Here is a 57,671-nt window from a genome sequence, read left to right as displayed (position 1 = left end):
AGTTCTTACCTGTACTATGGTCAAAAACATCCGAGAAGGCAGAAGGAGCACAACACAGCATTATCTCTTCTTTGCCTCCAACCATACCAACAGGAAAACCCCCTCCAACTACTTTACCTAAGGTTGTTAAATCAGGTGAAATATGATAAATGGATTGTGCACCACCAAGCCCCAATCTAAAGCCGGTTTTTACTTCATCAAAGATTAAAACAATACCTAAGTCTTCCGTTATTTTTCTCAATCCAGTCATAAATTCTTGTGTAGCAGGGATAAAGCCACTTTGAGCAGGTTCTAAAATCACTGCTGCTACCTCATCTTTATGTTTTGTCAAAATTTCTGCTGTTGCTTCTAAATTATTAAAAGGTAAAACAATCGTATGTGTTTCGTGATAGGGATCAACACCTTTAGATTCAATTAAAGCATTTGGTTCCGAAGCTGGACCTGCTTGATCTACTTTTGGATTGACACTAATAAGCATTTGATCATATCCGCCGTGGTAATGACCTTCAAACTTAGCAATCTTATATTTACCAGTGTAAGCATAGGCTAATCTTATTGATAATAAAGTGGCTTCAGTACCTGAGTTTGTATATCTAAGTTTTTCCATCGAAGGATAAAGTGCTTGTAATTTTTTTGCCATTTCTAGTTCAAGTTGATGAGGCGTCCCGAATAAATGTGTACCATTCACTTGCATTTGGTCAGCTAATGCTTTTTGCACTTTTGGGTGACCATGACCGAGCATTAAAGAGCCATAAGATAATAAGTAATCGATGTATTCATTGCCATCAATATCGAATAAGTAAGCGCCACTACCTCTTTGCATAACAATCGGGTATGGATCAAAGTATTTAATATTTGCTGTCACACCGCCTGGCATATAGCTTTGGGCATCTAAAGAGAATTGATATGATTTACTCGTTTTTGCTTTTAATTGTTCGTGTACATCATCTAATGAACTTGTTTTCACTGTATTTTCCACCTCTATAATGAAATGTATATTTCAAATTTATTAATATAAGAAATATATAGAACATCATACGCTGAAAAAACCTATTTGTGAAGTATTAATTTCATTTTTAATTAAAATGAAATAAATAATTCATTGTTGGTTATACAAATTATCAATTTTTAAGCTTTTCACGTATAATAAAAAGGATGAGAAAGAAATCTGTTAATTTTGAAGAAAAGGTATGACTTACAAAATGGAGAATATCGAAAAGTTAATCGCGGATCAATATCCAATAATGAGTAAATCTCAAAAGAAAATTGCTACATACATGCTTGATCATAAAAATGAAATTCCATTCTTAACTGTCGCTAAACTAGCCAAATCTACGAAAGTTAGTGAAGCTACTGTTGTTAGATTTGCCGTTTTTCTTGGATTTACTGGTTACTCTGATCTACAGCAATACATGCAAAGCTCTATACAAAAACAACTCACTACAACAGAGAGATTGAGAATGTCATCAGATGTGTATGAACACGAAAGAGAAGGGGTTGTCTCTCTGTTCCAGGATGATATGGCTAACATCCAATTGACGATGGAAAAGTTAGATGAACAACAATTTATGAGAGCAGCACAATATATATTAGAGGGAAGAAGAATATACATCAGTGCCAATCGCAGTGCTCGGTCATTAGGTGTATTTCTGCAATATTATTTAAATATTATCCTTGGACATAGTGAATTAATAGGTGCTGCTGACACTGTATCAGAACAGTTATTTAAGTTGGATGAGCATGATGTAGTGATTGGTATCAGCTTTGCTCGTTATTCAATGAATACAATTGAACAAGTGCAATATGCAAAAGAACATGGAGCAAAAGTGATTGCTATTACTGATCATCTAACGTCACCATTAGTGCCATATGCAGACGTAGTATTAACTGCTTCTAGCAAGCTTCCGACGTTTATCGACTCCTTTACCGCACCACTTAGCTTAATTAATGCTTTAATTGTTTATTTAGGGAAAGAGCGGACAGATGTTGTAGAAGAAAGGTTAGAGAAGTTAGAAGACTTATGGGAGCGGTTTGATATATTTTATAGAAAGAAATAGGAGGAGTAGTCAATGGATTTAAAAATAAAAGGTAAAGTAGCTTTAGTATTAGCTTCCAGTCAAGGTTTAGGAAAGGCGATTGCCCTTGAATTAGCCAAGGAAGGCGCCAAAGTAATGATTTCTAGTAGAGATGAAAGTAAACTACAAGTCGTACAACAAGAGCTAAAATCAAGTGGTTTCATGGAAGTGGAGTACCAAGTGTGTGATATTACAAAACAGGAAGATATTGAAGAACTTGTTCAAAAGACAAAAGCTACATATGGAACCGTTGATATCCTTATCAATAATGCTGGAGGACCCCCTGGTGGCGGATTTGAGGATTTATCGGATGAAGACTGGTATCGTTCGTTCGAATTAAATTTACTTAGCTACGTACGAACAATCCGAGGTGTATTGCCTGAAATGAAGAAACATGGTGGGAAAATCATTAATATTGCTTCCACATCTATTAAACAACCAATCCCAGGTTTATTATTATCTAATACATTTCGCTTAGGAATTGTCGGTTTGACTAAAACGCTTGCTGATGAATTGGCTCCGCATCAAATATTAATTAATACGGTTGCACCAGGTAGAATAGCAACAGATCGTATTGACTATCTTGATCAATTAACGGCCAATAGAAAGGGGATGACGAAAGAAGAAGTGCAAAAAGCATCAGTACAATCGATCCCGTTAGGTCGTTATGGTACGCCGGAAGAATTTGCTCAATTTGTCACTTTCCTATGTTCAGATATTAATACTTACGTAACGGGTTCTTCCATTTTAATAGATGGCGGAATGGTGCGTTCTTTATAAATATTAACTATTGACTGGGAAAAAAGAGGATATTAAAATAGTATTAGCACTCTACAAGATAGAGTGCTAATTTAGTATTTGAAAATTTCATGATAAAGGAGAGACTGTGAAGATGGCAGAAAAAATGCAATTCCAAGCTGAATCGAAACGATTGCTTGATATGATGGTACATTCTATTTATTCACAAAAAGAAGTGTTTTTACGTGAATTAATTTCTAATGCAAGTGATGCAATTGATAAAATCTATTATAAGGCGTTGACTGACGACCAACTTGTTTTCGAACAAGACGATTATTACATAAAGGTGATTCCTAATAAGGAAACACGCACATTAACCATTATTGATACTGGTATCGGAATGACAAAAGAAGAACTAGAAAATAATCTAGGTGTCATTGCTAAAAGTGGATCCCTTGCTTTTAAATCAGAGAATGAAGCAAAAGATGGTCATGATATTATTGGGCAGTTCGGTGTCGGATTTTATGCAGCATTTATGGTAGCAGACGAGGTAAAAGTATTGTCCAAAGCTTTGCATAGTGACCAAGCTTATCTTTGGGAATCTCAAGGGGCCGATGGATATACTATTGTGGAAACAACGAAAGATCAAGTAGGTACAACCATCACACTTAAATTAAAAGAAAATGAAGAAGAAGAGAACTTTGATGATTTTCTTGATGAATATCAATTAAAATCAATTATTAAGAAATATTCTGATTTCATTCGTTATCCAATCAAAATGGATGTCACAACGAGTAAACCGAAAGAAGATAATGACAAAGAATTTGAAGAGATCATAGAAGAACAAACCATTAATAGCATGGTTCCAATTTGGCGTAAAAACAAAAATGAATTAACGGATGAAGATTATCAAAACTTCTATCAAGAGAAACGGTATGGGTTTGATCAGCCATTAAAGCATGTGCATGTAAGTGTCGATGGATCCATTCGATATAATGCCATTCTTTTTATCCCAGAAAATCGTCCTTTTGATTATTACTCTCAAGAGTATCAAAAAGGGTTAGAGTTATATTCAAATGGCGTGTTAATTATGGAGAAATGCCCAGACTTATTACCTGATCATTTCAGCTTTGTTAAAGGGATGGTTGATTCTGAAGATTTATCCTTAAATATTTCAAGAGAAATTCTCCAGCATGATCGTCAATTAAAATTGATTGCCAAAAATATTAATAAGAAAATTAAAAGCGAGTTAAAAACATTATTGAAAAATGAACGTGAACAATATGAGAAGTTCTATGAATCATTCGGTCGCCAAATCAAGTTTGGTGTGTACAATGAGTTTGGTACACATAAGGATTTATTAAAAGATTTACTATTGTTCCATTCGTCTAAAGAGAAAAAGCTAGTAACATTAGATGAATATATAAGCAGAATGCCAGAAGAGCAAAAATACATTTATTATGCTACAGGTGATTCAATTGATCGTATTGACAAGCTACCACAAACAGAAATCGTAGCCGATAAAGGATATGAAATTCTTTATTTTACAGAGGATATTGATGAATTTGCGATTAAAATGCTTGTTAACTATGAAGAAAAAGAGTTTAAGTCAGTATCTAGTGGAGATTTAGGAATTGATGCGGAAGACAAAGAAGAAGACAATGAAGATGAAGTAAAAGAAAATAAAGAAATATTAACGAAAATGTCTGAAATACTTACTGGTAAAGTAAAAGAGGTCCGTGCATCCAAACGACTAAAATCTCATCCTGTTTGTTTATCAGCTGATGGTGAAGTAACCATTGAAATGGAAAAAGTATTAAGTATGATGCCAGATAATCAAAATGTCAAAGCTGATAAAGTACTTGAACTGAATATCCACCATTCTGTTTTCAATAGTATCCAAGCTGCATTTAATAATAATGATGATGAAAAATTAGCTTTATACACTAATTTACTTTATAACCAAGCATTACTGATTGAAGGCTTATCTGTGGAAGACCCGGTAGCGTTCACAAATGATATTTGTAAGGTAATGCAATAATCTACTTTGAAATAGTTTTTTCAACATGAGGCCCGATCGATTGTTCGGGTCTATTTTAATTTACGCTGTTTTCGTAAAGATTGACAACTCTGTTTGAGAATAACATCATCGTGGTTAAGGAAGCATTTCGATTTGTAAGAAGAGGTAAATGTACGTTCAAAAGAAAAATTAGTGCTTGTTAAAGCTATTAGAAATGACTTGTTTCCAGCAGTAGTTGATATGTTTATTATACGTTAAAATCGTTTTCCTAGTGGAATGGGTTGTGTTTATTGTGGAAATACATCAGCGATATGTAACGGAAAGTACAAGATGTTAATTTTACAATTAGGAGGGATATAAATGATTTTTGAAATGACTACTCAAGTTAGAGTTGCCAATATTGAAGAAGGGCAAAAGTGGTATGAAGCACTGCTTAATAAGAAGGCTGATTTTACTCCACATGAGGGGTTTGCTGAGTGGGAACTTATTCCTGGATGTTGGTTGCAAGTCGCAGAAGGAACTCTTTCCGAGGGTAACGGACCTTTGCGTTTAGGAGTGACTAATATTGAGGCTGAAAGAGAGAGACTTATAGAAGTTTTAAAGATAGATAGGTTTGAAATACATTCAAGACCTTATGTACCAGTGAAATGGGGAACTTTCACAGACCCATGGGGAAATCGACTTGGATTTTTCGAATATTTAGATAAGGGAGAAGAGCAAGAGCGTATTAAAACGATCAAAGAACAATAAAAGTTTGAAATAGTCTGGTAAGAAAGGGAACTACGAGAGAGGTTCCCTTTCATTTATGTAACAAATAACAAAGGTCACGAAAACAGTGTTAATTTAAAGAAGATTAATAATTAAGAAATAGGTATATACCTAAGAAACACAAGAAGTCTGTAAACAATCATCTTTGAAAAACAATTGCTTTGTATGAGCTCACTACTGTTTTCGTTTGTCCGTGCATAAAAAATAAATAGAATTAACTTTATAGTGAATTGCAAAATCCTTTCCACTCGTATCCTCTTAAAAAACATCTCCAGGGTCTTTTAAAGGCTCTCCCTCATAATTCTGAGTATAGAGACCTACATTCATATTTAAAGTTTATTATTATATCCTTACAAGATCTTAAAACAAGCATTAGTCAATTATTATTTGTGAGACATAATAAATTGCTTATGTTTGCCATTTCAGAATGTAAAAGAACACTAATATTTACAGGGTATGTAAGGATAAATAACATTCAAAAATTAGAAAGAAAAAACTATTTGGAACAAGTATTAAGTGAAGCGCTTACAAAACTTTGCTTTTTACATTTTGACAAGCAAGACTAGTGAACTATTTTACGAATTGTATAATGATTAATCGATTAGAACACAGTAAAATGATTATAAGATTCTAACAATTCAGTTTAATTAATGTTAGAAAAACTAACATTCAAAGATGCTATCTTTTAAGGAGGTTACTCTATAGTGAAAAGCGACCGAAAAGAGACATTAGCAACACTAAAGCGGAACTTTGAAGAAGTAGAACCACCTTTTTCTAAGCATGATGCACTGGATGAGGCCAATCGATGTTTGTATTGTTATGATGCTCCTTGTATTCAAGCGTGTCCAACGGGAATTGATATCCCTAGTTTTATTAAAAAAATTGCCACAGATAATTTATTTGGATCTGCAAAAACAATTATGTCTGCTAATCCTGTAGGAGCTAGTTGTGCACGCGTTTGTCCGACAGAAGAACTTTGTGAAGGCGCATGTGTACTCAATCATTCTACTAAACCTATTTTAATAGGAAATTTACAACGGTATGCAACGGACTGGGCAATTAAGAATGAAGCGACCCTGTTTCATGCTGGAAAGCCAAATGGAAAGAAAGTAGCGATTATAGGAAGTGGGCCTGCCGGTTTATCAGCAGCCAGAGAATTAGCAAGAATGGGTTATAAAGTAACGATTTACGAAGCAGAAAGTGAAGCGGGAGGATTAAATACTTACGGAATCGTCTCATTTAGATTACCGCAGAAAATATCTTTTTGGGAAGTAGAACAAGTAAAAAAATTGAATGTAGACATTGTTACAAATACGAGAGTAGGGGTAGATATCTCTGCTAAAGAAATTCTGGAAGAGAATGATGCTGTTGTTTTAGCCATTGGTATGTCATCTGTACCAGAATTAGGCATTCTTGGTGAAGATTTAAATGGCGTTCATGATGCGATTGAATTTGTAAAAGAAACAAAGACAGCACCTATTCATGATGACTTATACAAAAAAAAGGTAGCAGTAATCGGGGCTGGTAATACAGCTATCGATGCTGCAACTTGTTCAGTTAGATTAGGAGCGGATAATGTCAAAATTTTATATAGAAGAACGCTGGCTGAGATGACCGCTTATGATTTTGAATATGAATTTGCAAAGCAGGATGGTGTCGAATTTCGCTGGTTAACAGCTCCGGTTGAAATTTTAGGAGATGAGCAAGGGAAAGTTACAGGTATTAAATGTGTCAAGATGACTTTATCGGAACCTGGTGAAGATGGAAGGAGACGTCCTGTACCCTTAACTGATTCTGAATTTACGATTGAAGTAGATGCAGTGATTAAAGCGATCGGACAAAGTCGTTATATTGATTTAATTGAACAATTTGAAATTAGTCACGATGGTGGTGTTGTGACAATAGATAGTGAAACCTTTCAAACATCTAACAGTAAAGTATTTGCCTGTGGAGATTGTATATTTGGTAAAGGACAAGGTGAAGCAATGGTTGTGTCTGCTGCACAACAAGGAAAAGCGAGTGCCATAAGCATCCACCGCTCTCTATTAAAAGAAACGATAGAAACTGCTTAAATATCTTGGAGGTGAAATAATGGCAGATTTAAGTACAAATATAGCTGGAATTAAATCCCCAAATCCATTTTGGTTAGCTTCAGCTCCGCCAACCAATTCAGGTTATCAAGTACAGCGTGCCTTTGAAGCTGGGTGGGGAGGTGCAGTTTGGAAAACATTAGGTGACCCCATTTTAAATGTTTCTTCGCGTTTTGCAGCAGTGAGTTTTAATGGTCAAAAAGTAGCAGGGTTTAATAATATTGAATTAATTACTGATCGACCGTTGGAAGTAAACCTGAAAGAAATCTATGAAACAAAAAAGAAATATCCTAATCATGCAATCATTGCTTCGTTGATGGTCGAACCGAAACAAGAAAAATGGCATGAAATTGTCAAAAAGGTGGAAGAAGTGGGTGTCGATGGACTTGAATTAAATTTCGGTTGTCCGCATGGGATGGCTGAAAGAGGAATGGGAGCAGCCTCAGGTCAAGTACCAGCACTTGTTGAGCAACAAACCTATTGGGTAAAAGAAGTAGCGAAGACACCGGTAATCGTGAAACTTACACCAAATATCACCGATATAACTGCAACAGCTGAGGCTGCGGTTAATGGTGGTGCAGATGCAATTAGTATGATTAACACGATTAATAGTTTAGCAGGTGTAGATATTGAAACGTGGAATACCATTCCGCATGTTGGAGGGAAGGGTGCCCACGGTGGCTATTGCGGACCTGCAGTGAAACCAATTGCTCTAAATATGGTTGGAGAATGTGCACGTAATAGTAGAATTGGTGTGCCAATCTCAGGAATTGGTGGTATATCTAATTGGCAAGATGCTGTGGAGTTTATGCTCATGGGTTCAACAAGCGTACAAGTTTGTACAGCGGCCATGCATCATGGCTTCCGCATCGTAGAAGATATGATTGATGGGCTGAATTATTATTTAGATCGTAAAGGGATCGCTTCGGTAAATGAAATCATCGGTAAGTCTGTACCCAAATATTCTGATTGGGGCGATTTAGATCTAAACTATCAAATTGTCGCACACATTAATAATGATGTTTGTATCAATTGTAATAAATGCCATATTGCCTGTGAGGATACCTCCCATCAATGTATTGATATGCTGACCGGAACTGATGGTAAGCCTTATCTCCAAGTTCGCGAAGAAGATTGCGTCGGTTGTAATTTATGTTCGATTGTTTGTCCTGTAGATGGAGCAATCGATATGGTCGAAAAACGAAATGAACTACCACCGATGACTTGGAATGAAAGGCAAGAAGCCATTGCAAATATAAGCTATGTTGCAAATAGTACAGCGAAGTAAAAGAGTGAGAAAGGGTGGTTACTTATGAAAAAACTCATAAAAAATGGAGTAATTGTTACAGCAACAGATACTTACAAAGCAGATATCCTAATTGAAGATGAAACAATTATGCAAATCGGAGAGAATCTTCAAGAGAGTGGTGCGGAAGTCGTTGATGCAAAAGGACATTATGTCTTCCCTGGTGCGATTGACCCCCATACTCACTTAGACATGCCTTTTGGTGGAACGGTCACTAAAGATGATTTTGAAACGGGTACAAAAGCTGCCGCATTTGGTGGAACAACTACGATTGTTGATTTTTGTTTAACGACAAAAGGGAAATCACTCAGTAGCGCCGTTGAAACTTGGCATCAAAAATCAAAAAATAAAGCGGTCATTGACTATGGTTTTCACTTGCAAATTGTTGAGAGCAGTGACGCTGTATTAGCAGAGATACCGAAAATGGTTGAGGAAGAAGGCATAACTTCATTAAAAGTATTTATGGCGTATAAAAATCAATTCCAAGCAGATGATGAGACACTATATAAAACTTTACTTGCCGCTAAAGAACTTGGGGCACTTGTCATGGTGCATGCTGAAAATGGTGATGTAATTGATTATTTAGTAAAGGACGCATTAGCAAAAGGAAATACAGACCCTATTTATCATGCTTTAACTCGTCCCCCTGAAGCAGAGGCAGAAGCAACAGGAAGAGCTGCAACACTTACCGGACTTGCTGGATCCCAATTATATGTCGTGCATGTTTCGTGTGCAGATGCGGCTAAAAAAATAGCTGAAGCTAGAAGTCAAGGTATCGATATCTGGGGTGAAACCTGTCCGCAATATTTGGTCTTGGATCAAACCTATTTGGAGAAACCAGATTTTGAAGGAGCTAAATATGTTTGGTCACCGCCATTAAGAGAAAAATGGAATCAAGATCATTTATGGAATGCGTTAAAGACAGGACAATTACAAACACTCGGATCTGATCAATGTTCTTTTGATTTTGTTGGCCAGAAAGACTTAGGAAAAGGTGATTTTTCTAAGATTCCAAATGGTGGTCCATTAATTGAAGACCGCGTAAGTATTTTATTTTCAGAAGGTGTGAAAAAAGGGAGAATATCACTTAATCAATTTGTAGAGATTACTTCAACCCGTGCAGCTAAATTATTTGGATTATATCCGAAAAAGGGTACGATAGCTGTTGGCGCTGATGCTGATCTTGTTATCTATGATGGCAATGTCGAACGGACGTTGTCGGCGAAAACGCATCATATGGCAGTTGACTACAATCCTTTTGAAGGCATGAAAATTACAGGAGAGCCTATTTCAGTGTTATCTAGGGGTAACTTTATCATCAAAGATAAACAATTTGTAGGTGAAGCAGGTCAGGGTAATTTTATTAAGCGTGCTAAATATGGAGAAACGTTAGAAAAACGACCAACAATGATTTAACTTTTATTGCGCCCTGCTGAAATGATTTCAGCAGGGTATCCAACTTCAAGAACTTTACTAAATGTGTTGTTCATATTAAGGGGGTGTCCATATTGGAGAAGAAAGATAATTATTTAAAATCACCGGACCTATTGCCAATTGGTTATAAGGAAAGGAAAATTGGTACCTTTGGTTTTGCAGTTATTTGGATTGGTATGGCGATTGTGCTAGCAGCATTTGCTATTGGTGGTGGCGGAATTGTTCATTTATCGCTTCCTATGGTTCTGTTAGCAACCATTATCGGCTCAGTGGTCATTGGGATATTGATGTCCTTAATTGGTGATATTGGTGTGGAACATGGACTTTCTTTTCCTGTATACATGCGGGCGCCGTTTGGAACAATTGGCACACATATTCCTTCAGTTGTTAGGGGGATAACTGCTTCATGTTGGTTTGGCATAAACACTTACTTTGGTGCTTCCGCTATTAACGGGATACTTAATCTTCTTTTTGGCTTTGATCAGTGGTTCGTATGCTTTATTCTTTTTGCTGCTGCACAATTAATCAATACAGCATTAGGAATTAAATCGATTGAACGGTTTGCTGATTTAGCTGCCCCTATTATTATTATAATCTCATGTTGGATGTATATTACATTATCAGATAATGCAACAAGCCAAGGTAAAGATGTCTGGACTTGGGTGGAAAGTCCTGCGACAGGTATAACTGCTTTTACAGCTTTCATGGTTGTAATTATGGCAAATATGGGCTTTTGGGCTACACTTGCAGCAGATATGCCAAGCTTATCAAGATTCTTTAAAGCCCCTAGAAATGAGAGGAATTGGTTTAAACGCAATAAATCTCAGTTAATTGGTAATATCATCGTGATGCCAATTGTGAATACATTCATGATTGCGATTGGCGCTGTATCATATATGGCAGTTAGCACATCAGATCCAATTGTGGCATTACAAGAGTCAGCTAGTGGTTTTATTTTAGGGATTCTTCTATTAATGATTGTTTTAGCACAGTGGTCTACAAATACTTCGGCCAACATTATACCAGCAGCAACTGTTTTCTCTAATGTAGGCGGGCCGAAAGTACCTTTTTGGGTAGGAGTCATTTTTGCAGGAATTATTGGTACTCTTGCGCAGCCATGGAGCTTGTTTGATGTGCTTAATCAAGCGTTATTAGTCATTGGGGGAATCCTAACATCTATCGTTGGTATATTATTTGCTGATTATTATTTATTAAGAAAGAGAAGAGTGAATGTGCCAGCATTATATGAGAATGAAGGGCAATTCAAATATTTTGCAGGTTTTAATGGCGCTGGACTAATTGCTTGGATTGTCGGGGGGATATGTGCCAATCTATTGTCTACCTACTCTTCCATTGTAGGTTTTGTCGTTGGAGCTGTTCTCTATTATGTTTTAGCGAAGTACTGGTGGTTTAAAAAATACAAGCAAAGCGAAATGAATGATCCTAGTGATGAGAAATATCTGGGAATTACAGTCGGAAGAGATTGGGTTTTATCTATTGATGAACAGGAAATAGTAAATACTAAAGTCAAAGAAAAAGTCCAATAAAGGAGATGGTCAAATGTCTGAGCATATTGAATATATGAAAGAAAAAACAAGCATTGATGTCCTGTTAAATAACGGTTATACAATTAAAAGCATTACAGAGAATTTAAGTGGTGCCTTTGTGGAGTTTGAGAGAATTACAGGTTCAACGATTTACTCTGAAACGTTACACATATTAACAGCTGATGCACGCAAGTATTTTTCTGTCCATTTAATTAATCGTAAATAAGTTGTTGAAGGAGATGACATTTTGGAGAAACAAAAAGTAAGGATTAATAGTGAGAGATTAACAGAAACGATTGAACATTTCGCGAATTTTGGTAGGACAGAGAATAATGGTGTAACAAGGTTAGCTCTATCAGAAGAAGATCGCTTAGCACGAGAATATTTTAAAACCTGCTGTGAAGCACTGAAAATGGAAGTGAAAATTGATGATATGGGTAATATGTATGCTCTTTTACCAGGTTTAGAAGAGCGTCCACCGGTGGTCATCGGTTCCCACCTTGATTCAGTAAAATGCGGAGGTCGTTTCGACGGTGTTTTAGGGGTAATTACAGGTTTAGAAATTGTGAGAACACTTGTTGACAATAATATTACACCTAAGATTCCTATTATGTTAGTTAATTTTACGAATGAAGAAGGTGCTAGATTTGAACCTTCAATGATGTCCTCCGGAGTTTTAAGTGGAAAGTTTGATAGTGAAAAGATGTTGAACAAAAAAGATGGTGATGGCAAGGTCTTTAAAGAAGAGTTGGCGAAGATCGGTTTCAATGGCTCTGAGGCCAATAGATTAAAAGAAGCGCATGCCTTTTTAGAGCTACATATTGAACAAGGGCCGGTTCTTCAGCATGAAGAGTTGAAGATTGGTGTAGTTGACTGTGTAGTAGGGATGGTCTGTTATGAAATTAAAATCGTAGGTGACTCTAATCATGCAGGCACGACGCCTATGCATTTACGTAAAGATGCACTATTTACAACCAATAACTTTATTCAAGATATTAGAAGTGAATTAAGTAGTTTACCAGATGACCTCGTATTTACTATGGGAAGACTAGATGTTTCTCCTAATGTTCATACGGTTATTCCAAATGAAGTAATTTTTACGATTGAAGCAAGGCATAAGGAACCTGAAGTAACAGCAATTGTAGAAGAAAAAATAAAAAAAGTACAAGAAACCGTAAATAGTGAAGGATGTACTGTATTCATTGAAAAACTCTGGGATCGCTCGACCGTCCATTTTGATAATGAAATGGTTCAATTACTAGAAAATGTGACAAAAGAACAGAGATTACCATATAAAAAAATGGCTAGTGGTGCAGGGCATGATGCTCAGTTTATCGCAAGTATGATTCCTACTGCTATGTTATTTGTACCTAGTATAAATGGAAAAAGCCATAGTGAAGATGAATTTACTCCATATGACGATTGTGCAGCAGGTGTCAATGTAATGTTAGAGGCTGTATTGGAACTTGTAAAATAAATGAATGAACAAAGAAACGAACTTAACAGTGACATTCACTTAGAGTTCGTTTCTTTTTTATCTGGAATTTATTAGAAAATAAAGGTTTTTTAAAAGAAAAATGAATGAATTCCCAAAAAGCCACCTGTATTTTTTACTATAGATATTTAAATAACTTTTCCTACATTTATAAAATTTTTTGGTTCAATCGATCGTCATTCAATCCTTAATTTTCCATTACAAACCATTCGATTTCATAGAAATAGGATTTTTTTCCTCCTTGACGAATATTAGGAATCTGTACTATTGTTAATATTGTGATGTGATAATGAGAATCATTATCATTAAAAGTGTAATTTTTTTTCTAACCATGTAAGAAAGAAATGAACGCTTTCTTTTTTAATTTTAATTGAGAATGATTATCTGTTGAGAAAGGGTGTTAAGATGCTTAAAGGAAAAGTTGCAGTCATCTCAGGTGCAGCAAAAGGAATGGGTGCCGCTTTAGTCAAGCGTCTCTGTTCTGAAGGTTGCCAAGTGGTTGGCTTAGATATCGAAGCAGAAAAACTAAACCAATTATCGGAAGAGTTATCAAACCGGGATCATACATTTGAAGGCTACATCTGTGATGTATCAAATAAAGCACATGTAACAGATACGATACAACTAGTAATAGAAAAATATAAAACGATTGATATTCTTGTCAATGTTGCTGGTGTGATCTCAGTAAACCCGATTCAATCTATGACAATGGATGAATGGGAACATACTTTTTCCATTAATACAAATGGGGTATTTTATCTATCCCATGAGGTGAGTAAAGTGATGATTACCAAGCAATCTGGGGCAATTGTTACAGTTAGTTCAAACGCAGCATCTGTACCGAGAACATCTATGTCAGCGTATTGTGCATCAAAAGCTGCTTCTCTCATGTTTACAAGATGTTTAGGGTTAGAGCTTGCAAAATACAATATACGTTGCAATATTGTCTCACCAGGTGCCACTGACACAGATATGCAAAGAGACTTCTGGAAGGACGGTGCTATTGAGCAAGGAATTAAGGGTGTTCAAGAAGAATATCGCGTAGGTATTCCATTACAAAGAATAGCCACTCCGGAAAATATTGTTGATTCGATTCTTTACCTCGTTTCAGATCAGGCAAGTCATATCACTATGAATAATATTGTGATAGATGGTGGAGCGAGCTTAGGTGCACAATGACGAAAAAAGAGGTGGATATTAATGGCGATATTACAAGAAAAAAGCGTCAATAAAATGGCGGATTTATATAATAATGGCGATAGTTTCCTTGGTTTTCCCACGAAACATATTTTAGCAAAGGGAAAGGAAGTTAAATTACATACGGAAGAACAGGAAGGAAAATCCTTTAGCGAACGAGTGGATTTACTTTGGCAGAAGTGTCCCCGGACATATGGACATCATGATCTGATGATAGCTGCTTTTCCTTTGGATCAAAAGGATGTAGCAACCTTATATATCCCTAAAGAAGTAATGTTGGAGAAACCGTTAACTAGTACAAGATATCAAGAAGGAAATAGACTCCCGTTACCTAATAAGGTGAATTTTCATCCACAACCACAGGAATATATGATGATGGTCGAAAAGGCTGTAGCAAGAATAAAAAATGCAGAGCTTAAAAAGGTTGTTTTAGGCCGTTTAATGCAAATTGAGTTTAGTAAAGACGTGAATATTCATTATGTTTTACAGAATTTATTAGCAGATAATGAAGATAAATTTAATTTTGCGGTTCATTTATCAGATGAAAAAAGTACGTTGATAGGATCTAGTCCGGAATTGCTGATTAAAAAAGAGGGAGGAAAAGTGATTACCAATCCTTTAGCAGGTTCAAGGCCGAGGATGGCAAACGAAGAGGATGATAAAAAAATGGCCCAAGAATTAAGTTGCTCTGAAAAAGATTTATATGAACATCGCCTTGTCGTTGAAGCGATTGAAAGAAATCTTAAACCATATTGTCGAACACTAACTGTTCCCGCTCGACCTTCTGTTATTTCTACAAAAACGATGTGGCATCTTTCAACAAAAATAGAAGGGGAGTTGTATGACGAAAGCGTTTCATCTGTTCAATTAGCCGAGAGTATTCATCCGACACCAGCTATTTGTGGGACACCAGCAGTTAAAGCTTTTCAATTGTTGAATGAACTCGAGCCATATAATCGTCATTATTTTACAGGGATGATTGGTTATAGTAAAAGAAACGGTGATGGAGAGTGGGCGATTTCAATTAGATGTGCAGAACTGAGTCAACGAAAAATGAAGTTATTTGCTGGAGCAGGAATTGTTGCTCAATCAGTACCACAAGAAGAATGTGATGAAACGGCCGCAAAATTAAAAACGATGTTAAGTGCATTAGGTATTGAATAATTCATAAAGGAGAGTTGTAAATGTTACAAGGATATACACCGTGGCCAGATGAATTGGCAACAAAATATCGCTCAAATGGTTGCTGGACTGGTGAAACTTTTGGGGAAGTATTAGAAAGAATGGCAACATTCACACCGACATCCATTGCGCTCATTGAAGGAAATCGTAAAGTCACGTATGAAGAGTTAGATGATAGAGCCAATCGCTTAGCCCATGGATTCATACATCTTGGGATAAAAAAGCAAGATCGAGTAGTATTGCAACTCACCAATACCATTAGCTTTTTTGAAGTTTGTTTTGCGTTATTCCGTATTGGGGCTCTCCCTATTTTCTCTTTGCCATTGCATCGACAAACAGAAATTACTTACTTTTGCGAACATACAAAAGCCGTTGCTTATGTGATACCTGATGTTTTTGATAGACATGATTATGTGAAGATGGCCAGAGAAGTGAAAGGAAAAGTTAATACATTACAACATATTATTGTCGCAGGAGATGAGCAGGAGTTTTTAAACGTTGAAGCACTAATGTCTGAAGAGTCTGTGGATCTACCAAATATTACGGGTAGCGACTTAGCATTTTTCCAATTATCTGGTGGAAGTACTGGGTTGCCTAAGTTAATTCCGAGAACACATGATGAGTATTTATATAGTATTCGCAAAAGTGTAGAAATCTGTGAATTAAGTGAAAGGACGAAATATCTTGCTGTATTACCAGTAGCACATAACTTCACGATGAGTTCACCTGGTGTTTTTGGTGTCTTATATGCTGGTGGGTGCATCATTTTAAGTCCCGACCCTAGTCCAGATACGGCATTTCCACTAATCGAAAAAGAAAAAATCAACTTTACTTCACTCGTTCCTCCGCTCGCAATTATTTGGATTGAGGCAAAGAAGACAAGAGATTATGATCTTACTAGCTTAGAGGTGATTCAAGTAGGTGGGGCAAAATGTAGTGCCGAAGTAGCGAAAAAGGTGGGACCTAGTTTTGGCTGTTCACTACAACAAGTTTTTGGCATGGCTGAGGGCTTGGTTAATTATACGAGATTAAATGATGCAGATGAGAAAAACGTTTATACACAAGGGAGACCAATGTCTGAATTTGATGAGATTCGTATTGTAGATGAAGAGGATCAGTCTGTTGCCATTGGTGATACGGGCCATTTACAAGTAAGAGGTCCTTACACGATAATTGCCTATTACAATGCAGAGACTCATAACGAAAAAGCATTTACTCATGATGGCTTTTATCGGACAGGAGATATTGTTAAACAAACGGAAGATGGTTATTTAATCGTAGAAGGAAGAGATAAGGACCAAATTAATCGTGGTGGAGAAAAGATTGCTGCTGAAGAGGTTGAGAATTATTTGCTCTCACATGAAGATGTATTAGATGCAGCAATTGTCAGTATGCCAGATGCATTCCTTGGTGAAAGATCTTGTGCATTTATTATCTCGCAAAACGCACAGTTGACAGGTCAAGCTTTGAAGTCGTTTCTACAATTAAAAGGAATTGCCGCATTTAAGATACCTGACCGTTTTGAATTTGTACATGAGTTTCCACAAACACCACTTGGAAAAGTAAGTAAAAAAAGCTTGAGAGAAATCATCCAAGACAAATTAGCTACTAAAATATAAAAGGAGAGATTCCCTATGTCAATACCAAAAATCAAAACCTATCCATTACCTGAGGCAAATAGTTTACCAAAAAATAAAGTAGATTGGCAGCTTGATAATAAGCGCGCAGTACTGCTTATTCATGATATGCAAAATTATTTTATCAACTATTATGAGAATGGTTCTCAATTGATTGAGGGAGTGATTGAAAAGATTGCTCGTGTAAAAGCCTATTGCCAAAGTCAAAATATCCCGATTGTCTATACTGCACAACCAGGTAATCAAAAAGATGAAGATCGTGCCTTATTGACCGATTTTTGGGGGCCAGGACTAACGGAAGATGAAGCACAAACAGGTATTGTACCTGAGTTGGCACCAACAGACAATGATACGATTCAAACAAAATGGAGATATAGTGCTTTTAAGAAATCAAATTTACTTGATCGTATGAAGGAAGATGGTCGTGATCAACTTATTATATGTGGTGTGTACGCACATATAGGTTGTTTAGCTACGGCAATGGAAGCATTTATGTATGATATCCAACCATTTCTAATTGCCGATGCGGTAGCTGATTTCTCTTATGAGGAACATGTACAGGCATTAAATTATACAGCAACTAGATGTGGGAAGGTTTTATTAACAGAAGCACTACTTCATGATTTATCAGAAAAAAACGCATCTAATCGTACGCACAGTGAAATAAAGGCAAAAGTAGCAGAGATACTAGATATCTCCCCTAGTGAAATCAAGGATGATGATGACTTAGTGAGCTTAGGATTAGACTCCATTAGGATGATGACGTTAGTAGAAGAATGGCGAGCTGAAGGAGCAGATGTAAACTTTATGAAAATGGCATCAAATCCAACCCTACAAGCTTGGTATGAAATGTTTCCACAAACAGACGAAGTCTATTCTTAAAAGGAGGAGCATGGAATGATCAGTGAAGCAACTAAACTGCGAGCAACAGATGCCCAAGCAGGTATTTGGTACGCTCATGAATTAGATGAAAAAAAGACAGCTTATAATACTGGCGAATATGTTGAAATAAACGGGCGAATAAACGTGTCGTTATTAATAGAAAGTATAAAAAGTACTGTTCAAGAAGCAGACAGCCTCCACATTACCTTTTTTGAAGAGGATGGAAAATTATATCAAGTTCTTCAAAAACCGAATGAAGTGCCTGTTCAATATATCGATGTGAGTCTAATGAAGACTCCTAAGCAAACGGCTATTGATCTCATGAATGATGACTTATCCCTGTCAATTGATTTGAAAAAAGGTCCGATTTATAAGCAAATTCTCTTTAAAATAGCAAGTGATGAATATCTTTGGTATCAAAAAATACATCATATTGCTTGTGATGCATTAGGATTTTCATTAATAACAAACAAAGTGGCAAGTACTTATTCAGCATATCTAAAAGAAAAGTTTGAGCCAGAACCTGCTTTTAAACCATTGTCTCTATTAATTGAAGAAGAGAAAAAGTATAAAGAATCTTCGTTATATATGGAAGATCAAAAATATTGGAAGGAAAAATATAAAGGAGTCACACACGACGTTTCATTGTCTCAGAATGAGCTTCAATCTTCTGAGGCAACATCTACGATAAAAATTGCTAAAAAATTAACAGCCACAGAGTTTCAAAAGATAAAAAACAAGGCAAAAGAATGGAAAATCGCGTGGCCACATCTCGTGATCGCAGCTATGGGGGTTTATCAATATAAGATAACGGGGGATCGCAAGAGTTTATTAACATTACCAATGATGAATCGTTCAACAGTTGCGATGAATATTCCAGCAACAACAATGAATATTCTACCCTTACTGCTATCATTTTCTATTGATTCAACTTTTATGAGTCTGGTGAAAGATGTTGTAAATGAAACGAGAGAAAATAGTAAACATCAACATTATCGTCAAGAACAATTACAAAGAGATTTAGGCACCATTGGCCAGAGTAGTTTTTTGAACTCTTTTCAAGTAAATATTATGCCGTTTACGTATCAACCGATTTTTGGCGATGTCGCTGCCACTACTTATAAATTAGCCACCGGTCCAATTGATTTAATGAATATGAATATGTTTGAGCAAGATAGAGATGGCAGTCTAAGAGTAGATATTGAAGCAAATGGTACGAAGTTTCAGCAATTGGAAGTAGAGCAACATGCAAGTAGAATTATCCATTGGCTAAAGAGGTTACCAAGTATTGATGGCGGGCAACCTATTTGGAAGATTAATTTATTATTAGATGAAGAAAACGCATTGATGCGAAAAGATTTAGGGTATGAGACAGCTGAAAGCGTTCATCCGCTTATTCAATTCAAGGAAATGGTAAAGAAATATCCTCAGCATCCAGCATTAGAATATAGTGGAGAAATATGGACATATGAAAAGCTAGATAAGATGACTTCAGCATTAGCAAGAGAAATGATTAGCACGGGGTACAATTCCCCCTTTATTGCGGGGATAGCTGTAAGCCGTTCTGCCAATATTTTGGTTGCCATATTGTCTGTTTGGAAAGCTGGCGGTGCCTATGTGCCAATTGATATCGATTATCCTGAGAGTAGACTCAACTATATGTTAAAAGATAGTCAAACACAACTGATTCTTACTGATACAGAAGGGAAGCAGAAACTACCAAAAAGCTTCCAACCGTATCTTATGAACATCGATGTTATAAAGGCTGAAAGTGAGACTTTGCTACCGCTCGTAAATAGTGGAGATCCTGCGTATATGATTTATACATCAGGTTCAACTGGTAATCCAAAAGGTGTTCTCGTATCTGCAAAGTCACTTTCTTATTTCTTATCGGCAATGAATAAGCATTTACAATTAAACCATATGGATCGCTTTTATGCTTTAACGACGATTTCGTTTGATATTTCAATTTTAGAATTGATTTTACCCATCACGGTTGGGGGCACATGTGTTATCGCTAAGAATGCGGTCATTTCTGATCCGCCAAGTATTGTCAAAGAATTGAAAGAAAAGCAGATTAGTGCGGTTCAAGCAACACCGACACATTGGCAAATGATCCTACCATTTGTAACTGAAGAATTAAAGAAAGTCAAAGTATTAGTTGGGGGAGAGAAACTTCCTTCACATACAGCAAAGCAAATGCAAACGTTATGTCGAGAAGTGCATCATGTTTACGGGCCAACTGAAACGACAATTTGGTCTACACATTATGAATTAACGTCAGTTGATGGTTTTACTTCACCACCACTTGGAGACGCCCTTTCAGGCACAGAAATTTACATTTTGGATGAAAACCTGCAACTAGTTGCTCCGGGAAGACCAGGTGAAATCTATATTGCGGGAGAGGCTGTTACATACGGTTACTATCGTAAGCCAGCGCTCACCTCTTCAAGGTTTGTGGCTAATCCATTTACTGAAAACGGTCAAAGAATGTATCGAACAGGTGATATTGGCATAAGAGATCTTTCAGGGAAACTTCATTATGTGAAACGTAGTGATGATCAAGTAAAGGTCCGTGGTCATCGGATGGAATTAGGCGAGATCGAGCATCACTTGTTAGCACACCCTAATGTGAAAAGTTGTAAAGTGATTGTGAGGGAAGATCAACCGGGAGATCAACGTATTACTGCTTATATAATAGCGGCTGAGAGCGTGAAGAGAACAAGTGAAGATTTCAATTCATACTTAAGTGGTTTTTTGCCAGATTATATGATTCCTAGTTTCTTCATGTATTTGGACGCATTCCCATTGACGCTTAATGGAAAGTTAAATTTGCGTGAATTACCTAATCCGCTGGAAAGTAAAGCAAGCTATACAGGTGACGAATGTTGGACTCCTTTGCAGAAGGATGTTTATAATATTTTCCAACAAATATTAATGTTGCATGAAATACGCGAAACCGATTCGTTCTTTGCCCTTGGTGGTCATTCATTACTTGCTTCCCAATTACTTGGTAAACTCCGTGAGGAATTCGGTCTAAGTTTATCATTCTCAGCATTTTATCAAAACCCAACGATCCAATTTATTGTTGAACAAGTGAAAGAACAAGCAGACAACAAGTTTGAAGGTAGAAAGTTAAAGCCATATAAGAGAGATCAGTATGCTCCAATGAGTCATGAACAAAAAAGATTATGGTTTATCGAACAAACTGAAAATGTGGCTTCTACTTATTATATTCCTGTGGTAGTCAAGTTGAAAGGTACACTCCGAACGGAAGCTTTATACGAATCTTTAGTTGAGGTAATGAAAAAGCATGAAGCGTTGAGAACTGTCATAGAAACAAAAGATGGTGAAGTATATCAAAGGGTATTATCAGCAGATGAAGCAACATTGAAATACTATGAAAAAACGATTAATCGAAATGAGCTCAATCATGAGATAGATGAAGCGATCAAAATGCCAATCGATTGGGAAAATGAATTAGGTTGGCATAGCTATCTATTTAGAATAAATAAAGAAGAGAATATATTATGTATTGTTTATCACCATCTATTCGCTGATGGGTGGTCGATTGCACCATTTATGGAAGATGTATCAACTGCTTATGAGACCCTTGTTAAGGGCGATCAGCCAGTTTTATCTTCATTACCTATTCAGTATGGTGATTATGCCTTCTGGCAACAGGAAATGTTAGTGCATGATATGGAGGAAAAGCTTGCCTTTTGGAAAAAACAATTAGCCCACATACCTGAGGCCATCCCATTACCATATGGGGTTGAAAGACCAGAGAAAAGAATGGTTGAAGGTGGACGATTGACTTTTGAGCTGGACAAAAACCTTTATCGACAACTCAATCAGTTAGCAAAAGGTGAAGATGTTACGTTGTTTATGGTTCTACAATCAGCATTAGCAACACTGTATCATCGTTTAGGCGCTGGAGATGATATTCCATTTGGTACACCAGTAGCTGGGAGGGATGAGCCGTCATTACAAGCAATCGTTGGCTTCTTTGTTAATACAATAGTTCTACGTACAGATGTTTCAGGCAACCCATCATTTTTACAGTTACTACATCGCGTGAAGAAACAAAATATGAGTATTTATGATCAGCAAGACACACCGTTTGATAGAGTGGTAGAGGCGATTAACCCAACCCGTTCGAATAAAGTTCATCCATTATTCCAATCAATGATTATTATGCAAAACACACCACAACCCTCATTTAAAGTAGAGGGAGTGGATGCTGAAATTCATATTAACGGTACGAACACAGCGAAATTTGATTTAACTTTTGAATTTTGGCAAGGATCTAATCAAGATACATTGGAAGGTGCGATTGAATATAGAAAAGACCTTTATAAGCATGAAGAAATCCAACAATTATTGCAACAATGGTTGACTCTCTTAAGTTCAATCATTGCTACGCCGAATCAATCTGTTGGAAAGTTACCAATTCTAATAGACACAGAAAAAAATGAGTTATTACATCTACAATCGAAGAAAGTAACGACGAAACAAGAACATATCGTTCATAACTTTGAACAAATGGTAGAACAATACCGTAATGAAATAGCGGTAACATATGATGAGACATCAATCAGTTACCAACAACTAAATGAAAAGGCAAATCAGCTTGCTAGATTGTTAATAGATAAGGGTGTAAAAGTAAATGATTTTATCACCATTTCATTACCACGCTCCTTGGAGTTAATTACAAGTATTTTAGCAGTATTGAAAGCCGGTGCAGCCTACGTACCAATAGATCCGGATTACCCCGAAGATCGCAAACAATATATCCATCGTGATGCTGGTGCGGTTATGATGATTACTGATAAAAAACAGGTAGAACACGGGAATCAAATTGTGTTTGATCTACAATTACACCAAACATTGACATTATATGATTCTTCTAACTTAGAAGAAGTTGAGGGGAATGAGATATATCCTAGTTCACCAGCTTATATTATTTATACATCAGGTTCTACCGGTAAGCCGAAAGGTGTGCTAGTTCCACATAGCAATGTGGTACGACTGTTTGCCTCAACGAATCGATGGTTTTCTTTTGATCATGATGATGTTTGGACACTTTTCCATTCGTATGCTTTTGATTTCTCTGTTTGGGAGATATGGGGCGCATTATTATTTGGTGGAAAACTAGTTATTGTCCCTTACGAGACGACTAGAAACCCACAAGCTTTTCTACAATTATTAGTTAAAGAACGAGTGACTGTATTAAATCAAACACCTTCTGCATTCTATCAATTAATGGAAGCTGAAAAAGAAAGAATTGATTTATCGGATATGTTGCGAATCAGATATATCATTTTTGGTGGAGAGGCGTTGGAACTACCAAGATTGGAAAGTTGGTATAACCTGCATGCGATGTCAAAAACAAAGCTTATTAACATGTACGGTATTACAGAAACAACCGTTCATGTCAGTTACTTAGAATTAACGAAAGACATAATTCGACAATCTGCTAGTAGTTTAATTGGTGAAGGTATCCCTGATTTAGGTGTGTATATATTAGATGATTACCTTCAACCTGTTCCTAAAGGTGTCATAGGAGAAATGTATGTAACTGGGGATGGACTCGCTCATGGTTATTTAAATCAACCAGCACTGACAGCGGAGAGATTTGTCGCTAATCCATATGGATCAGCAGGAAGTCGAATGTATAAAACGGGAGATTTAGCAAAATGGACTGAAGATGGTTCACTTGACTATATTGGTCGCTCTGATCATCAAGTGAAAATTCGTGGTTTCCGCATCGAGTTAGGTGAAGTAAATGCAGCACTTCTTCAGTATCCTGCTATTAAACAAGCTGTAACAACAGTACTAACGATGCATGGTGATAAGCAATTGGTTAGCTATTTCATCTCTCATAATGAGATTGATTACAAAGAACTGAGACAATTTTTACAAACGAGATTGCCTAAATATATGGTTCCGAATCACTTCGTTAGAACAGATGATATCCCGTTAACGAACCATGGGAAATTAGATATGAAAGCTCTCCCGAAACCAGAGATGGAGACAATGCAGGGAGATAGGCATCTACCTAGAACTCCACAAGAAGAAATACTTACGCAGTTATTTGCTGAAACCCTACATTTAACTGAAGTAAGTATTGATGATAGTTTCTTTGACTTAGGAGGACATTCGTTATTAGCAGTTCAATTAATGAAAAAAATAGAATCAACATTCGGCAAAGAGTTAGGTATTGGTGTGTTATTCGAAGCACCAACTGCTGCCCAACTCGCAAAAGTGATTGAAGGTGATGCAGAAGAAGGCGCTTCATTACAGTCATTATTGGGTTTACGAAAAACAGGAAGTGAGACGCCATTATTCTGTGTGCATCCTGCAGGTGGTTTAAGCTGGTGCTATGCTGGATTGATGTCGAAACTAGATAGTCGATTTCCTATCTATGGCCTCCAAGCAAAAGGGATTAAAGAGAAGAAAAATAAACCTACAAGTTTAGTTGAAATGGCGAAGGATTATATCCAAGAGATTCGTTCTGTTCAACCAAAAGGTCCGTATCGCTTACTTGGTTGGTCGTTAGGAGGTAACGTTGTTCATGCAATGGCAGTTGAATTACAAAAGCAGGGAGAGAAAATTGAGTTTTTAGTCATGATGGATTCCTATCCAGGACATTTCATTTCTATGAATGAAGAAGAAGCAGAAGATGATGCGTTAATTGCGATGCTAGCACTTGGGGGCTATGATCCTCAAGAAGTGAAAGGCGATCAATTAACAATACAATCGGTTAAAGAATTACTTCAGGAAAAGGGGAGTGTACTTGCATCATTGGATGAAGAAACAATCGAAAATCTTAAAGAAACCTATCAAAATTCCGTTCGTATCATGTCAGAATATGATCCAGAAGTATATGAGGGGGATATGATTTTCTTCAAGTCAACAATTGTTCCAGAGTGGTTTAAAAATGATGATCCAGCGAGATGGTTACCATATGTCCATGGCAGGATGAGACAATATGATATTGCTTGCCGTCATAAAGATATGTGTCAACCAGAGCCTTTAGCAGAAATAGGCGAAGGAATCGCAAGAGAGTTAAAGGGTTTAATTGAAAACAAGCATTTAGAAGGGAGTCTACAAACATGAGTAACCCATTTGATCAAAAAGATTCTATGTATTTAGTTTTAATGAATAATATAGGGCAGTATTCATTATGGCCAAGTTATATTGATGTACCAACAGGTTGGCAAGTGGTTTGGGGGGAAACTACCCTTTCAAGCTGCCATCAATATATTGAAGAGCATTGGGAAAGTCTACTTCCAAATGAAAAAGAGAAGGAAAGTCTATCACTCTAATGACAATGGATAAAAAAGTGAAATATCAAAGAAGAGCATTATGTACAGTGTATATTCTAGCTATGTTTATGGCGGCATTAGACGGAACAATCGTCTATGTTGCCCTTCCTTCGATTGCTGCTGAACTGGGCGTAACATCCGCTCAGTTAAGTGGATTGACTGTCTGGTATCTTGTTGGGGTTAGCATGATTTTACCTTGTGCAGGGTATTTAGGTGATCGTTTTGGAAGTAAAAAGATGTTTATGGTTAGCTCACTCGTTTTTACATTCGCTTCTTATATGTGTGCTTTAGCAGATTCAGTTTCGATGTTAAACATAGCACGGTTTCTGCAAGGATTAGGAGGCGGCTTGTTTGCCCCTATAGGCATGGCGATGATCTTTCGGACGTTTTCAATTGAAGAACGTCCGAAACTGTCGCGGTCTTTCGTCATTCCTATTGCCATTGCACCTGCCCTTGGTCCGATAATTGGTGGAGTAATCGTGACTTATTTACCGTGGCAGTGGATCTTCTTAATTAATATTCCGATTGGCTTGTTCATCGTTATAATCGGTGCACTATTTTTACAGGAAAAACATGAGTATATGGGTAAAAAGCTAGATGTTAAAGGTTTATTATTACTGGTGATTGGTTTTCCATTATTTATGTATACGTTGAATCGACTAACAGCAGGAATGAGTCTGCCAATAATCGTTTTTGGGATGATTGGGCTAATAATGATTGTTACATATGTTTTTCATGCATTAAAAGCAGATCAACCATTATTGAACTTAAAATTATTGGAGGAAAAGACATTTAAACGAATAAGCATGCTCTCCTTTCTTGGAGCGGCAGGCTTACAAGGTTTCTTGTATTTGTTCCCGATTATGTATCAATATACAACTGGTGCATCACCATTAAAAAGTGGATTAACTATTTTTATTGAAGCCATTGGTTTAATGGTGGCATCAAGAGTAATGCCCTTGACATTAAAACTTCTCGGCGTTTATCGTGTGATCGTTTATGGATTCTTATTATCCAGTGTCTTTTTCCTACTCATCAGTTGGATAGGCCCTACTGGTTCTATCATCGGTTTACAAATTTGTTTATTTGGAATTGGACTGACGTTAGGGCATGCCGTGATTGCCATGCAGTATACGGCATTCCATCATATTAATAAAGAAAAAATGTCACAAGCAACCACATTATTTAATGTGCAGAACCGTTTAGGTGCAGCAATGGGAATTGTGAGTATTTCTTTGATTATCAGCATGTTTTCAATCGGAAATGAGCAATTATATCAAGTGGCAATTATTTTTTGTGCTATGCTTCTACTCGCCGCGTGCTTGTTTGCGATCAATAGTCAAACTGCCATTAAGTCAACTTCACCAAAAATGAAAAAAGCAAGCTAGTATAAGAAGGAGGGGAAGGTATGCTTGAAGTTTTTGCTTGTCGATTACCGCAAGTACATTCAGAGGTAACTTTACATCATTATAGTGACTATTTACCACCATTAAAAAAAATACAAATCCACCGTTATAGAAGAATAGAAGATGCATATCGTACGTTAGTAGGTTATCTATTATTAAGGAAAATACTTATGAAGAAGTTACCTAAAGTTGATTTTACTAAGCTCCAATTCAGCAAATACGGTAAACCTTTTTTGAACGCGGCCCCTTTTCCCCCTTTTAGCTTGTCTCATTCAGGTGATTGGTGTGTGTGTGCAGTTGGAACTGATGGAATGGTTGGGATAGATTTAGAAAAAATAACTAAACCAAAGCCAGAGTTACACTCCCTATTGTTTCGAGAGGAAGAAGAGTGTATCGGAGCGAAAGATTTTTTTAATCGTTGGACGATAAAAGAAAGCTATTTAAAAGCCATTGGTACGGGTTTACTTGTAGATCTCCAAGAAATAGAAATGGAAGAAAAAAATCGGAGTGAATTCGAGGTCAACCATCAAGAAAAACGGTACCCAGGGGGAAAAGTAAAGGTTTATAACCTCCTGAAACAATATAGCTTATCACTTTGCACATTGTCTACAGAGGAAAAGCTTCCTCAACATCTAAAGCTTGTCACATTTGAAGAAATTATCAAACCCAGCGCACAAACAGTATAAAGCGCTGGGTTTTCATTTTACGAGCATCATTTATGTGACGGAATGCATAAAGAAATCTTGCTGAGTATGGAGAGCGATTGATCCGAAGAATTGTTAAAAGGCGTTTAAGAAATGTGTAAAAAGTATAACCATTTATTTCATAGGAGTGGGCCTCTTGTATTTACTGAATGTATTAAATATTTCTATTATATTTGACAATTTGTCTAGTTATCTATTAATATTCTATATATTCAGAATTTAGGAGGGCGAGAATGAAATCCTATTTAACCGTCAATGATATCTTGCAAAGGAAGCATTTCGATCAAATAGAAATAGTTGCAGGGAAAGATGGGTTAGTAGATCAAGTGAAGTGGGTTCATATTGTTGAGGTAACAAAAATAGGGAATCTCTTAAAAGGAAATGAATTAATCCTTTCAACCGCTGTTGCATGGCGAGAGAGAAAGGAATTATTTATCTCAATTGTACAACAGTTAATTAAGTCGAATGCAGCAGGCTTATGTATTGAATATGGCACTTATACGAAGGGCATACCTCATGAAATCATCTCTATGGCAAACAAAGCGAATTTCCCCATTATACTCATATTAAAGGAAGTTCCTTTCGTGGAAATCACGCAAGACATTCATACATCTTTAATTAATCAGCAATATGATATGTTAGCAAATTTAGAAAAAATCTCTCATATCTTAAATAAGAAATTACTTTCTATTAATCATTATGATGAACTTTTGAAGGTCATTTATGAAGAATTACAAGTGCAAATTCTATTATTATTTCAAGATGAAAGTGCGAAGTTTTATCCTGTACTACCGGAAATAAAAAGAGAAAATATCCTAAAGAAGGTGCAAGCCCAACAAGAACCCTCTCGTTTTGTCGTAAGAGCTACTATTGAACTTTTAGGTGAGAAATTTGCTGAACTTATCATCATTTCTTCATCTCATCAACTAACAGAATATGATCAGCTAATTGTAGACAGAACAGCTAACGCTTTAGCACAATTCTTTATTCGTGAATTATATGTAGAAGAAAAAAGAAGATTAGAAGAAAGTGAGTGGGTAAATTCTTGGTTAGAAGGTAAGGAAACGACGCCTTCATTACTAAACCATGTATCTGCCTATTTACCGAAAGCACCTCGAGGGGCGGTTGTATGTGTCTATCAAGTGGAAAAGTTAGAAAATTTAACCTATTTCAAGTTGTATTTTCGCTCCATATTAGAACAAAAAGGTTTTTCCCTTTTAGCTGTTGAGAAGCACAAAGCAATTGTATTTATATTATTTAATGAAAGAGGATTATCTGATTGGAAGAGGAGAGTAGTGCAAGCAATTGAAAAAATGAAGCAATTATTTTCGGATATGCAATCAGACACGACTTTTAATTTTGGAATTGGAAAATATGTTTCTGATTTGAATGCCGTGCATGAGAGTTATCAAACGGCATTAGAAACAATCCAAGTGAATCAACAATTTTATCATCGTTCGTATTCAAGTATGTTTTATGATGACTTACATATATTTCGTATTATCTCAGTTGCCAGTAGACACATGAATTTACAAGGAATGATCGAAGAATATTTAGGGCCGATTGTTGAATATGATACCGCACATCAATCAAAGTTAATGGAAACATTAAAAATGTACTTAATTTGTAATGGCTCAAAAAAAGATACGGCACAAAAATTATATATTGTTAGACAAACATTATATCATCGGTTGGAAAAAATTGAGCAGTTATTAGGCTCCGATTTTATGAGTCATGAGAAAAGATTGGCATTGGAATTTATGCTATTAAGCTATGATTTTATCCAGCGACCAATAGATTTAAAACAAATAAAGTGAAAAGGAATGAACCGTCTCTAGTAGTCGGTTTATTTTGCTTGTTACGATTTCCTTTGAGACACTGATTTCGAGATTACCCCTATTTCATATAGACCGTTTGTTTATGAATGACCGTTATCCTTTTTACAGTATGTCTAATGAAAAGGAGCTAGTAAATAAGAGATAATGAAATCAGAATAATCAATCTTTAATAGGAGGTTTGATGATGAGCGTAATTGAACAGGGAACTAAAACTTTACAGAATTTTATTAATGGCCAATGGGTACCTTCACAATCTACAGAAACAATGGAGGTGCCTAACCCAGCAACTGGGGCAATTATTGCAAAGGTACCTATATCCACGAAATCAGATGTTGATCAAGCAGTAAAGGCAGCAGCAAATGCTTTTCAAACTTGGAAAAAAACACCGGTTCCAAAAAGAGCGAGAATTCTCTATAAATATCATCATTTGTTAACGGAAAACCATGAAAGATTAGCAAAATTAATCGTAGAAGAGAATGGTAAAGCATATAAAGAAGCATATGGGGAAGTGCAAAGAGGAATTGAATGTGTGGAATTTGCCGCTGGAGCCCCAACACTAATGATGGGAGAAACTTTGTCGACGATTGCAGAAGACATCGATTCACAAATGTTTCGTTACCCACATGGAGTTGTCGCTGGTATAACACCATTTAATTTCCCAATGATGGTTCCTTTGTGGATGTTTCCACTTGCCATTGCATGTGGCAATACTTTTGTTCTCAAGCCATCAGAGAGAACGCCTATTTTATCTAATGAGTTGACGAAGTTGTTTATGGAAGCTGGTGCACCAGCTGGCGTCTTAAATGTTGTTCACGGTGCGCATGATGTAGTTAATGGCTTACTGGAACATCCCCTCGTTAAGGCAATTTCATTTGTTGGTTCTCAACCGGTTGCGAAATATGTCTATGAAAAAGCGGCTTCTTACGGTAAAAGAGTGCAAGCATTATCAGGAGCGAAGAATCATCATATTGTTATGCCAGATGCGGATATGGAGAAAGCGATTAGTCATATTATAAGCTCCACATTTGGCAGTGCTGGTCAGCGTTGTATGGCTTGTAGTGCAGTTGTTGTGGTAGGTGATGGATCTGAGTTTGTGGAAAAGCTTTCACAAGCAGCAGATGAATTAATTATTGGTGAAGGCTCTAATGAAGAAGTCCTGCTAACACCAGTTATAAGAGATTCTCATCGTCAGAAAGTTTTAGGATATATTGAGCAAGGCATTGAAGAAGGAGCAGAGCTGTTACGTGATGGTAGAGCTGTTATGACTGAAATGAAAAACGGCACATTTTTAGGTCCGACAATTTTTGATCAAGTCACACCTGATATGACCATTGCGAAGGATGAGATATTTGCCCCAGTGCTAAGTTTATTGCGAGCGAAAGATTTAGATGAGGGATTAGCTTATATTAGTCAATCAAGATATGGAAATGGCGCAACGATTTATACGAAAGATGCGCGTGCTGTCCGTCAGTTCAGAGAAGAAGCGGATGCAGGTATGTTAGGGATCAATATTGGTGTCCCAGCAACAATGGCCTTTTTTCCTTTCTCTGGGTGGAAGGATTCGTTTTATGGTGATTTGCATGTAAACGGGAAAGATGGTGTTAATTTTTATACCCGGAAGAAGATGATTACCTCACGTTTTGATTATTAATAAGGAGGAAAAGTGCATGGCTGAAATTAAGGAAGAGAAAGGGTTGCTTAAGAAAGATGCAGAGGTTGTTTGGCACGCGATGAAACCATTTAGCCCTAATAGCACAATTATAGCGGAAAAAGCAGATGGTGCTTGGGTTACTGATCATGAAGGTAATCGCTATTTAGATGCAATGGCAGGTTTATGGTGTGTAAATGCAGGCTATGGTAGAAAAGAGCTCGCAGAGGCAGCATACGAACAATTAAAAGAGATGAGTTATTTTCCTTTATCACAAAGCCATACACCAGCGATAAAATTAGCTGAAAAACTAAATGAAATGCTCGGTGGCGGCTATGTATTCTTCTTTTCAAATAGTGGTTCAGAGGCGAATGAAACCGCATTTAAAATCGTTAGACAGTATTATAAGCAAAAGGGAGAACATGAACGCTACAAAATTATTTCTAGGTATCGTGGGTATCATGGGAATACGATGGCAACACTTGCAGCAACAGGGCAGGCGCAAAGAAAATATAAATATGAACCGCTCGCACCAGGCTTTATTCATGTCGCACCACCTGATATGTATCGCCAACCGGAAGATGAAACCTTGGCATCTACCAAGCTTCAATCAGTACAGGAAATAGATAAAGTAATGACGTGGGAGCTAAGCGAGACCGTTGCAGCTGTCATAATGGAACCAATTATTACAGGTGGCGGGGTTATTATGCCCCCAGAAAACTATATGAAAGGAGTAAAAGAGGTTTGTGAGAAGCACGGGGCATTGCTCATTAGTGATGAAGTTATTAATGGCTTTGGTCGCACGGGTGAACCGTTTGGATTTATGAATTATGAGGTCTCACCAGATATTATTACGATGGCCAAAGGGATAACAAGTGCATATTTACCTTTGTCAGCTACCGCTGTGAAAAAAGAAATCTATGATTATTTCAAAGGAACAGAAGAATATGATTACTTTCGCCATGTGAATACTTTTGGAGGAAACCCTGCTGCTTGCGCTTTAGCATTGAAAAACCTAGAGATTATGGAAGATGAGAAGCTGTACGAACGGTCGAAAACAGCCGGTGAAGCGCTAAAGAGGACATTACTGCAAAAGCTGCAACATCACCCTTATGTAGGGGATGTGAGAGGAAAAGGATTATTAATAGGTATTGAGTTAGTAGCGGATCAGGCGACGAAGGAACCGCTAGCTGTGGAGTATGTGAATAAGATCATTTCCGGATGTAAGGAGAAAGGTGTACTAATAGGTAAAAACGGAGCAACTGTTGCTGGATATAATAATATTATTACACTTGCCCCACCGTTAAATATAACTGATAGTGATATCACTCTTTTAGTTGATACATTAACAGAGCAAATGAACCAACTTTAATTATATGCTGCACTGGCTTGCCATTTATAGCAACCAGTGCTTTTTTCCATAGATGTATGTATGAACGGTGTTAAGAAGTCATTAGCTAGTTTATTTATTTGTTATGAAAATATATTTCTCATCATTCATTTTTCTATGTAGGTTGTATCGTTGTTATTTAGTAAGCAAATCAATATAACCTCCGCTCATTATTTGCTAGAATAAAATTTGTAAGGAAGGAGCAGATGATAATGGTTCAAGAGATACAATTAAACAATTATACATTACCTATTAATCAATATAAGGAAACCTTAGTAAATGGTTTAAAACAAATTGCCATTGACTTTAAAGTAACGAGTGAGAACTATCATGATATTGCCGTGCTTTTATATGAAGAAAATTTTGATGTGCAAGTTCCGGCGAATAATCTTAGAATGAAAGCCGCAATAACTCAATATTATACATCAGTAACAAATCTGTATCGTGAAGGCGAAATTGGCGACTATCATGTAACCTTACGGGAAGTTTTAGGTGAATAATCAAGAAAAACGTAATATTGTGCTCATATAGGCATAATATTACGTTTTTATTTTATCGAAAAATTCATTGCTAAAAAGTGTTAAAATATATATGTATAAAAAAGAGAAAGGAGTGAGGGATGATATTAACGAAAATAAACAGTCAGCTAGATAAAATGATGCCCTTGATTACTCCTACTAGTGTCATATTGGGTATATGCTTTGCTGTCTATTTAAAAAACCTAGATAGTCTTATCCCATGGATCTTTGCGTTTATGACATTCGCAGGTAGTTTGAAAGCAAATGTTACATCGATGAAAGAAGCCATCACTCATCCTTTGCCACTATTTATTGTCTTATTTGTTCTACATATTTTTATGCCATTATGGGCCTTTACTGTTGGTCATATTACTTTTCCAAATGATACTTATACAATTACTGGTCTAATTTTAATGATGGCAATACCTACAGGTATCTCAAGCCTGATATGGGTTTCCATTTACAAAGGCAGCATTCCATTAACTTTAACGATTATTCTCGTTGATACGTTATTATCACCAATACTTGTGCCACTTACACTAAAGCTCTTAGTAGGAGCAAAAGTGGAAATGGATGTCATAAGCATGGTGAGTGGGTTAATCATGATGATTGTCATTCCATCTATTTTGGCCATGGTTGTTAATTCAATCACAAAAGAGAAGGTTTCAAACATACTTAGTGCAAGACTTGCTCCATTTTCTAAAATAGGTATGGCGACTGTTGTAATGATTAATAGTGCCGTTGTTTCATCCTACTTGACAGCCTTTGATTTACGTTTATTAGCATTAGTTGTCACCGTTTTCTTTATAGCCTTTACAGGATACTTAGTGGCTTTTTTAATTGCTAGAAAAATAGTAGGGAAAAATAGAGAAGCGGTAATTGCGATTACTTTTAATGGTGGTATGCGAAACATTAGTGCAGGCTCTGTCTTAGCTGTTGCCTATTTCCCACCGCCAGTGGCCGTGCCTGTTGTTATTGGCATGCTATTTCAGCAAATATTAGCAGCTTTATTTGGGATGATTATAAATAAGGTTGAAGAAAAGGATCGACTGAATGTGAGGAAAGAGGCAGTGTGAAGATAAAAGAGACAGTTCTATGAAGGTGGTCTAATCTCGAAGCTTGAAGATAGTAGTATGGGTATAAGTCTTAATTAAAAACCCGAAAAACATTTTAATCACAATGAAAAAATGTCTTTTCGGGCTTTTCTATTAGGCTTATTTTTTTTTTACAAGATTGTTAGCGGGTCTTTCTCATTTGTAATAACATACCAATATAGATGAATAAAGAAACAACAACTGAAATGGCAGCAACGATATAGATAGAGCTATATCCTAAGTAAAAAGCGATTTGTCCAAACATAATTGATCCAATACCGATTCCTAAATCAAAAAAAGAAAAGAACGTGGCATTAGCCATTCCTCTACGATTGACCGGTGCTTCTTTGACAGACCAAGCTTGCAAAGCTGGTTGAATCGTACCGAAACCTAAACCATATAAAATGGCTGCAGTAAATAGAATCGCATTACTCGGTAACCATGCGAGTAGAAGCATGGCGGCAATAATAAGGAGCACACCTGGAATAAATACAGCTTGATGCCCTCTTTTATCATAAATTCTACCTGCAAAAGTACGGCTGATGAGTAGCGCTAAAGCATAGAGAAAGAAATACCATTCAATTCCATCAATTCCTTTTTGTAATGAATAGATAGGTAGAAATGTAGCAATCCCTCCAAATGTAACGGTGACAAAGAAGATTAATATGGAAGGGGGCAGAGCGGATTTCTCGTAAACATCAAACTTTTTCTTTTCTACAACGCTAGCAGTATGGTCTACTTGCTTATATTTTATGAAGGATGAAAGGATGAAAGCAGCGAGTCCTAATAAAGAACAGATTAGAAATAAAGAAGTAAAGCTAATATTGCCAATGAGTGCTAATCCTAAAGTAGGACCAAAGGCAAGAGCGAGATTACCTGATAGTCCAAAGTAACCCATCCCTTCGCCACGTCTTTTCTGTGGAATAAGATCTGTTGCGATTGTCCCTGAAGCTGTTGTAGAGAATCCCCATCCTAAACCCTGTACTAATCTGAGTATAAGTAGAAAGGCAATACTCGTTATAAAGCCAATGACTCCAACGGAAAGAACAAATACAGCTAGTCCAATAAGAAAGACAAACCGCCTGCCTTTTGATTCTAACGCATGTCCCGCAAAAGGACGCATAATAAGGGATGAAAAGGTAAATATCCCGATGACTAACCCAATTAATTGGTCATTGCCACCAAGTTCTTCGACAAACAAAGGCAATGTTGGTAATGTCATTTGAAAACCTAAAAATACAAAGAAGTTTGCAAAACAAATTAATGTAAAATCCTTAGTCCAAATTCTTTCTTTTTGTAATGAATTTGTTGATTGATCCAAAACCCCACCTCATTTATAAATATATATACCAATAGATATATTTTGATTCCCTAAATATCCATTATAGTAAAGAAAATTATATTTGCAAGGTAGTGGATAAACATATTTTAAAAAGGTTTAAATCAAGATAGTACGGGGTAATATTTATATTAACAACAATTAGTAATAGAGTATAAGATAAATTTCATTTAAGGTTTGAATTATCAGAAATTTTTTGTTATAATAGAAAAAAGGTCAAGGGGTTGATTTCAAAATGGAAAAGTACACGCTTAACTCAACAGTCCAAACCGATGAAAACCAATACTCAGTCGTAGCGGAACAAGTGTTAAATAAGGCTATACTTGACTTCAGAATGAAAAAGCTCCGCCAAGAAATTGATAACGCTCTTGAAGAAAGAAACGAAGAGAGATTTATTGAATTAACTGATGAATTAAATAAGTTAACGAATGAATAAAAAAAAGCAACCTTCTTCAAGGAAGGTTGCTTTTTTGGTACTGAAAGAAATGGAGAGAAAAGCATTGAAAATACGAGAAAGAGGAATAATCATTGGTAGTATACCGACAGGGGAAAATAATTGCTTGATTGATGTCCCCGGGGTGAGAGTCGGACATAAAACCATTGATGAAAAGACGGAAACAGGATATGCCTGTACAGGTGTCACTGCCATTTTGCCACATGGTGGTAATTTATTTAAAGAAAAAGTAGTGGCCACATCGTATGTTATTAATGGTTTTGGTAAAACCACTGGGTTGGTACAAGTAAATGAATTAGGACAGATAGAATCACCCATTATGTTAACCAATACATTTTCAGTCCCGGCCGTTACACAAGGTACCCTGCAATATATGTTACAAGAAAATAAAGACATTGGAGATACAACAGGGACGATTAACATTGTCACCGGAGAGTGTAATGATGGTTTACTAAATTCAATAAGAGAAATGGTTGTTACGCCTAAAGATACTATAGAAGCCATCTTGCACGCTTCAACAAATCCAGTGGAAGAAGGTGCAGTTGGTGCAGGAAAGGGAATGGTATGTTTTGGCTATAAAGGAGGGATTGGTACTTCTTCTAGAAAATTGTCAGTAAATGACGGGGAATTCTTTCATGTAGGTTGTCTTGTCTTAAGTAATTTTGGAGGAAAACCTGAATTCCCTTTTGATCGTTATTTTAAAAACAACCTACATTATCCTTTAGAGTTAGATAAAGCAACTGACGGATCAATTATGATTGTATTAGCAACAGATGCTCCGTTAAGTGATAGACAATTACACCGAGTTGCTAAAAGATGTGGAATTGGACTGGGTAGGACGGGTAGCCATTATAGTCATGGTAGTGGAGATATCGTTATTGCTTTTTCTACTGCAAATACAATAAAGCACAAACAATCATCTTATTTGTATACGATGAAAACTTTAAGAGAAGATCATTCGATTATGAATGAGCTGTTTGCAGCAGCAGCAGAAGTAACAGAAGAAGCAATTATGAATTCATTATCCCAAGCTGAAACGACCGTTGGAAGAAATGAAACGGTTGTACATTCCTTATTTGATTTAGCTTAAATAAGGAGTGAATATAAAAGGTGGATTTGACATTATTCATACTTATACAAATGAAAAAGGAATACATAAAATAATCCTCGAAAAAAATTTAGTCAAATAATACAGCATCAGACCATTATTGATTAAACTGCAAATGTTATAGCGGAGACATTTACGATTCAATTTGTCTCCGCTATTACTCTATTATGTGAAGTTTTGTTTATATAAATAATCAGTGAAATAAGATAGCCTACAGCTGGTCAATCGTTTATGTCAAAGAAAGTCTCTATTTTCTATAGGAGATTAATTATTGAATAAACAATAGCACCATAAAAAAAGCAAGCATGAATACTAGTCCTATAGGTAAACCGATTTTCGCCCATTCTTTACTCGTAATATTTAATTTACCGGCTGCAATAATATTCGGGATATTGCCCGGAACAAGCATCCCACCGCTTATTAAAAGGCCGAGTAATATCGCTTGTATGGTTTGATTACTCATAGAAGGGCTAATTTCCGCCGCAGCTAATGTCGCATTATCAAGTACTGCAGATAATGTATTAATCCAGTACAGATCAGAAGGCGAGAGGTTTATCAAATATTGGCTAATTAATGGTTCAAATCCTGCACCTAAAAATGTTAACCCCATTACGAAGAAATAAATTTTTAAAGAACGAATACTTATTTCACCGTAGCCTTCTTCCTCGTTTTGCACCATTTTGCTGAATTTATCTGTTTGCCTGGGTGGTTTAACTAAAATAGCGGCTAGTAAACCGAAGAATAACAAGGCAATTAGAATCTCTTTACCAACTAAATTGATAAGGAAAAAGAAATCCTCATTTAATTTACTAATAGCGATTGTTGAAAGTGGTTCACCAATCGGTGTTAAAGATGCACCTAGACCAATAGAAAAACAGGAAAGAACAACAAATATGATTAATGACTGTCTATGTAGTGGAAGTGAAGAAGCAATAAGGACAAGAATGAGTGCGGCAATAATTGCAGTTATAACACTTGAAATCAGTCCTAAAAAGATTACTGTGAAAAAAATAAAAAACCAAAAGGGCACACGTTCACTAACATAGACGATTGAATTTTGCAGTCCGCGTCGAAACCACTTGAATAACACACCTGCTATAAAAACCGCTATTGCGATATTAATTGGTGCGATTGCTGCCTTAAAAAATAATGCTTCCGTATAGACTTGGCTAATAAAAACAGCTAAAACGCCCATAAAGAAAAGAAATATTTCTAAATTTTCTTCGACTACCTTTGAACTAAAGGGCAGAAATAACACAAGTAAAAAAATGATGATCAGTCCAGTTAACATATAACAATCCCCATTTAATTGTTTTTCCTAACCTTAGGAACGGTTGGATATGTTATATATATGAAAAGATAGGACAAACTTTACAATAAATATTAAAGAACGGTTATAGCTAATTCTTTAGTATGGCTTCGGTACATGTTTAAATACTTCCCCACTTTCAAAAAACTCTACAAGATTAGCTAGCCATTTGTAGTATTCCATCCATTCCTTTGCTTCTGCTAATAATTCATTTATCTTTAATTCATCTTCGACGGTAAGTTCCTTTTTTGATGTGATAAGATGAAGCTCTTCTTTTATTTTCTTTTCAAATTGTTTGTTCTTTTGTATCGCTTTTTGCCAATTGGAAGTGAATAGTGATACGAACGTTTGGTAATAGTCTTGTTCAACGTTGTATAAGTCTTTACGGATGCCTTTCTCAAATACTTTTTCCGCTATATTTAACTCCACCATTTCTCTTACTACTTGACTCATTCGTGTTTTGCTCATGCCCGTTGCTTCCGATAACTCGCTAAGTGTCATCGGTTTTCTGTTCATATAAATAATCCCTAACACTCTACCAACCGTTGAGGAAACACCATACGTATTCATATTATCCGCTATTTTATCGATGAAAATAGATTCAATTTGATCAAAACTTTCGCTCAATCCAATCACCCTTTCAATATAAGGATCATTTAGTTAATGACAATGTACCATATTTGAAAAAAATTTACATAATCACACCTTTGGGAGTAATTCGTATGATTACGTAGCTATTATAAGATATAACGAGTAAAAACATTATACAATATTTATTTTAACTATTTTTTATAAAATATGTACACTTTGTAAACTTTTTATTTCATGAAGTTTATAATATACTACGTTATGTAAGTAAAAAGTCTGACAAGAGGATTCATATTACGGAGAACTGGGTATTGTTTGTGGTAGAGAAAAAATGGGGGTGTTATAAATGCTGAAATTTGAGCATGTATCAAAAAAGTATAAAGGCGGTAAAACAGCCGTTTCTAATTTAAATTTAGAATTTAAGAAGGGTGAATTTATTGTATTTATCGGCCCAAGTGGTTGTGGGAAGACAACAACAATGAAAATGATCAACCGCTTAATCGAACCAACAGAAGGCAAAATCTTCATTAATGATGAAGACATTATGGAGAAAGATCCGGTTAAGCTGAGAAGAGAAATCGGTTATGTCATCCAACAAATTGGTCTATTTCCACATATGACTATTCAAGAAAACATTTCACTTGTGCTTAAACTTTTAAAATGGCCAGAAGAAAAAAGAAAAAAACGGGCAGAAGAGCTTCTTTCTCTCGTTGATATGACTCCTGATTATTTAGAGAGATATCCACACGAATTGAGTGGAGGACAACAGCAACGTATAGGTGTCTTGAGAGCGTTAGCCGCTGATCAACCGTTAATCTTAATGGATGAACCATTTGGTGCACTCGATCCAATTACGAGAGATGCCCTACAAGATGAATTTAAAAACTTGCAGAAGAAATTAGACAAAACAATCGTTTTTGTTACGCATGATATGGACGAAGCGCTTAAACTAGCAGACAGAATTGTCATTTTACGTGATGGACAGCTTGTACAATGTGGGACTCCTGACGAAATTTTACGTGAACCTGCCGATGAATTTGTTGAAGAATTTATTGGAAAAGAAAGATTAGTGCAAGCAAAACCAAACATTACAACAGTGGAGCAAATAATGAATGCGCATCCTGTAACCATTACAAGTGATGAGCAATTATCTAATGCGATAACTGTTATGAAAACAAATCGTGTAGACTCACTATTGGTTATTGATCAAGAAGGAGTTTTAGAAGGATATATTGATGTGGAAGCCATTGATCAAAACAGGAAAAAAGCAAAAGACGTAGCCGATATATTAATCCCTGATACATTTTCTGTGTATAAAGATGCGCTTGTACGTGATACGATCAGGCAAATATTAAAGAAAGGGCTTAAATATGTGCCGGTTGTAGATGAGAAAAGACATCTTGTCGGTATTGTGACTAGAACAAGTTTAGTCGATATCGTTTATGACTCTATTTGGGGAGACGAAGAGCTAGAACGTGCACAGTAGAAGGGGGAGATATAAATGAGTGCCATCATAGACTTTTTAAATAATAACGGTTCGGATTTATTGATCAAAACTTGGGAGCATTTATATATATCAGTCATTGCTGCAGCTCTTGGTGTCATTGTAGCTGTTCCTTTAGGTATACTTCTTACAAGATTCGATAAAGCGGCATCACCCGTAATGGGAGTGCTTGGTATGATTCAAACAATTCCGAGTTTCGCAATTTTAGCGTTTTTTATTCCTGTTCTTGGAATAGGTAAAATCCCCGCCATTATTGCTTTATTTTTCTATTCAGTCCTGCCTATCTTAAGAAACACATATACAGGTGTGAAAGATGTTAATAAAAGCTTATTAGAAGCTGGTCGTGGGATGGGCATGACTGGATGGGAAAGAATTCGATATGTTGAACTACCACTGTCCATCCCTGTTATTATGGCGGGTATTCGTGTATCGACAGTATATTTAATTGGGTGGGCTACATTAGCTGCGTTTATTGGTGCAGGCGGTTTAGGTGATTTTATTTTTAGCGGGTTAAATTTATATCAAACTGAGTTTATCATTGCAGGTGCGATTCCTGTCACCATACTCGCATTAATAGTCGATTTAATACTTGGAAAATTAGAATTTAAGGTTACGCCTAAATCAATGCGTGACAAAGAAAAAACAGCATAAGGTGGTGATTAGTTTGATAAAAAGCAAAAAAATTTTCATGACGATGATGTTAACGATGACTCTTTTATTATCAGGCTGTTCACTTCCTGGTTTAAGCGGATCTAGTGAAGATTCTATTTCAGTAGGGACTGTGGTCACCTCTGAATCACAAATTGTCGGTCAAATCATTAAACAGTTAATTGAAGAAGAAACCGATCTCAGTGTAAACATGGTCAATAATCTTGGGTCTTCTATTGTGCTTCACCAGGCAATGGTGAGTAATGATGTAGATATATCAGCTACTCGCTATACAGGCACGGATATTGCAGGACCATTAGGAATGGAGCCAGTACTTGACCCTGATAAGGCAATGGAAGTTGTCCAAGAAGAGTTTGACGAGAGATTTAATCAAAAATGGTATGATTCATTTGGGTTTGAGAACTCGTATGCTTTTACCGTAACTGATGAATTAGCAAAAGCAGAGGATTTAGAAACGGTCTCTGATTTAGAGGCATTAGCAAATGAAATAAATTTCGGTGTAGATACTTCATGGTTGAATCGTGAAGGAGATGGATATGATGGTTTTGTTGAAACATATGGCTTTGATTTTTCGAATGTGTATCCTATGCAAATTGGACTTGTTTACCAAGCAGCGGCATCGGGCGAAATGGATGTCGTTTTAGCTTACACGACGGATGGTCGTATAAAAGCCTTTAATTTAAAAGTATTAGAAGATGATAAGAACTTCTTCCCTCCATATGATTCATCTACTGTTGCGAGTAAAGAAATTTTAGAGAAATACCCTGAACTTGATCCATTATTAGAGAGATTAGTTGGAGAAATCAGTACAGAAAAAATGCAAGAATTAAATTATGCAGCAGATGGGGAATTAAGAGAACCCGCAATCATTGCTGAAGAGTTTTTAGAAGAAAATAATTATTTCCGTGATAAGGAATAGGGGGTGGCATAAATGGATGTGTTTTCTGACTTAATTACTTATTTTACAAATAACGGTTCTTATGTATGGGAACAGTTCTTTAGACATTTTCTAATGTCAGCCTACGGGGTTTTATTCGCAGCGATCGTGGGTATTCCGGTTGGCATCTTAATAGCAAGATATTCACGTTTAAGTAGTGTAGTTCTCTCGTTAGCCAATGTAATTCAAACGATTCCTGCACTCGCTATGCTCGCAGTTTTAATGCTTGTGATGGGCCTTGGAACAAATACAGTCGTTTTTGCACTATTCCTTTACTCCTTATTGCCAATTATTAAGAATACTTACACAGGAATTAGGAATGTAGATCATACTTTATTAGAGTCAGGTAAAGCAATGGGTATGACAAAATGGCAAATATTAAGAATGGTAGAAATACCACTTTCTCTTTCTGTCATTATGGCAGGGTTACGAACAGCACTAGTCATTACAATTGGTATTGCAACAATAGGTACTTTTATTGGTGCTGGGGGACTTGGTGATATTATTATGCGTGGAACAAATGCGCAAGACGGAACGGCAATCATTTTAGCTGGAGCTATTCCAACAGCATTTATGGCAGTAATTGCAGATGTTCTAATGGGCTGGTTGGAAAGAAGCTTAATGCCAGTGAAGAAGAAGAAACAGGATAGTAATGAGCAAGAAGAGGTTACGGCATAAAAAATGATGGTGATTCATCATTAAAATGAATCACCATCATTTTTTTGTTCTTAATTTCCGTAACCATTTAACCCCGTCCCGAACGTATCAAATTCTGGTTTTCTTTCAATTCTTTCAGCAGCCGTCTCAACTGTCTCTATTTCATTTTCATGATTTTCGCCATTATCTTGTGAATGAAAAGAATGTTGTTTCTTGTTCATACTGGTATCCTCCTTTTACAATGTAAGATAGATTATAACTAGTTAAGCCTAAACGGGAGAGTGAAATAAATTTGCTTATTGTTATTTTATGCTAATGCCCAATTTAGGTTATTTCTTTATTTTAACATAAATTTGAAAAATTATCCTTTTGTTGCTATGGGTGAATTTGGTTTCTGTATCTTCACTTGTTTTACTGTATGAAACAAGCTAAAAGCAATTAAAAATTGTGCTAAATAATAGGTAATCATAATAATACTTCCGGAAAAAGGAATGGAAGATATAAATTTATTCCATGCTAATACACTATCAGAAATGACAAAGAGTAAACTTCCAATGATGGCATATAATTGCCCTGACATAATAGCAGACCAAAACATCAATGATATGACCGCGATATAGAGGATGACTGGTATAATCAATTCATTTTCATTGCGGTTGTGAAGTGCTTTCACAAATTCCGAACTCATAAAGATGCCATAGGCAAGAATAGGAATAAAAGAAAGAAACCTAGCTAAAGAGTATTCCCAAATCTTAAAAAAGCCAATCGTATAGAATATATGACCGATTAAAAATGCGGTTAATCCAACCACAAACCAAATGAGTAGAGCGTCGCCGAACATACAAAAAATAAGACCTGAAAAAATAAAATAGTAGTGAATAGGTTTAGTTTCTTGCCGATTGCGATAGGTGTATAGAATAATAAGAATCATCGGTACTAATTTGAAAAAGATTTTTAGGATTGTCGGTTCCTCAGGTATAAAAAATATATAAAGAACAGCAAATAGAAGAATCATATAGGGCAGTTTTTTTCGCATAGGGTTCACCTCATTTTTTTAGTATATATTCAAGAGAGTAAAACCATTTTCCTGCAGGAGGTATATAAAATTGAAAGTAGAAAGAGGGAAGAGCATGGAAAAGAATATTTTAGCACAGCAAAAAGCATTCTTTCATACGGGTAAAACAAAAGCACTTACATACCGATTGGACGCATTATATACATTAAGAAGTTTAATTAAGAAGAACGAAAACAGCATAGCGGAGGCTTTGCAAAAAGACTTACGGAAATCATTTTTTGACTCCTTTTTAACAGAGATTGCTGTTTTACTAGAGGAAATAAAATTTACAATTAAACATGTGAAAAAGTGGTCGAGACCTGCAAAAGTAAAATCATCTTTAACTACATTCGGTTCAAAAAGCATGATTTATCCTGAGCCATATGGTAATACATTAATCATTGCACCATGGAACTATCCTTTTCAATTAGCGATTGCGCCATTAATTGGTGCAATCGCTGCAGGTAATACAGCAGTCATCAAACCTTCCGAATTAACACCTCACACTTCTCGTTTAATTGCTCATCTTATTGAGGAGCATTTTCCAGCTGAATATATTACAGTTGTGGAAGGTGGCGTGGAAGTTAGTGAAAATTTGTTAGAAGAATCTTGGGATCATATTTTTTTTACTGGGAGTGTAGCAGTTGGTCGACACATTATGAAAGCAGCCGCTAATCATTTAACACCTGTTACGTTAGAGCTGGGAGGAAAAAGTCCAGCAATTATTCATCATGATGCCCAAATAAACCATGCAGCCAAAAGGTTAGTATGGGGGAAATTCTTAAATGCTGGACAAACATGTGTAGCACCCGATTTTGTTTATGTCCATCAAGAGATTCATGACAAGTTTCTTAAGGAAGTTACAGCTCAGATTGAAAGTCTCTATGGAGAGAATGCAATCGAAAATACGGCTTACACAAAGATTGTCAATGAGAAGCATTTTAAGAGGCTTGCTACATTTTTAACTAATGGTCAATCTTTTTATGGGGGGAGAGTGGATGAATCAAATCATCTGATCGAACCGACCATCTTAACTGAAATTAATTGGCAAGATCCAATTATGCAAGATGAAATTTTCGGACCGATTCTTCCAGTATTGAGTTATAAGGAATTAGATGATGTCATTAGCAAAATAAATGAACAACCGAAACCGCTGGCACTTTACCTTTTCTCAGATGATAAAAAAGTCCAGCAAAAAATCTTGCAATCAATTTCCTTTGGTGGTGGTTGTATCAATGATACAGTCATGCATTTAAGTTCCCCACATTTACCATTTGGTGGTGTAGGCAATAGTGGAATTGGATCTTATCACGGACGGGCAAGTTTTGATGCATTTACGCATTATAAAAGCGTCTTAAAGCAAACAACAAAAGTGGATTTTCCATTTCGGTATCCGAGTGAAAAATCATTAAAGCTATTGAAAAAGCTAATTAAATAATGAATAGAGAAGGGCTAAATGAGCAGAATAGACATCTATCTCACTTAGCCCTTCATTTTATACACAAACATAATATTCCTATGACCATTCAATTAATTAAAGAACGTAGCCATATACGCTAATAAAGTGACAAAGCGTTCCTAATAAGATAAAGATATGAAAGATTTCATGAAACCCCATATGTTTAAATTCCATGAATTTAGGTTTGACCGCATAAATAACGCCACCGATTGTGTAAAATACGCCCCCTTGAATTAACCATACGAGTCCTGCTGTACTCAATGCTTTACTTAATGGGAGGAAGGCGATGATGATAACCCAACCAAGAAGAATATATAAAAAAGTGGATAACCATCTAGGACAACTAAACCAGACCATTTTAAATAATACACCAAGAATGGATGTCGTTATAACGAAAGCAAATAAACTTATTCCTAATACGCCATCAAGTGCGATTAAACAGAAAGGTGCATAAGAACCAGCAATTAACACGAAAATCATGGAATGGTCAACTTTTCTCAAGAAAGCAATAACTGTATGTTTTGCTCTTACCCCATGATAAGTGGAGGAAGCGAGATAAAGTAACATCATACTAATACCGAAAAAAGTAACAGAGAATATGGCAATGTTTGTTCCGTTATGTAATGATGCTTTGATGATTAACGCCAGTAAACCTATAAATGACAATATTGCGCCAACGAAATGAGTTAAGCTATTGATGGGTTCTCTTATAAACGACATGATAACACCCCTAATAATATTATAAGTAGTTTTTAATACTATATATAATATTACTACTAACTATAATATATAGTCAACATTTACATTTCTATTGATAGGATGTATGATAGGAAGAAAAATAATGAGGGATAAAATGATGGAAAAACAAGAAAGAATCAGACAAGGAAAGCCGATTCGCATGGAAGACATTCCGTCTATCGCTTTATATATGGATCAAGTCATACAACTGTTTGAACAAAACTACCATTCTTATAAACGAAATGAAGATGAGAAAATCTTAACAAAAACAATGATTAATAATTATGCCAAAGGAAAACTATTACCACCCATTAAAAATAAGCGCTACAGCAAAGAACATATATTAACGATGAGCCTTATTTATCAACTAAAAGGCATTTTATCGATTCAGGACATTAAATCAACGTTAGAAAGTCTGAACGAGGAAGTGCAAAAAGAAGAGGTGAATATAGAAGACGTTTATGATATGTATATTGACATGATAAATGAGAATGAAGAACAATTTAATGAAAATGTTGACTGGATGGAGAAATCGATGGCTCAAAATTATAATGAAAAAATCTCCCAACCGAACAATGAAATGAAAGAGGTATTAATGATTAACTCATTGGTCCATATGAGCAATCTTTATCGCCGGTTAGCTGAAGCAAAAATTGATTCACTTTCTAGGGAAGAAAATAGGAAGTGAATCAGATTCTCACCCATATACATATTTAAATATTGAAGCTGTACATGAATAATAAGCTAAAGATGATAAAAGAGGGATGAGGAAGGGTGCTCCGTACCATAACTAAAGCCAAGCAACGCAGATTTCTAAGTACGACCCTGTATGAAAGAGAACAATGGGGTCGAAAGCAAACATGTAAACTAATTTTCATGTTTGCTTTCGATGATCAAAGTTCTTAAGCGTTTATTTCCTTCATTACATTCGCCACATGCTGATAAGATGCTTTTCTTTTATCATGGTCATAGATTTGAGCATTGACGATGATCTCATTGGCGCCAGTTTCGCCAAGGAATATTTCAAGCTTTTCTTTCACTTTCTCAGGACCACCAATAATGGAAGAACCTAATTGTTGTTGTAATAATTGTTTCTCAATAGGTGTCCAAACTTCGTCCATATTCTCAACAGGAGGCAACATCCTTCCACGTTTATTACGCATCATGCCTAAGAAAGATTGGTAAAGAGAACTTGCTAGGTATTGTCCTTCTTCGTTTGATTCCCCTGCAATGATATTCACCCCAACCATTACATAAGGTTCTTTTAATACATCAGATGGTTTAAAGCTCCGGTGGTATAAATCAATTGCTGGTAGTGTATTGTCCGGTGAAAAATGGCTAGCAAAAGAGAATGGCAAACCTAACTGCCCAGCAAGTTGCGCACTATAACCACTTGAACCGAGTAACCATATTGGAATATTCAAGCCTTCTCCTGGAACCGCTCTAACTGGTAATGGTTGTTCTGAGCGGGAAGGATCAAAGTAAGTTCTTAATTCTTCCACTTGTTGAGGGAAATCTTCGGCATCTGTTCGTCGTGTCCTTCTTAATGCCGCCGCAGTAAGTTGGTCAGTACCTGGCGCACGACCTAGGCCTAAATCAATTCTTCCTGGGTAAAGTGATTCGAGTGTACCGAATTGTTCAGCAATCACTAAAGAAGAGTGATTTGGTAACATAATGCCCCCAGATCCTACTCTAATTGTATTGGTAGCGCGGGCAATATCACTTATAACAATAGATGTGGCTGAACTAGCAATCCCCGGCATATTATGGTGTTCAGCCAGCCAATATCTCGTATAACCTAAGTTTTCTGCATGTTTGGCTAAATCGCGCGAGTTCGCCAATGACTCACTAGGTGATCCACCTTCAAGGACTGGTGCTAAATCTAAAACAGAATATTTTATCGTTGACATCGTTTTCAGCTACTTTCTTTTTAGTATCTGTACATATTGTAGCAACTTCTATTACATGAATGAAATTATCTGCTTTAAAAATGAATGATTCGGTTATTAAAATGTTATCTGATATGATCATTAAAGCAAAGCTCATTTAACCGTTTGTCTTAAGAGTGAATAGTTATATTAAATGGTTTGTAGTATGAAAAAGAGCATGTCAGAGCAGTTCTGCATGCTTATCTTTTCGTATAAAAATTTTCTGTGAAATAAGGCTGGTTATCGTCATTAAATGCCACGCCAACACCAAGAAGTTGGTAATCTTCTTTAAGAATGTTTTTCCTATGTCCAGCAGAATTCATTAAGCCTTCATGGGCAAAAATACTACTAAATTGGCCATAGGCTAAGTTTTCGCCTGCTGTTCGGAAGAGAATATCATCCGCATTCATCCGGTCAAACGGCGATTCACCTTTTAAGTTATCATGACCGAAATAATTATTAACAGCCATATCAGCACTATGATCTCTAGCTGTTTGTTTCACGGGATCATCCCAAGTTAGTGTAGGTAAATGATAATTAACTCTTTCAGCATTTGTTAAATCAAATAACTGGAATTCAAAACCTTCCTTTAAAGCTGCACTTTTTTCACCATAGAATCCAACTTTATTAAGTTCAAGCTCTTTAGCAATTAATTGAATGGCAGTTACTTGGTTATTTTCATGAATATCATAGAAAACCGTTAAATAACTATCATCGACCTCATAAAGTGCATAATTACTGTCGGTTGCATATTGATAATTGGTTATACCTTTACGAATCGCGCTAATCGGTTCCCCGAATATCTCTGTTACTTCCTCTTTTGTCATATTCATTTGAAAGCCGTTTTTAGAAGTAATTAAATCTTGATTCGTATAGATGCCATTAATTAATTCATTTTCATCGTAAGAAATCATGATGAAGTGATGATAATTATCATGATAAGCATGCCATTTACTACCGTATTCATTTGAGGTAATTCTTTGTGGGGATCCTAATGTATTCTCAACTTCCGCTTTCTTCTCACCGATTTCAAAATTATAGACTGAAATTGTTTGGCTATCAGGTTCAGATAATGCGGGCTTCTCGACTGATTCCTCTTCTGCCGGAGGAGAGTCATTAGGTGAAGGCTGGATCCATTGTTCAAAATTGATAATCATTTGATTAAAAGCAGTAACAGCATCTTCTGTAAAGCCTTGAACATCTTTTTCTTCAATAGTTGATTGAATTTCTTTCAAGTGTTCGCTGGTTTTATCCCCTAGAGCTTCACGAATTGACGGCCAACTTATATAAATAAGTAAACATATTAAGAAAAATATACTAATCTTTTTCAAAATAGAATTCCTTTCTAACCTTGATACTACTCTTTATTGCCTAAATTATAGTCTCGTTAAACATAGGTAACAACTCATTTGACTTATCCATAATTACCCACTAAGGATATATTTCCTATTATTTACAGAATAACATAATCTGTTTATGAAAATATAGTTTTGTTTTAAAGAAAAAAATTTGGGCTTTCTCATAGTAGGAGGAGTCATTGAATGGAGAGATAATACACCGAATAAACGGGGAATGGGACCGCTTTTAAGAAGAATAACAGAAAAAGGGCTGAGACATAACTAAATGACCTAACCTCAAAGATGAACAATAACAAATGAAGAACTATAAAAAATCAGTTGTAAAAAAAGTCCGTCCTCTTGCACTACAGCCACTCACTTTCCTTCTATTTCTAGTCGGAGTCGAGTGTCTTCCGCTCCATTCCACTATTCTATAGGATATAAATCACACAAAAAAACCGAATGATTAGAAGTTGTATGCTCATAATCATTCGGATATATCCTTAGCTAGAATACAATACTTCTCTTCCAGCTTCTTTTAGAGGGTATTATCAGGTGTATTTAGTCTTTAAGCATTTGCATTTTGTGTTCAAATTTTTCAAGTTTTCTTTTTAACATCTCCATTTTCGATTCCAGTTCATCTAGACGAAAATCTACACGATGATGATCATTGTCCATTGTAACTAATAATTCATCCACATGATGCGCTTTTTGCTGATTTTTCATTTGATAAAAACCCCTTTATATTGAGGGGATACTCGCCCCTACGAATTTATTTTTTCCACTTTTGCCACCATTTCTTTTCTTGCTTACTCGCTGCGGCATCTCGGAAAGACAGCATCATATCTTGAAATGCGTCTTCTCGCTCACGTAATCGATGTAAATATTCTTCATGTTCTTTTCTCATTGTTTCGACATAAATATCACGATCTGCATTCATGCTCTCTTTTAATTCATTTATTTCATTGCTAAATTCTGTTCCTGTTAATTCTTGCGAGCTAGAAATATAATGAATCATTGTTTTGAACTCTTCAGAGGATGCTTCTGAGGATTCGGTTATTTTGTTCGTGATATAGTGCATCTGGTCTGTCGTTCGCTTCGACTGTTTCGCAACTCTTTTTGACAAGGTTTCGAGCGCTCCGGAGCTTTGTTTGGAAGCATGCTTCCATTCGTCAGTCATTTCTTGAATTTCTGCTTTCGTCTTCTCGTTGGATTTATAGATGGAGTCTGAAATGGTTTTAACTGTATGAAGCGAATTTTTGGAAAGCTCCATTTTCATTTCTTCTACAACTTCTTTTTTAAAGTTCGTTTTTAATTCTTGCTTGATCTCTTGTAATAAATGGTCCTGGAATTGTGTCATGACCATAGATAGCTGTTCGATATTGAGAGGATGATGATCTTGCTCAGTTGTTGCTTCATGTAGGATAGGATTCAATGATGTTTCTAAGGGGTTCTCTTGTTGGTCTGCTATTGACTCTGAATCAAGATGTTGCTTAAGTAGTCTGCGAATCATTTTTTGACTTAAATTTTGATTACGCATCTTTTTGACGGTATCTAGTAAGCTAATTTCTTCATCTGTATAATATCTTGCCCCATTTTTTGATCGGGGAATGACTAATATATCCTTTAAATCTTTTTCCCACTGTCTTAATGTTCCCGGCGGAATATTTAACTGTTTAGATACTTCATTAATGGTATATGCTTGCATAATTTGATTCATGAATAACTCCCTTTCATCATAGTGTAATTTTTCATGTTTCGGAAGGGGATTCCGAACTACATAATAAATTCCGTATAATTAGCTATTCCGCATCGTAGCCCGTCTTTTCCTGCCTGCTGACAAAAGATATCAAAACAAGACGTTATTCCACAAATGTAGGCACTTTATAACGAAATTGACTATTTCGACAATGAATTTTGTAGATAAAAAATAGATTTACGAAGGAATAGGTAAATGGTCCTGAGGTGAGGATAGATCATTTAGGATAGGCAAAAAGGGTCACCAACTGGTTACCCTTTTACTGTCCTATATCGTAAAAATAGATATTTTAAACAAGGGGGTACAATAAAGAAGATGAAAAATACCCGAAAGAGTTGATAGCCGGTTACAACAGCCAACTGTGCGTCGACTTCATGGGCAATAATAGCCATTTGATCCATTCCACCAGGTGATAAACTTAAGAAGCTTGTAGCAAGGGAAAACTCATAAAAATGACTAAGAAGAAAGCTTAGAATCATTGAGATGACGATTAATAAAGCGCTGCTAAATATACCTAAACTTAATAATTTCCATTTGTTTTCAAGCTTTTCTGGATGCATCATGAGACCAATGTTAATACCAATAAAAACTTGTGCAATCTCAAGTAAGCTGTTAGGTAAAGCAGGACCATTAATATTAAGCAGTGTCATGAGGCTTGTTGCAATAATAGGTCCGAGAAGAAATGGGGTTGGTGCGTTCCATTTTTTAAAAATAATAGCTAAAATAAATGATAGAATCATAAATGGAATAATGTCAGGTAATAACTGCTGCCAGCTAGCTGTATGTTCATAATCCGGTAAAATATTACTGCCATTATGGAAGAACGGACCAAATATGAGAAAAGGAACAAAAAAGATAATAAGTATTAATCTTACTACTTGTAAGAAAGTAACAACAGTCACATTCATTTCTTTTGTTTCTTCAGCTAATACGAGCATTTGTGACAAACCGCCAGGAATACTACCAAGCAATATCGATGGATAATGGATACCGGTTAATTTTGCAATGAAGAATGAAGTAATTAAACTGAACCCAATAATGAGTACTGTTAAAAATAACATGGAGGGTAGTTGGTGCAAGATGAACACCATCGCCTCTTTTGTTAATGAAAGGCCCATACTGTATCCAATTATAAAGATCCCGATGTTTCTAAAATATTTTGGCCAGTACAACGTCGTCTTTGATAGTATAGAATAAAGCATAATACTTGTTATGGATCCTAATAGCCAGCTTACAGGGATATGAAGTAGGGTGAAAATGCCCCCACCTGCTACGGCAATAGTAACTGCTAGCAATAGTGAATAGCTTTTGTTCATGTGCAGACCTTCTTTTTCTTATGAGAAATTTCGATTCTGGAAAGATATGTTTATCATACCATAGACAATAACATATTTTTAGTAAATGCTTAGGTGAGACATCCTAAAAACAGGAGGAGAGACCTTGCTAAGAAAAATAAAGAAAATAAGTAGTAGTCATGAAAATACCTATCCTTTATCCATTCCCACGATTGCATCAATGGATGAAATTCAATTTAAGTCACCTGTAACGTTCTTTGTAGGTGATAATGGTTCTGGCAAGTCAACCTTATTAGAAGCCATTGCCCACCAATGCGGTTTTAATGTGGCTGGAGGGAGTAGAAGTAATAGTTATGAATTACATGCCTCCGAATCTTCCTTAGCTCCCCACATTAGGCTTTCTTGGATGCCGAAGTTAACAAATGGCTTTTTCTTAAGAGCCGAATCTTTTTATCAGTTTTCTTCACATATTGATGAATTAGAACGGGAATGCCCAACAGGATATAGTGGTTATGGTGGCAAGTCATTACATGCACAATCACATGGAGAATCGTTTCTATCACTCTTTCTGAATCGTTTTGATGGAGAGGGTATCTATTTGTTAGATGAACCTGAAGCGGCATTATCGCCTGCAAGGCAGCTTGCTTTTCTTAGAATCATGCATGATATTGTCTCAGCAGAAGAGAGCCAATTAATTATTGCCACCCATTCTCCGATACTACTTGGCTTCCCTGGAGCAACGATTCTAAATTTCGATGAAGGTAGCATTGCGGAAACAACGTATGAAGAAACAGATCATTACCAAATAACGAAATACTTCTTGGAAAATAGAGAGCGATATTTACATGAAATATTTAAAGAAGAAGACTAATCAATACCTTGCTGTATAAACAAGGTACTGATTAGTCTTTTATGATCTTAAAGTTCATCAAAGATCAGTCATCGTGTTATATAAGATTACCAATCTTGTCTTTAGAAGAACCCAGCAATTATGACCACCGCAAACAAACATGGAAAATAAAAGACATGCGAGAGTTATAAGGAACACACTACTAAGAATCATGATTATGCTTAAGAGAATGAAATCTGGGTCTACCTACATGCAGGGTAGGCCCAGATTTATTCTAATAATGACTTTAATCCATAGACTTGTAAGGGATTTACACTTGTACTATTGTTATATATCGTTCATAAGTGATAGGTAATCCTTTAACGGTTTGATGTTTCTTGAAAATGTTAGTGATTTCTTGTATGTCGGAGCTAACTACTTGATAGATTTCTTCTTTTTGTCCAAAGCAACGATAGTGGATGAGATCAAGCGGTGAATGTAAATATTCAATCGTATGATACGGGTGAATTTCAAATTTCTTGAAAGGAGCCTTTGTAAAGATCTTTGTGAGATGTTGTTGAATGGGTATGTTATGTTGGTTGTTTGGAAAAAGTTTAGGAAACCAGTTTGATAACTCTTTTCCCTCATTTTCACCAGGGTGCAACCCTAAAATGAGCCCTCCTTCTTTTACGTAAAGAGGTAATTGATGATAAATAGATGTTGGCCCTTTGCGGATAATGGCAATATCAAAGAATGCTCGTTTAAAAGGAAGTACATGTTTTGAATGAGCAACAATAAATGATGTATTTTCGGGCTTTGTCTTCATTGCCGTCTGAATAAATTGCATAGAAGAATCGGCCCCAATCATTTGCTTGGCATATAAAGCATATTTTTTTGTGAATCTTCCATCCCCGCAGCCAAAATCAAGGGTAACTTTATCTTGTGTATGTAAACAGACAAGTTGATCAAAGATATTCTCTGCTATAGGTGAATCAATAGTAGATTGCCATGGGTATATGTATGCATTTCCGTTCTTGCTTATTTGCCTATACCATTCGGGAGAGTGAGGAGAAATCCAATAATTGGATAATGTAGGATTTTTCAAATGAATACCTCCATATGTATGTTGGGTAATAAAAAGTCAAAAATTTCAAATAGTAATCTATTGTAAATTTTCTAAAAATTTAATTGACATAGTCAAGAAGTAACGATTATATTATTCTATATCGGAAACTTCGTTTTATAGGTAAAACATTCCAATTTTTATTTGTACTATTAAATATATACGCATTGGAGGGTGATGTCGATGACTAATGAACAGTTGGAAGTGATGAGGGCAATACAAAAACTAAAAGCCAAGAAGCTTCCTTGTGCGCTAGCAACAGTTATTAAAGTAAAAGGATCAGCTTATCGAAAAGAAGGGGCAAAAATGCTAATCGATGCGGATGGAGTTACTGTTGGATTAATATCGGGGGGCTGTTTAGAAGCAGATGTAGCAGAAATAGCCAAGGAAGTAATAAAGACAAAAGCTCCAATAATTAAAACGTATCATTTAGATGAAGACGAGGTATGGGGGTTAGGTCTTGGCTGTCCAGGAACGGTTCATATCTATATTGAACCTATAATATATACAACACAGAATATTGAGGAGGTGGATGAATGTGCAAAAGAAATTGGCGCCTTTTGACGCTTGGCTAGATGCGATTGACCAACAACAAGCTGCTGTTTTAATGACCATTACGGAAGCTAGTTTGTCACAAAAAAATTATCGGATTTGCTATCTGGAAAATCAATCCCCTATTGGATCTTTCCATGACCAAGCATTGGAATTGGCTGCTTTATCCATTGCTAAAGAAAAGTTAAGGCAATCCAACCCGCAAACAGAAAGTTTAATGATACAAGATGAGAATGAATTAGATGTAGACATATTCTTCGATGTATTTGTTCCATCACCTACTTTGATGGTGTTTGGTGCAGGACATGATGCGATACCTGTTGTTAAATATGCAGCAGAATGCGGGATGAAAACGGTTGTCATTGATCAAAGAAGCCTTTATAACAATGAAGAAAGGTTTCCTCATGCCGAAAGAATAATAGCTAGACCAGAGGATTTCACAGCATGTATTCGTGTAACAAATCGTACATATATTGTCGTTATGAATCATCATATTGAGAAAGATAAGCAGACATTAAAATTTGCCCTGTCTTCACTGGCTCCTTATATAGGCGTTTTAGGACCGAAATCACGACGTATCAAAATTCTCGATCAGCTTTATTTGGAAGGTTGTCACTTCACGTATACAGACTTACAAAGGATGCATAGTCCAATTGGTCTTGATATAGGAGCCGTATCCTCTGAGGAGATTGCTATTAGTATTGTTGCTGAAGTGATAGCAGTTAGAACAAGACATAAAGGAGGCTTTCTACAAGGTGCGGAATTTATCCACCAATCATCATAAACGTCCAATGAAAGCAATTATTCTCGCAGCAGGGTTATCTACGCGAATGGGGCGGACGAAGCAGTTGCTGCCATTTAAAGGGACAACTATGCTTCATTATGTCATTGAACAAGTATTAAAGTTACATTGTAAAGAAGTGATAGCAGTTATTGGTCATGATGCAGTTACCATTATGGAAAGAATTAAGATAAACAATCCTTCCTTTTCTTGGGCTTTTAATTCGGATTATGCCAATGGTCAATCGTCTTCACTGTACAAAGGACTTTCCAAAGTTGCCTTTTCAAAGGAAGATGCACTCGTTTTTTTAGGAGACGCCCCCTTTATAGAAAAGGAAACAAGTGAAATGATTATTCAAAGAGGGCAGCAGTTAGCGAGAGAGAAGAAACATCCAATATCTATAAGGCCATCATATGATCAAACGCCTGGCCATCCTGTCTATTTTGCAAACATCAACAATACAATGATTCATTCGATTCAACAACAAAGTGGGAAGAACTTTATTCAGACCATCCCATATAAGGAAGAAATTGCAGTGAATGACCGCGGTATTCTATTAGATATAGACACAATAAAAGAGTATGAAAAGCTAAAATAATATATTGGTTTTACATTCAAAACAAAAAATAGCCTTCTTTATCTAAAACAATCTTATTTACATATTTATGTTTTATATAAAAAACGATATTTAGTTAACAAAACAAAAACATCCGCATTTTATTGACAAAATTTTTCGAAAAAATTAATATTATTACTATTAGCACAATTCAAAAAAATATAAAGGGGAGAAAATAATGATCTTATCAGGTCAAGTGAAAATGAAAAAAAATTATAAAGATGTTTGGGATGCTCTTCACAACCCTCAAATATTAGAAAAAGCTATTCCAGGATGCAAAAGCCTAGTGTTAAAAGAGGACGGAACCTATGATGTTGAAATGAAATTGGGCATTGCTTCAGTTAAAGGGGATTACAAAGGAAATGTAAAACTTGAAGATATCGAAGCACCTGTACACTATCAATTAATAGCAGAAGGGAGTGGAAAACCAGGATTTGTTAAAGCAAAAATGGATTGCTATATTACTGCAGTTGATGAAGAAAAGTGTGAAGTTAAATGGGAATGTGATGCTGAAGTTGGCGGCATGATTGCAGGTGTAGGAAGCAGAGTAATGAGCGGTGTGGCGAAATTTATTGCTGGAAACTTTTTTAAAGATGTGGAGAAACAAATCACTTTACAAAAGGCGTAACGAAAGGGTGGCACGAGCATGAAACCATCAAAATTTAAATATTTAAAACCGTCAAGTGTTAATGAGGCACTAACCTATCTAGAAGAATACGCAGATGATTGTAAAATCATTTCTGGAGGGCAAAGTTTAATACCTGTACTGAATATGAGGCTATCTACCCCTGAGTTTTTAATCGATGTGAGCGGTATAAAAGAGTTAAATTATATTCGTGAAGAGGATGGATATATCGCCATTGGTGCACTGACAAGGCATGTGGAAGTGGAAAATTCACTATTAATTAAAGAAAAATGTCCATTGCTTATTGACGCAATTAAGTGGGTAGGTCATAAACAAATTCGCAATCGTGGGACAATTGGTGGCAGTATAGCTCACGGTGATCCTTCGGCAGAATTACCGTGTGTATTGACGACATTAAGAGGTGAGATTGTTATTGCTTCAGTGAATGAAGAGGAAGTTGTCGGTCCTGAAGATTTTTTTCTCACTTATCTCCTGACTTCATTACAAACAAATCAATTAGTGAAAGAAATCCGCTTTCCAATTATGATACAAGGAGAGAGAGTGGGGCATTCTTTTGTAGAAGTGGCGAGGAGACATGGAGATTTTGGCTTAGCAATCGCTGCAGCAGTAATTGAACTAGATAATCAAGGACTTATTCAAAAGGCACAACTAGCTGTAGGTGGTGTCAATCCTGTTCCTCTTATAATAGA

General features: G+C 36.1%; 50 protein-coding genes (2 of these 50 only partly in view). 37 read left to right on the top strand and 13 right to left on the bottom strand.

From position 1 onward, the window contains the following. On the bottom strand, positions 1–967 hold the 5' portion of the coding sequence (locus LG276_RS13345; RefSeq protein WP_251161752.1) for an aspartate aminotransferase family protein. It extends 410 nt beyond the left edge of the window; the window shows 967 of its 1,377 coding nt (coding positions 1–967); its start codon is at positions 965–967; the stop codon falls past the left edge of the window. A 223-nt stretch (positions 968–1,190) separates the two neighbouring features. Here LG276_RS13345 and LG276_RS13340 point away from each other — a divergent pair, with 223 nt between their 5' ends. From LG276_RS13340 to LG276_RS13230, 23 genes are all read left to right on the top strand, one after another. After that, on the top strand, positions 1,191–2,057 hold the full coding sequence (locus LG276_RS13340; protein ID WP_251161751.1) for a MurR/RpiR family transcriptional regulator: 867 nt from the start codon (positions 1,191–1,193) through the stop codon (positions 2,055–2,057). A 12-nt stretch (positions 2,058–2,069) separates the two neighbouring features. Continuing rightward, complete coding sequence (locus tag LG276_RS13335; RefSeq protein ID WP_251161750.1) at positions 2,070–2,855, top strand: SDR family oxidoreductase; 786 nt, start codon at positions 2,070–2,072, stop codon at positions 2,853–2,855. 112 nt (positions 2,856–2,967) lie between these two features. Further along, positions 2,968–4,854, top strand: a complete 1,887-nt coding sequence (htpG, locus tag LG276_RS13330) for a molecular chaperone HtpG (RefSeq protein ID WP_224938390.1) — start codon at positions 2,968–2,970, stop codon at positions 4,852–4,854. 339 nt (positions 4,855–5,193) lie between these two features. Next, entirely contained in the window at positions 5,194–5,583 is a 390-nt protein-coding gene (locus tag LG276_RS13325) for a VOC family protein (RefSeq protein WP_251161749.1), read from the top strand. Positions 5,584–6,305: 722 nt separating this feature from the next. Continuing rightward, positions 6,306–7,673, top strand: coding sequence for an NAD(P)-dependent oxidoreductase (locus tag LG276_RS13320; RefSeq protein ID WP_251161748.1), 1,368 nt, complete (start codon positions 6,306–6,308; stop codon positions 7,671–7,673). 19 nt (positions 7,674–7,692) lie between these two features. Beyond that, a complete protein-coding gene (preA, locus tag LG276_RS13315) occupies positions 7,693–8,979 on the top strand; it encodes an NAD-dependent dihydropyrimidine dehydrogenase subunit PreA (protein ID WP_224938386.1) in 1,287 nt (428 codons plus the stop codon). A 24-nt stretch (positions 8,980–9,003) separates the two neighbouring features. Further along, on the top strand, positions 9,004–10,413 hold the full coding sequence (gene hydA / locus LG276_RS13310; RefSeq protein ID WP_224938385.1) for a dihydropyrimidinase: 1,410 nt from the start codon (positions 9,004–9,006) through the stop codon (positions 10,411–10,413). Between the two features lie 92 nt (positions 10,414–10,505). Next, complete coding sequence (locus LG276_RS13305; RefSeq protein ID WP_224938384.1) at positions 10,506–11,978, top strand: NCS1 family transporter; 1,473 nt, start codon at positions 10,506–10,508, stop codon at positions 11,976–11,978. Positions 11,979–11,991: 13 nt separating this feature from the next. Then, positions 11,992–12,204, top strand: coding sequence for a hypothetical protein (locus LG276_RS13300; RefSeq protein WP_095373056.1), 213 nt, complete (start codon positions 11,992–11,994; stop codon positions 12,202–12,204). A gap of 21 nt (positions 12,205–12,225) precedes the next feature. Next, positions 12,226–13,455, top strand: coding sequence for a Zn-dependent hydrolase (locus tag LG276_RS13295; RefSeq protein ID WP_251161747.1), 1,230 nt, complete (start codon positions 12,226–12,228; stop codon positions 13,453–13,455). A gap of 423 nt (positions 13,456–13,878) precedes the next feature. Then, positions 13,879–14,652: a 2,3-dihydro-2,3-dihydroxybenzoate dehydrogenase gene (locus tag LG276_RS13290; protein WP_251161746.1), complete on the top strand. Its 774-nt coding sequence runs from the start codon at positions 13,879–13,881 to the stop codon at positions 14,650–14,652. A gap of 21 nt (positions 14,653–14,673) precedes the next feature. Further along, the gene (locus LG276_RS13285; protein ID WP_251161745.1) at positions 14,674–15,834 is read left to right on the top strand and encodes an isochorismate synthase; all 1,161 of its coding nucleotides are present in this window, start codon (positions 14,674–14,676) and stop codon (positions 15,832–15,834) included. Between the two features lie 20 nt (positions 15,835–15,854). Then, a complete protein-coding gene (locus tag LG276_RS13280) occupies positions 15,855–17,471 on the top strand; it encodes a (2,3-dihydroxybenzoyl)adenylate synthase (protein ID WP_251161744.1) in 1,617 nt (538 codons plus the stop codon). Positions 17,472–17,486: 15 nt separating this feature from the next. Continuing rightward, entirely contained in the window at positions 17,487–18,371 is an 885-nt protein-coding gene (locus tag LG276_RS13275; RefSeq protein WP_224938379.1) for an isochorismatase, read from the top strand. A 15-nt stretch (positions 18,372–18,386) separates the two neighbouring features. Then, complete coding sequence (locus LG276_RS13270; protein ID WP_404292144.1) at positions 18,387–25,493, top strand: amino acid adenylation domain-containing protein; 7,107 nt, start codon at positions 18,387–18,389, stop codon at positions 25,491–25,493. Continuing rightward, the gene (locus LG276_RS13265) at positions 25,490–25,702 is read left to right on the top strand and encodes an MbtH family protein (RefSeq protein WP_224938377.1); all 213 of its coding nucleotides are present in this window, start codon (positions 25,490–25,492) and stop codon (positions 25,700–25,702) included. The genes LG276_RS13270 and LG276_RS13265 overlap by 4 nt, the downstream gene beginning before the upstream one ends. Then, positions 25,702–27,090 (top strand): DHA2 family efflux MFS transporter permease subunit, encoded by a 1,389-nt coding sequence (locus LG276_RS13260; RefSeq protein ID WP_224938376.1) that lies wholly within the window; start codon positions 25,702–25,704, stop codon positions 27,088–27,090. The genes LG276_RS13265 and LG276_RS13260 overlap by 1 nt, the downstream gene beginning before the upstream one ends. Before the next feature lie 20 nt (positions 27,091–27,110). After that, complete coding sequence (locus tag LG276_RS13255; protein ID WP_251161742.1) at positions 27,111–27,794, top strand: 4'-phosphopantetheinyl transferase superfamily protein; 684 nt, start codon at positions 27,111–27,113, stop codon at positions 27,792–27,794. Between the two features lie 251 nt (positions 27,795–28,045). Continuing rightward, entirely contained in the window at positions 28,046–29,629 is a 1,584-nt protein-coding gene (locus tag LG276_RS13250; protein ID WP_251161741.1) for a PucR family transcriptional regulator, read from the top strand. A 205-nt stretch (positions 29,630–29,834) separates the two neighbouring features. After that, positions 29,835–31,301, top strand: a complete 1,467-nt coding sequence (locus LG276_RS13245; RefSeq protein WP_224938373.1) for a CoA-acylating methylmalonate-semialdehyde dehydrogenase — start codon at positions 29,835–29,837, stop codon at positions 31,299–31,301. A 16-nt stretch (positions 31,302–31,317) separates the two neighbouring features. Next, entirely contained in the window at positions 31,318–32,670 is a 1,353-nt protein-coding gene (locus LG276_RS13240; RefSeq protein ID WP_251161740.1) for an aspartate aminotransferase family protein, read from the top strand. A 230-nt stretch (positions 32,671–32,900) separates the two neighbouring features. Continuing rightward, positions 32,901–33,188 (top strand): DUF3219 family protein, encoded by a 288-nt coding sequence (locus LG276_RS13235; protein WP_224938371.1) that lies wholly within the window; start codon positions 32,901–32,903, stop codon positions 33,186–33,188. 119 nt (positions 33,189–33,307) lie between these two features. Continuing rightward, positions 33,308–34,282 carry a bile acid:sodium symporter family protein gene (locus tag LG276_RS13230; RefSeq protein WP_251161739.1) on the top strand — a complete coding sequence of 325 codons (975 nt, stop codon included), beginning with the start codon at positions 33,308–33,310 and terminating at the stop codon, positions 34,280–34,282. Between the two features lie 160 nt (positions 34,283–34,442). Here LG276_RS13230 and LG276_RS13225 read toward each other — a convergent pair whose 3' ends face one another. Then, the gene (locus LG276_RS13225; RefSeq protein ID WP_224938369.1) at positions 34,443–35,621 is read right to left on the bottom strand and encodes an MFS transporter; all 1,179 of its coding nucleotides are present in this window, start codon (positions 35,619–35,621) and stop codon (positions 34,443–34,445) included. Between the two features lie 253 nt (positions 35,622–35,874). Here LG276_RS13225 and LG276_RS13220 point away from each other — a divergent pair, with 253 nt between their 5' ends. Next, positions 35,875–36,075, top strand: a complete 201-nt coding sequence (locus tag LG276_RS13220) for an IDEAL domain-containing protein (RefSeq protein WP_224938368.1) — start codon at positions 35,875–35,877, stop codon at positions 36,073–36,075. 49 nt (positions 36,076–36,124) lie between these two features. Continuing rightward, a complete protein-coding gene (locus tag LG276_RS13215) occupies positions 36,125–37,183 on the top strand; it encodes a P1 family peptidase (protein ID WP_251162015.1) in 1,059 nt (352 codons plus the stop codon). A gap of 286 nt (positions 37,184–37,469) precedes the next feature. Here LG276_RS13215 and LG276_RS13210 read toward each other — a convergent pair whose 3' ends face one another. Together LG276_RS13210 and LG276_RS13205 are read right to left on the bottom strand one after the other, a co-directional pair. After that, complete coding sequence (locus LG276_RS13210; protein ID WP_251161738.1) at positions 37,470–38,492, bottom strand: DUF1646 family protein; 1,023 nt, start codon at positions 38,490–38,492, stop codon at positions 37,470–37,472. A gap of 117 nt (positions 38,493–38,609) precedes the next feature. Continuing rightward, entirely contained in the window at positions 38,610–39,137 is a 528-nt protein-coding gene (locus LG276_RS13205) for a GbsR/MarR family transcriptional regulator (RefSeq protein ID WP_224938366.1), read from the bottom strand. 307 nt (positions 39,138–39,444) lie between these two features. Between LG276_RS13205 and LG276_RS13200 the strand changes: the two genes are divergently transcribed. The 4 genes from LG276_RS13200 to LG276_RS13185 are packed head-to-tail and all read left to right on the top strand — an operon-like array spanning position 39,445 to position 42,886. Continuing rightward, complete coding sequence (locus LG276_RS13200) at positions 39,445–40,584, top strand: betaine/proline/choline family ABC transporter ATP-binding protein (protein WP_224938365.1); 1,140 nt, start codon at positions 39,445–39,447, stop codon at positions 40,582–40,584. Positions 40,585–40,599: 15 nt separating this feature from the next. After that, positions 40,600–41,253 (top strand): ABC transporter permease, encoded by a 654-nt coding sequence (locus tag LG276_RS13195; RefSeq protein WP_224938364.1) that lies wholly within the window; start codon positions 40,600–40,602, stop codon positions 41,251–41,253. A gap of 16 nt (positions 41,254–41,269) precedes the next feature. Next, entirely contained in the window at positions 41,270–42,190 is a 921-nt protein-coding gene (locus LG276_RS13190; protein WP_373370915.1) for an osmoprotectant ABC transporter substrate-binding protein, read from the top strand. A 12-nt stretch (positions 42,191–42,202) separates the two neighbouring features. Next, complete coding sequence (locus LG276_RS13185; protein ID WP_404292138.1) at positions 42,203–42,886, top strand: ABC transporter permease; 684 nt, start codon at positions 42,203–42,205, stop codon at positions 42,884–42,886. A gap of 50 nt (positions 42,887–42,936) precedes the next feature. Here LG276_RS13185 and LG276_RS13180 read toward each other — a convergent pair whose 3' ends face one another. Next, positions 42,937–43,086, bottom strand: a complete 150-nt coding sequence (locus tag LG276_RS13180; RefSeq protein WP_251161736.1) for a hypothetical protein — start codon at positions 43,084–43,086, stop codon at positions 42,937–42,939. Between the two features lie 140 nt (positions 43,087–43,226). Continuing rightward, positions 43,227–43,901 carry a lysoplasmalogenase gene (locus LG276_RS13175; protein WP_251161735.1) on the bottom strand — a complete coding sequence of 225 codons (675 nt, stop codon included), beginning with the start codon at positions 43,899–43,901 and terminating at the stop codon, positions 43,227–43,229. Positions 43,902–43,995: 94 nt separating this feature from the next. Here LG276_RS13175 and LG276_RS13170 point away from each other — a divergent pair, with 94 nt between their 5' ends. Beyond that, positions 43,996–45,357, top strand: coding sequence for an aldehyde dehydrogenase (locus tag LG276_RS13170; protein WP_251161734.1), 1,362 nt, complete (start codon positions 43,996–43,998; stop codon positions 45,355–45,357). 96 nt (positions 45,358–45,453) lie between these two features. Here the strand turns inward: LG276_RS13170 and LG276_RS13165 are convergent, their stop codons facing one another. After that, positions 45,454–46,098 (bottom strand): PAQR family membrane homeostasis protein TrhA, encoded by a 645-nt coding sequence (locus tag LG276_RS13165; protein ID WP_224938360.1) that lies wholly within the window; start codon positions 46,096–46,098, stop codon positions 45,454–45,456. A gap of 133 nt (positions 46,099–46,231) precedes the next feature. On the opposite strand from LG276_RS13165, the gene LG276_RS13160 reads away from it, so the two are divergent. Next, positions 46,232–46,804: a DUF1836 domain-containing protein gene (locus LG276_RS13160; protein WP_251161733.1), complete on the top strand. Its 573-nt coding sequence runs from the start codon at positions 46,232–46,234 to the stop codon at positions 46,802–46,804. A gap of 214 nt (positions 46,805–47,018) precedes the next feature. On the opposite strand, the gene LG276_RS13155 is transcribed toward LG276_RS13160, so the two are convergent. The 5 genes from LG276_RS13155 to LG276_RS13135 form a co-directional block, all read right to left on the bottom strand. Then, complete coding sequence (locus LG276_RS13155) at positions 47,019–48,026, bottom strand: LLM class flavin-dependent oxidoreductase (protein ID WP_224938358.1); 1,008 nt, start codon at positions 48,024–48,026, stop codon at positions 47,019–47,021. A gap of 218 nt (positions 48,027–48,244) precedes the next feature. Continuing rightward, positions 48,245–49,375: a CAP domain-containing protein gene (locus tag LG276_RS13150; RefSeq protein WP_404292135.1), complete on the bottom strand. Its 1,131-nt coding sequence runs from the start codon at positions 49,373–49,375 to the stop codon at positions 48,245–48,247. Between the two features lie 567 nt (positions 49,376–49,942). After that, positions 49,943–50,107 (bottom strand): hypothetical protein, encoded by a 165-nt coding sequence (locus LG276_RS13145; RefSeq protein ID WP_224938356.1) that lies wholly within the window; start codon positions 50,105–50,107, stop codon positions 49,943–49,945. Between the two features lie 46 nt (positions 50,108–50,153). Then, positions 50,154–51,101 (bottom strand): MerR family transcriptional regulator, encoded by a 948-nt coding sequence (locus LG276_RS13140; RefSeq protein WP_224938355.1) that lies wholly within the window; start codon positions 51,099–51,101, stop codon positions 50,154–50,156. A 290-nt stretch (positions 51,102–51,391) separates the two neighbouring features. Further along, on the bottom strand, positions 51,392–52,456 hold the full coding sequence (locus LG276_RS13135) for an AbrB family transcriptional regulator (RefSeq protein WP_251161731.1): 1,065 nt from the start codon (positions 52,454–52,456) through the stop codon (positions 51,392–51,394). A 199-nt stretch (positions 52,457–52,655) separates the two neighbouring features. Here LG276_RS13135 and LG276_RS13130 point away from each other — a divergent pair, with 199 nt between their 5' ends. Beyond that, positions 52,656–53,306 carry an AAA family ATPase gene (locus LG276_RS13130; RefSeq protein ID WP_224938500.1) on the top strand — a complete coding sequence of 217 codons (651 nt, stop codon included), beginning with the start codon at positions 52,656–52,658 and terminating at the stop codon, positions 53,304–53,306. 289 nt (positions 53,307–53,595) lie between these two features. On the opposite strand, the gene LG276_RS13125 is transcribed toward LG276_RS13130, so the two are convergent. Beyond that, positions 53,596–54,369, bottom strand: coding sequence for a methyltransferase domain-containing protein (locus LG276_RS13125; RefSeq protein ID WP_251161730.1), 774 nt, complete (start codon positions 54,367–54,369; stop codon positions 53,596–53,598). A 201-nt stretch (positions 54,370–54,570) separates the two neighbouring features. Here LG276_RS13125 and LG276_RS13120 point away from each other — a divergent pair, with 201 nt between their 5' ends. From LG276_RS13120 to LG276_RS13100, 5 genes are all read left to right on the top strand, one after another. Then, positions 54,571–54,951 carry an XdhC family protein gene (locus tag LG276_RS13120; protein WP_224938352.1) on the top strand — a complete coding sequence of 127 codons (381 nt, stop codon included), beginning with the start codon at positions 54,571–54,573 and terminating at the stop codon, positions 54,949–54,951. Next, positions 54,926–55,723 (top strand): XdhC family protein, encoded by a 798-nt coding sequence (locus LG276_RS13115; RefSeq protein WP_251161729.1) that lies wholly within the window; start codon positions 54,926–54,928, stop codon positions 55,721–55,723. The genes LG276_RS13120 and LG276_RS13115 overlap by 26 nt, the downstream gene beginning before the upstream one ends. Further along, complete coding sequence (locus tag LG276_RS13110; RefSeq protein WP_251161728.1) at positions 55,695–56,318, top strand: NTP transferase domain-containing protein; 624 nt, start codon at positions 55,695–55,697, stop codon at positions 56,316–56,318. Before LG276_RS13115 ends, LG276_RS13110 begins: the two co-directional genes overlap by 29 nt. Positions 56,319–56,514: 196 nt before the next feature. Then, positions 56,515–56,964 carry a carbon monoxide dehydrogenase subunit G gene (locus LG276_RS13105; protein ID WP_224938349.1) on the top strand — a complete coding sequence of 150 codons (450 nt, stop codon included), beginning with the start codon at positions 56,515–56,517 and terminating at the stop codon, positions 56,962–56,964. An 18-nt stretch (positions 56,965–56,982) separates the two neighbouring features. Next, positions 56,983–57,671 carry the 5' portion of a xanthine dehydrogenase family protein subunit M gene (locus LG276_RS13100; RefSeq protein WP_251161727.1) on the top strand. The gene runs 205 nt beyond the window's last position, so 689 of the gene's 894 nt are visible here — the first part of the coding sequence; its start codon is at positions 56,983–56,985; the stop codon falls past the right edge of the window.

This window comes from Cytobacillus kochii (assembly GCF_044790165.1).
GTDB classification, from domain to species: domain Bacteria; phylum Bacillota; class Bacilli; order Bacillales; family Cytobacillaceae; genus Cytobacillus; species Cytobacillus kochii.
This window is presented reverse-complemented; position numbering and strand designations above follow the sequence as displayed.

Excerpts from the sequence above, each read along its gene's own strand:
- LG276_RS13265 (WP_224938377.1), top strand. The coding sequence starts at position 25,490 with ATGAGTAACCCATTTGATCAAAAAGATTCTATGTATTTAGTTTTAATG.
- LG276_RS13335 (WP_251161750.1), top strand. The coding sequence starts at position 2,070 with ATGGATTTAAAAATAAAAGGTAAAGTAGCTTTAGTATTAGCTTCCAGT.
- LG276_RS13195 (WP_224938364.1), top strand. The coding sequence starts at position 40,600 with ATGAGTGCCATCATAGACTTTTTAAATAATAACGGTTCGGATTTATTG.
- LG276_RS13280 (WP_251161744.1), top strand. The coding sequence starts at position 15,855 with ATGTTACAAGGATATACACCGTGGCCAGATGAATTGGCAACAAAATAT.
- LG276_RS13155 (WP_224938358.1), bottom strand. The coding sequence starts at position 48,026 with ATGTCAACGATAAAATATTCTGTTTTAGATTTAGCACCAGTCCTTGAA.
- LG276_RS13260 (WP_224938376.1), top strand. The coding sequence starts at position 25,702 with ATGACAATGGATAAAAAAGTGAAATATCAAAGAAGAGCATTATGTACA.
- LG276_RS13170 (WP_251161734.1), top strand. The coding sequence starts at position 43,996 with ATGGAAAAGAATATTTTAGCACAGCAAAAAGCATTCTTTCATACGGGT.
- LG276_RS13135 (WP_251161731.1), bottom strand. The coding sequence starts at position 52,456 with ATGAACAAAAGCTATTCACTATTGCTAGCAGTTACTATTGCCGTAGCA.
- LG276_RS13175 (WP_251161735.1), bottom strand. The coding sequence starts at position 43,901 with ATGCGAAAAAAACTGCCCTATATGATTCTTCTATTTGCTGTTCTTTAT.
- htpG (WP_224938390.1), top strand. The coding sequence starts at position 2,968 with ATGGCAGAAAAAATGCAATTCCAAGCTGAATCGAAACGATTGCTTGAT.
- LG276_RS13220 (WP_224938368.1), top strand. The coding sequence starts at position 35,875 with ATGGAAAAGTACACGCTTAACTCAACAGTCCAAACCGATGAAAACCAA.
- LG276_RS13255 (WP_251161742.1), top strand. The coding sequence starts at position 27,111 with ATGCTTGAAGTTTTTGCTTGTCGATTACCGCAAGTACATTCAGAGGTA.
- LG276_RS13285 (WP_251161745.1), top strand. The coding sequence starts at position 14,674 with ATGGCGATATTACAAGAAAAAAGCGTCAATAAAATGGCGGATTTATAT.
- LG276_RS13215 (WP_251162015.1), top strand. The coding sequence starts at position 36,125 with ATGGAGAGAAAAGCATTGAAAATACGAGAAAGAGGAATAATCATTGGT.
- LG276_RS13130 (WP_224938500.1), top strand. The coding sequence starts at position 52,656 with ATGGATGAAATTCAATTTAAGTCACCTGTAACGTTCTTTGTAGGTGAT.
- LG276_RS13240 (WP_251161740.1), top strand. The coding sequence starts at position 31,318 with ATGGCTGAAATTAAGGAAGAGAAAGGGTTGCTTAAGAAAGATGCAGAG.
- LG276_RS13245 (WP_224938373.1), top strand. The coding sequence starts at position 29,835 with ATGAGCGTAATTGAACAGGGAACTAAAACTTTACAGAATTTTATTAAT.
- LG276_RS13160 (WP_251161733.1), top strand. The coding sequence starts at position 46,232 with ATGATGGAAAAACAAGAAAGAATCAGACAAGGAAAGCCGATTCGCATG.
- LG276_RS13145 (WP_224938356.1), bottom strand. The coding sequence starts at position 50,107 with ATGAAAAATCAGCAAAAAGCGCATCATGTGGATGAATTATTAGTTACA.
- LG276_RS13275 (WP_224938379.1), top strand. The coding sequence starts at position 17,487 with ATGTCAATACCAAAAATCAAAACCTATCCATTACCTGAGGCAAATAGT.
- LG276_RS13230 (WP_251161739.1), top strand. The coding sequence starts at position 33,308 with ATGATATTAACGAAAATAAACAGTCAGCTAGATAAAATGATGCCCTTG.
- hydA (WP_224938385.1), top strand. The coding sequence starts at position 9,004 with ATGAAAAAACTCATAAAAAATGGAGTAATTGTTACAGCAACAGATACT.
- preA (WP_224938386.1), top strand. The coding sequence starts at position 7,693 with ATGGCAGATTTAAGTACAAATATAGCTGGAATTAAATCCCCAAATCCA.
- LG276_RS13235 (WP_224938371.1), top strand. The coding sequence starts at position 32,901 with ATGGTTCAAGAGATACAATTAAACAATTATACATTACCTATTAATCAA.
- LG276_RS13105 (WP_224938349.1), top strand. The coding sequence starts at position 56,515 with ATGATCTTATCAGGTCAAGTGAAAATGAAAAAAAATTATAAAGATGTT.
- LG276_RS13210 (WP_251161738.1), bottom strand. The coding sequence starts at position 38,492 with ATGTTAACTGGACTGATCATCATTTTTTTACTTGTGTTATTTCTGCCC.
- LG276_RS13165 (WP_224938360.1), bottom strand. The coding sequence starts at position 46,098 with ATGTCGTTTATAAGAGAACCCATCAATAGCTTAACTCATTTCGTTGGC.
- LG276_RS13250 (WP_251161741.1), top strand. The coding sequence starts at position 28,046 with ATGAAATCCTATTTAACCGTCAATGATATCTTGCAAAGGAAGCATTTC.
- LG276_RS13185 (WP_404292138.1), top strand. The coding sequence starts at position 42,203 with ATGGATGTGTTTTCTGACTTAATTACTTATTTTACAAATAACGGTTCT.
- LG276_RS13180 (WP_251161736.1), bottom strand. The coding sequence starts at position 43,086 with ATGAACAAGAAACAACATTCTTTTCATTCACAAGATAATGGCGAAAAT.
- LG276_RS13340 (WP_251161751.1), top strand. The coding sequence starts at position 1,191 with ATGACTTACAAAATGGAGAATATCGAAAAGTTAATCGCGGATCAATAT.
- LG276_RS13325 (WP_251161749.1), top strand. The coding sequence starts at position 5,194 with ATGATTTTTGAAATGACTACTCAAGTTAGAGTTGCCAATATTGAAGAA.
- LG276_RS13270 (WP_404292144.1), top strand. The coding sequence starts at position 18,387 with ATGATCAGTGAAGCAACTAAACTGCGAGCAACAGATGCCCAAGCAGGT.
- LG276_RS13300 (WP_095373056.1), top strand. The coding sequence starts at position 11,992 with ATGTCTGAGCATATTGAATATATGAAAGAAAAAACAAGCATTGATGTC.
- LG276_RS13290 (WP_251161746.1), top strand. The coding sequence starts at position 13,879 with ATGCTTAAAGGAAAAGTTGCAGTCATCTCAGGTGCAGCAAAAGGAATG.
- LG276_RS13200 (WP_224938365.1), top strand. The coding sequence starts at position 39,445 with ATGCTGAAATTTGAGCATGTATCAAAAAAGTATAAAGGCGGTAAAACA.
- LG276_RS13140 (WP_224938355.1), bottom strand. The coding sequence starts at position 51,101 with ATGAATCAAATTATGCAAGCATATACCATTAATGAAGTATCTAAACAG.
- LG276_RS13120 (WP_224938352.1), top strand. The coding sequence starts at position 54,571 with ATGACTAATGAACAGTTGGAAGTGATGAGGGCAATACAAAAACTAAAA.